This window comes from Hymenobacter glaciei (genome assembly GCF_039539585.1).
GTDB lineage: Bacteria > Bacteroidota > Bacteroidia > Cytophagales > Hymenobacteraceae > Hymenobacter > Hymenobacter glaciei.
In genome coordinates this window covers 1-57,171 of record NZ_BAABDK010000021.1, presented here as the reverse complement: position 1 = coordinate 57,171, position 57,171 = coordinate 1, and the positions used below count along the sequence as shown (strand labels likewise).

The window sequence follows — 57,171 nt, the reverse complement described above, 5'->3', positions numbered from 1 at the left end:
CTTCCGGCAGCCGCATGGCTCCCAGCTTGCGCCGTACTAGCTAACCGGCAGGCTGATGACAAACTCGGTGCCCTGGCCCTCGTGGCTATCTACGGTGAGGGTGCCGCCGTGGCCCTGGGTCACGATGTCGTAGCTCAGCGACAACCCCAGGCCGGTGCCCTCGCCGGTGGGTTTGGTGGTGAAGAAGGGTTGGAAGATTTTCTGCTTCACACTCTCGGGAATGCCACTGCCGTTGTCGCGCACCCGAATTTCTACGTCGTCGCCCACGCGCCGGGTGCTCACCCGCACCGTGGGCGCGTAGCCGGCCACGCCCTTTTGCTGGCGCTGGCGCACGGCATAAAACGCATTGCTGAGCAAGTTGAGCAGCACCCGGCCCAGGTCCTGGGCCAGCACGGGCACAGGCGGCAGCGCCGGGTCGAAATCCGGCTCCAGGGTGGCGTTGAAGGTTTTGTCCTTGGCGCGCAGGCCGTGGTAAGCTAGGCGCAGGTACTCGTCGGCCAGCTGGTTGAGGTCGGTGGGGGTGCGCTCGCCCGAGCTCGTGCGCGAGTGCTCGAGCATGCCGCGCACAATGCTCGCCGCCCGCCCGCCGTGCTGGGTAATTTTCAACAGGTTCTGCTTGAGGTCGGCCAGCAGCTCGTCTTCCAGGCCGGGGTCGCGCTCGGGGCGGACGCGCTCCTCTTCGAGCTCGGTCACCAGCTCGGCGCTCACCTCGGCAAAGTTGTTGACGAAGTTGAGGGGGTTCTGAATCTCGTGGGCGATGCCGGCCGTGAGCTCGCCCAGGCTGGCCATCTTTTCGCTCTGCACCAGCTGGGCCTGGGTGGCCCGCAGCTCCGTGAGGGCCCCGCGCAGCTCCTCGGCCTGCGTGGTGAGGGCCGCGGTGCGTTCGCTCACCAAACGCTCCAGCTCGGCGTTTTGGGCTTCGATGCGGCGCTTGGCCTTTTCCTCTTCTTCGCGCAGCAGCTGCTCTTTTTCGAGCTGCTTTTTCTGGCTGCGGGCAATAAAGAAGAAGGTCAGCAGCCACAGCAGCGCAAAGCCGTGGGCAGTGTCGAAGCCGTCGTCGTAGGTTTTGAGCAGGCTGCTGTCAATGGTTTCCAAGCCCGTTTCAACCACCTGGTAGAGCCAGAATGGCGCAATGCCCAACAAAATGGTGCGAGCCGGACGGTAATAGCTCAGCAGCAACAGCATCACGCCCAGTAGGCTGAGCAGCAGTAACCATACATATTGCTTGAGCAGCGTCGAATGGATTCCCGTGAACTGAGCCAGCCCGAATACCAGCATCGGCGGTACCCAACTGAAGCGCAGCACCCGGTCCCAGGCGGGCAAGCGGTTGGGCAAGTCCAGAAACCTACTCAGGCCCTTGGCCATTCCATAGGCCATGGGGGCCAGTACCAGTAGCTCGCTGTTGTTAGGCGAATGACTCATTGCAGCAAAAGGTGGGGGGAGGAAGGGCGCAAGTTAGCGCGGATACGGCACCGGCCGCCAGCTACCCAATTGGCAGGATGATGATGAATTCGGTACCCACTCCGGCCTCGCTTTCCACGGTTAGCGTGCCGCCATGGCCTTTGGTAATGATGTCGTGGCTCAGCGAAAGGCCCAGGCCCGTGCCTTCGCCCGCCGGCTTGGTGGTAAAGAAGGGCTTAAACACCTGCTCCCGCACGGCCGGCGCCATGCCGGTACCGTTGTCAATCACCCGAATTTCGACCGTGGTGGGCGTTGGCTGGCAGGTGCGCACCGTCACGGTGGGCAGGTAGCTGGGCTCGGCATGCCCGGCCCGGGCGCACACCGCATGCACGGCATTGGCGCACAGGTTCACCAGTACCCGCGTCAGGTCGGCTCCTACCACGGGCACGGCGGGCAGGGCGGGCTCGAAGTCCGACGCAAAATGCACGTCAGTGCCCGGCTGGCGTTGCGCCTGCGCTACCAGGGCCAGCGCCTCGGTGGCCAGGACATTGAGGTCGGTGGGCTGGCGCGGCAGCGAGCCGCGGCGCGCGTGCGCCAGCATGTTGCTGATAATGGAAGACGCACGCTGGCCCTGCTGGCTGATTTTTTGCAGGTTTTGCCGCAGTCCGGCCATTATTTCCTGCTCCAGGCTGGCCGGAGTAGCTCCTCCGCCTGGCTCAGTATCCAGCATGGCCACGCTTACGTCGGCAAAGTTTTGCATGAAGGCCAGCGGGTTTTGCAGCTCGTGGGCAATGCCGGCCGACACCTCGCCCACGAAAGCCCATTTTTCGGCCTGCACCAGCTGGGCCTGGGCCGCGCGCAGCTCGGTCTGCTGCTGCTCGAGCAAGCTATAGGCGTGCTGCTTGGCCCGATTAATGCGCCAAAGCACCAGGCTTAAGCCACCCGAGGCCGCCAAGCCCAGCAGCGTTACCAGCAGCAGCCGGCGCTGCTGGCGGTTGCGGGTCGCTACCAGCTGGCTGTTTTTGGTGAGCAGCTGAATTTCTGCCTGCTTCCGGGCCATATCGGCCCGGTATTCGAGCACGGCGGCCCGGCGGCGCAGGTCGGCGCTGTTCAGTCTGTCGCGGTAGGCGCCAAACAGTTGCTCGTAGCGGTAGGCGTCGGCGTAGCGACCGAGGCTGGCGGCGGCCTGGGCCAGCACCTGGCTGGCGTCGCGGCTGTACTCGCGGGCTCCGCTGTGCTGGGTAGCTGCCAGCGTGCGGCGGGCGTAGAACCAGGCGCTGTCGGGGTGGCCGGTGTGCAGGTGGGTGCGGGCCAGCACCAACTCAGCGCGGGGCATTTCGCCGGCCGCGTGCAGGCGCCGGGCCCGCTGCAAGCCGCTGCGAACATAGGCAAACGCCTGCGCATAGTGCTGCTGGCGCTCGGCTACGTCGCCGAGGTTAATTTCTTCGAAGATGCGGCCGGTCTCGAAGTGCAGGCGCCGGAAAATATTTTCGTCCTGCGCAAAGCTCAACTCGGCTTCGCGCCACCGGCCTTGCTTGCGGTAGAGGTCGCCGAGGCCCGCGTAAGCATGGCCAATGCTGGTGAGGTCGCCCGAAGCCTTGGCAAGCTGCAGCCCCTGCATCAAGTAGCTCTCAGCACGGGTGTTCTCGCCCAGGTACGTGCTGGTGATGCCCAATTGGGTGTTGAGAAAGCCCATCCACTTGCGGTTGTGCTCGGCTTCGGCCAGGGCCAGGCCACGCAGGTTGGTGCGCAGCGACTGCACGTAGCGCCCCTGGTCAGAATAGATGCACGCGAGGTTGTAGAGGCAGCGCGTCTGGCCGAGCTCGTCGCCGGCCTGGGCAAAACTGAGCCGGGCCTTTTCCGAATAGCTTTCGGCCAGCCCATACTCGCTGTGGTGGCGGTAGTAAAAACCTTGGCCGAGCATGGCTTCGGCCAGACCGCGCGGGTAGCGCAGTTGCCTGGCCAGTTGCTGCGCCTCCCGAAACAGGCCAGCCGATTCGCCGGGGTCGTTGTTGCGCAGGGCCAGCGCCAGGGCATTGAGGGTGTTCACCCGGGCGGTATCGGGCCGAGCACGGGCTTGCAGCGCCAGGCGCAAGCTGTCGGCCTCGGGCGTCTGGGCACGCAGCCAGGGCGCGGGGCCCAGCACGAGCAGCAGTACCAGCATTACCAGCAGTACCAGCCTGCTCCAGTGCGGCTTGCACAGGAAGGCACGGCACAAGCAGGCAGCTGGCTGGCGTAGCATACGCAACGCGGTGAGTGAACTAGGTGGGAAGTACAATCAGGAATTCGGTGCCGGCACCTTCTTCGCTGGCTACCGTGAGCGTGCCGCCGTGGCCTTTCGTAATGATGTCGTGGCTCAGCGAAAGGCCCAGGCCCGTGCCTTCGCCGGCTGGCTTGGTTGTAAAGAACGGTTCGAAAACCCGTTCGAGCACATGAGCCGACATACCCGGCCCATTATCGCGAACCCGAATTTCGATTCCACCGGGCCGGGCGCGGGTTGTCAGCTTCACTTCGGGTACGTGGCCGGGACGGGCCAAGAGCGTGCTTTGGTGCACGGCATGAAACGCATTGGTACCCAGGTTGAGCAGCACCCGGCCCAGTTCGGGCGCCACCACTACCGCCGGGGCCAGCTCAGGGTCCAGGTCAACGGTCAGGCGGGCTTCGAAGCCCTCCCCACGGGTTTTGAAGCCCTCGTAGGCCAGCGTGAGGTTTTCCTCGGCCAGGGCATTGAGGTCGGTAGGCACGCGGGGGCTGGTGCCGCTGCGCGAGTGCTCCAGCATGTCTTTGATGATGGACGAGGCCCGCTGCCCGTGCTGGCTGATTTGCTGCAGGTTCTGCTTCAGCCCGGCCAGAATTTCTCCTTTGAGCCCGCTTTCCCCGTTCCCGTCGTCGATGTCGTCGACTAGCTCGGTGCTCACTTCGGCAAAGCTTTTCATAAAGGTGAGCGGGTTTTGCAGCTCGTGGGCAATGCCCGCCGTGAGCTCACCCAGAAACGCCATTTTCTCGGCCTGCACCAGTTGGGCCTGCGCCTCGCGCAGCTGGGCCAGCGCCTGCTCGGCCCGGTCGCGCTGGCCGGCTACCTCGGCCGTGCGGGCCCCTACCTGGGCTTCGAGGCGCTCGTTTTGGGTAGCCAGCAGGGCCTGTTTCTCGGCCTGCTGGGCCTGGGTCTGGGCCGAAAGCTGCTGCACCTGGCGCAGCTTCACGAGCAGCAATTCGCTGTTGGTGGCAAACTCGCGGGCCAGAAATAGCGAAATGCCCAGGGCTGGCAGCACAGCCATCAGCGAGACCAAGGTGGCCGACAAGCGGAAGGTGATGGGCACCTGCGCGATGATGAGTAACGCGTAGGCGCAGGCGCACAGCAACGCGCCCGAGTACCCGGCCGCAATCAGGCGGGCCCCGCGCTGCTGCTGGCGCAAGCCGCGCATCGTGAGGCGCAATTGCTCGGCACTGGCCAGGGCCACAAAGCCAAAAAAGGCGAATGAATACGTGGTTTTAACCGAAAACGAGGTGAACTGGGTGAACTCACTCAGCAGCAGGCACCCGGCCAGCGCCACCCACAGCCCGGTGTACAAACGCCCCGGCCGAAAGCCGAACAACTCGTATAGTGCGCGCACGGCCCATACGTAGCTCATCAGCAGGAACGTATCGGCCACAATGCCCAGCGCCAGCGAGGGCACCATGCCCTGCACCTGCCAGCCCTCGTACAGCGCCCCAAAGCCCAGCGCGGCCGCCCCGGCGTAGTAGGCAAAGTACAGGTTGGCCCGCTGCGCCGGGTTGTAGCGCCGAAAGAACAGGTGCAGCAAGCTCAGCAACACAAAAACGGCCCCGGTGGCAAAGTAGTCGGTGGGCGCCACGGCCCGCTCGGCATTGCGGCGCAGCAGCCCCGGCAGCCCCGTAATGCGCACCCGCAAAAAGTTAATATTGTCCTTGAACCAGGCCAGCGGCCCCCACGGCGCGAAGCGTACCGCCAGCACCTGCTCGCGCGGGCCGGCAAAATGCACCTCCAGCGGCGGCGCCGTGAAGGGCCCGGGCTCTACCTGGGCGGGGTCGGCGCTCACGCGGCCGTAGCGGTGCAGCAGGTTGCCGTTGAGGTAGACCTCGCTGGCGCCGGTTTGCTGAAACAGCAGCACCAGCGCCCGGCCGCGGAGGCTGTCGGCCACGACCAGCCGCAGGCGCAGCCAGCCCACCCGGACGCCGGCCAGCTGCGGCAACTGCCCCGGCAGCTGGTTAGGGTTGATGGCTGCCCAGGCCGCGTCGTTGTACTCGGGCCGGGCGTAGGCCGGGTTATCGTCGGCCCGGTACTTCCAACCCTTATCGAGCACCGAGCCGCCCATTGGCACGGTTCGCAGCACGGTGCCGGCCGTGTCGGGCAGCATGGCCTGGGCCGCCGCCCGGCGCGCAGACAGCCCGCCCAACTCCAGCAGCAGGCACAGCAGCAGCAGTCGGTAGCAACAGCCCACTAGGCGGAAGTAAGAGTGATAATAAATTCGGTGCCCTGGCCTTCGCAGGTATCCACGACTAAGGTACCGCCGTGGCCCTTAGCAACAATGTCGTGGCACAGCGAAAGGCCTAGTCCCGTGCCCTCGCCCACCGGCTTGGTGGTGAAGAAAGGCTGGAAAATTTTTTCCCGAATGTGGTCGGGCATGCCCGGACCATTGTCGCACACCCGAATTTCGACCGTGCGCCCGGCCCGCCGGCGGGTACGCACTGTTACGGTAGGCACATAGTGCGGCTCGGCCGGCGCCCCGGAGGTGGACACCACCACCAGTTCCAGTTCGCGCTGGCGCTCGCGCACGGCGTGCAGCGCATTGGCACACAGGTTCAGCAGCACCCGGCCCAGGTCCGATGCTACCACGGCCACCGGGCCCAGGTGGGGGTCGAAATCGCGCACGAGCTGCGCGTCGAAATCCGGCGATTGCGAGCGCAGGGCCTGGTACGCCAGCAGCAGGTTTTCCTCGGCCAGGGCGTTGAGGTCGGTGGGCACGCGCGGGCTGGTGCCAGTGCGCGAGTGCTCCAGCATGTCTTTGATGATGGACGACGCCCGTTGCCCGTGTTGGCTGATTTGCTGCAGGTTCTGCTTCAGCCCGGCCAGAATTTCGCTGCGCAGCTGGCTGTCCTTGGGCTGGGGCGTAGCATTGCCGTCCATGTCGTCGACCAATTCGGTGCTCACCTCAGCAAAGCTTTTCATGAAAGTGAGCGGGTTTTGCAGCTCGTGGGCAATGCCCGAAGTGAGCTCGCCCAAAAAAGCCATTTTCTCGGCCTGCACCAGCTGGGCCTGGGTGTCGCGCAGTTGGCTTAGGGTGTTACGGTTGGTGCGCAGCTGCCGGTAGATGAACGCGCCCAGCCCCGACACCAGCGCTACCGCCAGCCCGGCTCCCAGCAGCAGCCACTTGCTTAGGCGCAGGCGCACGGCCTGCACCGCCTGCTGCTGGCGCAGGGCACTAATCTGGGCATTCTGAGCCTGTTCTACCCGCTCGCCCTCGTACTGGGCCACGTGGAAAACGCTTTGGGCAGCATTGAAAGCAATAGCGTAACGGATGTACGCATTGGCATAGTACTGGGCCTGGGCAGGTTGTTGCCGCCGCGTGTAGAAGTCGACCAGCGCCTTGAGGTACTCTGGCTGCAGGCGTTCGATGTGCGCGGCGGCGGCTTTGTGGTAGGCCCGCAGCCAGTGCTGCTCGGCGCGGGCATCGTCGTGGCGCGCGGTGTAGTAGCGGGCCCAGGTAGCATCCAGCTCGAATTCCCCCAGCTTACCGGTCATGGGCACGTGCAGCGAATCGTCGAGGCGCTGGGCGCGGGCGAGCAGGGGAGCCGCGGCGGTGGGCTGCTGCTGCTGCAGGTAAAGCAGGCTTTTCTGCACCAGCCCGTAGGCACGGCTCATCTGCTGCTCAAATGGGTCGGGCACGCGGGCGGCCAGCACCGAGTCGGCCAGCACCAAGGCCGTTGGCAACTGGCCCTTGCGCGCATGGGCCCGCGAAAGGCTCAGGAACGTGTACTCGCGCGACATGCCATCTATGCGCTGAAAATCGGGTTCGCGCTGCGCCATGCTCAGGTACTGCTCGGCGCGGGCGCGGTTGCCCCACTGGGCATACACGTCGCCGGCCACCAGCAGCTCGCGCACGTACAGCCGCCGGTCGTAGCCCTTCGCCAGGTCGGCGGCACGCAAAATATTGTTGAGGGTGCGGTTGTAATCGCCCATGCGGCGGTAGTAGCCGCCTTGCGACACGTAACAGGCGGTCATGTTCTGCACCTGGCCCCGCACCCGGTAGTTCGCCAGCCGGGCTTCGTAGTAGCGGCGGCGGTCTTCCAAGCGGTTCAAACGGTTGTAGAGGGCTGCCAAGTCAATCAGTACCCACGGAATGGGCCGGCCTACGCGGTCGAACCCGGCAATGGCGGCGTGCAGCGAGTCGAGGGCAGCGGCGTCGGCCGACCCTTGTTGCCACAGCGCCACTCCGGCCCGCAAACTGCGATAGGGCTGGGCATCGACTGTACGCAGCTGCTGGTTCAGGGCCAGCAGGCGGTCGAGTAAGGGCAAGGCCTGCGGGCCGGTGGGCCGCAGGTCGAGCAGGTGCTGCAGCGTTTGCAGGCGGGCTACGTCGGTGGGCTGCTGCGCCAGCGTGGTGGCCAGCGAATCGTAGCTCACATCCCAGTAAGAACGAGCGGCTTGCGCCGGGCCGGCCAGGCACGCACAGGCCAGCAGCAGCCCAAGCAGCCAGGAGGCCGGCCGGGGGCCAAGCAGGCGGGCCGGCTGCAGAATCCGGCGAAGGGCGTGAGAGTAGGACAAGGCGGGCAGAAAGGCAAAAGATAACGTTGCCGCTGAAATAGGCCCGTGCGGAGGGACCGTTGGGAAGAAGGGGCAGGTTTCCCGTATCAAGCGTAAAGATGGGGTAATTCCTGCATATTAGCGAGCATCTATACCAGTGCCGGCGGCTGTGGCTCACCTAGTAATCAGCCAAGCCGTTACGGAGCGAATACACGTCGGCAAAACCTTTTTCGAGCAGCAGCCGGGCGGCCTGCTGGCTGCGCACACCGCTGGCGCAGTGCACTACTATCGGTGCCCCAATTTCGATACTGGCCAGCCCAGCAGCCAGTTGCCCCAACGGCAGCAGTTGGCCGCCAATGCTGCGGCGGGCGTGTTCGTGGGGTTCGCGTACATCGAGCAGTACATGGGGCCGGCCGGTCTGCTGCCAGGTTTTTAGCTCGTCGGCGCTGATTTCAGGGGCCCGGACCGGAGTGGCCTGCAACGGTGCTTCGCCGCAGAAAGCCGCGTAGTCGGAGGCCAGGGCCGCGAGTTGCTGGTTGGCCACAACAGCCCGGAAGCGGATGGTCTGAAAGCGCATGCTCAGGGCATCAACCAGCAGCAGGCGGCCGCTGAGCACGTCGCCAATTTCCAAAATAATCTTCAGGGCCTCGGCGGCCTGCAGGGTGCCCAGCAGACCGGGCAGCACGCCCAACACCCCTATCTGGGCGCAGTTGGGGGCTTCGCCGGGTGCGGGGGGCACGGGGTGCAGGCAGCGGTAGGTGGGCCCCTCCTGGTAGTTGAACACCGTTACCTGACCCTCGAACTTGAAGATGGCGCCGAATACCAGCGGCTTGCCCAGCACCACGCAGGCGTCGTTCACGAGGTAGCGGGTAGCAAAGTTGTCGGAACAATCCAGTACCAGGTCGTAGCTGGCAAACAGGGCCAGCGCGTTGGCGGCCGTCAGCAGTTCCTGGTGCACCGGCAACTGAATGAAGAGGTTTTGGGCGCGCAGTTTTTCGGCGGCAACCACCGCTTTGGGCCGCCCCACATCGGCCGGGCCGTAAAGCACCTGGCGTTGCAGATTACTCTCATCCACCGTATCGAAGTCGAGCAGGCCCAGCGTGCCTACCCCGGCGGCGGCCAGGTATTGCAGCACCGGGCAGCCCAGACCGCCGCAGCCCACCACCAGCACGCGGGCCGCCTTCAGCTTATGCTGGCCGGCCAGGCCAATTTCGGGCAGCAGCAGGTGGCGGCTGTAGCGGGTGGTTTCGGCGGCAGAGAGGATGGGTTGGGTCGGGTTCATTAGGAAGCAGATGGGACGAAAGCTGCGGGCTTAACAAATGACTCGCTTCGATGGCTAGCCGGCAGCGCAATTTCGGCTGGAGCGCGCATTAATGAGCAACGCGGAGCCGGGCCAGCTACTCGTTTCCTCCCTCCCGCCCCGGCTTCGGCGGCGAGCAGGGGCGCTTGCAACTCTGCATCAGCGCGCTACTTTTGCCTAATTGCAACCACCTGCACAATTGGCGGCAAGCGGTGATTTAGAAACTAGTAATTATTTAACATAATAATAAAATGGGTTAAAGCAGCCTTCCCAGCGCTGTAATTGGCTCTTTTCTCTCAGCCCAAGGCATACTTGGCCTGTTTGCTTGTGTGCTTGCTCTGGGCCTAGCCACGCGCCCCGAGAATGTTCGTCTGCTTACGCCATGGGCCAATGGCCCGCCCGGTGCGAACTTACCGGCATGAACTTTCGCCCAACGCTGCTTCTGCTCGCTGCCCTGCTGCCTTTCGCTCCCGGCCTGCGCGCCCAATCCCGGCAAGCCGCCACCCACGAGCTGGCCATTACACCCGCTACCGCCGCCTACGGCTACTACGATGCCGCCGCGCCACCCGTATTGCGCATCAAGTCGGGCGAAACTGTGCGGGTTCACACGCTCATCACCTCCACCCCAGCACGGCTGGAAGGGGCCGGTCTGCCCGCCGCCCAGGTCGAGCCCAACCTGCGCGACATCGTTGACCATGTCAGCAACAAAGGGCCGGGCGGCCACATCCTCACCGGGCCCATTTTTGTGGAGGGGGCCGAGCCGGGCGACGTGCTCGAAGTCCGTATTCTGGCCGTCGACCTGGCCATTCCCTACGCGTACAACGCGTTTGGGGCCAAGAGCGGGTTTATTCCGGAAGATTTCGGCTACGCCAAAATGCGCATCATTCCGCTCGATGCCAAAAAGATGGTGGCGCATTTCCTGCCGGGTATCGACGTGCCGCTGCGACCTTTCTTTGGGAGCATGGGCGTGGCCCCACCGGCCGCAGCAGGGCGCATCAACAGCGCGCCACCCGGCATCCACGGCGGCAACCTCGACAACAAGGAGCTGGTAGCGGGCACCACGCTGTATTTGCCGGTGCATGCCGCTGGGGCCCTGTTTTTTGTGGGCGACGGCCACGCGGGCCAGGGCAACGGCGAAGTTGATATTACCGGCCTGGAAACCTCGCTCACGGGCAAGCTGCAGTTTATTGTGCGCAAAGACCTGCACCTGACGCTGCCCCGGGCCGAAACGCCTACCGCCTACATCAGCATGGGGCTGAACGAGGATTTGACCCTGGCCGCCAAAGACGCGGTGCGCGAGATGATTGCCTTTCTGGTAGCCGAAAAGCACCTCAGCCGCGACGATGCCTACATGCTGTGCAGCGTAGCCGGCGACCTTGAGGTAACGCAGGTAGTGGATGGTACCCGCGGCGCGCACATGATTTTGGCCAAGAGCCTGTTTGACACGGCGAAAAAGCCGAAACGCCGCTAGCCGCTGCCGACTGCCCAGAAGCCGGAGATGTCGGTGTTGGAATCAAAATCCAATATATTGGTATCCTCTCCGCTGTACTCCGCTTACCCTCCGGCTATGATGCAAAAATGTCTGCTTTTCTTCGTTTTGTTGGGGGCTCCAGTGGCAGCCCGCGCGCAGGTCGATACGGTGCGGGCCACTACGCTGCCCGGTCCGCAGCTGGCCGAAAAGGCATATAACAGCGGCCTGGCCAGCTTCAGCCAGCAGCGCTACCCGGCGGCGCTGACCAGCTTCGGCCAAGCCATTGCGGCCCGGCCCGACTTCGCCGCCGCTTACACCAACCGCGCCGCCACCCATTTCGAGCTGAAAGATTACCCCGCTGCCCTCGCCGACTACACCCAAGCCTTGAAATTGGAACCCGGCAGCTACGCCGGCTATTTCGGCCGGGCCCGCGCTCACGAAGCCCAGCAGCAGCTGGTCGAGGCTGAAGCCGATTATTCCGAGGCCCTCAAAGCCAGGGCCGACTACGCGCCGGCCTGGTACAACCGGGGTGTGCTGCGCTTCGAAAAAGCCGATTTTCAGGCGGCGTTGGCCGATTTCAACGGTGCCCTCCAAGCCGATGCCAAGCTGGCATACGCCTACCACGACCGCGCCAGCACGCAACAAAAGCTGGGCAACTACGCGGCCGCCGTACAGGACTACACCCAGGCTCTGGCCCTGCAGCCCGACCTGCTCGCAGCCTTGCTCAACCGCGCCGCCGCCGAGCGCCGCACCGGCCAGCTGCCCCAGGCCCTGAAGGATTACGACGCCTACCTGGCCCAGAAAGCCGACAACCCCCTGGCCTGGACCAACCGGGGCAGCGCCCGCTTCGAAAACAATGATTACAAAGGGGCCATTGCTGATTTTAGCCAGGCGCTGCAGTTGAACTCCGCTTACGCCTTTGCCTGGAACAACCGCGCCGCCGCCCAGCTGAAGCTGGAGAAGTACGCCGATGCTGCCTCCGACGCCAGCCAGGCCATCAAGCTGAAACCCGATTACGCCGAGGCCTACCTTAACCGCGGCCACGCCCGCGAAATGCTGCGCCAGAGCGACGAGGCCTGCCAAGACTGGCGTAAAGCTGCTACCCTGGGCCTGCCCGTGGGCAATAGCTACGCCGCGGCCGCGGGCTGTGCGGGCGAAGAGGCCGAGTAGGGGCGGGGCTGGCCCCCGCCCGTCATTGAACGGAATCGTTGCGACGTTGCGAACGCCTGGGCGGGGGCAAGCCCCGCCCCTACCTCGTTCTGAAACATAGCCAGACCACCCAATATCGCAGTTCCCTTTCCCATGCCTTTCCTTCCCAATCTGCTTATTTTACTGCTCCTCGCTAGTTCCGCCGCTGCCCAAAGCGTCGAGTTCAGCAAAGACAACTTCGGCGATAACAAAGACGGCCTGCGCGAAGCCCAGCGCGAGCTGAAAGCCGGCGAACAGGAATACTTCGCCGACCCGCCGCGCTATGCCCAGGCCCTACCGCACTTGCTGGCGGCCCAGGAGCTTAACCCTAACAATGCGCCGCTGAACGTAAAAATCGGCGACTGCTACCTGCATTCGGATACCAAACCCGCGGCCCTGCCCTACCTGCAAAAAGCAGCCAAGCTTGATGCCACCGCCGATGCCCGCACCCACTACCTGTTGGCCCGCGCCCTGCACCTGAGCGCCAAGTGGCGAGAGGCCATAACGGAATATCAGCTGGCTCCGCCCATACCGGCCAGCGACCGCCGCAGCGAGCCACCCTACACCGCTGCCGAGGTGCAGCGCCACCTGCAGGAATGCCGCACCGGCCAGCAGCTGATGGCCCACCCCGTGCGCGTGTTCATCGACAATGCCGGGCCGGAGCTGAATTCGTCGGGCTCGGACTACGGCCCGGTGATATCGGCCGACGAAGCGACCATCCTCATCACCTCTCGACGCACGGGCTCGACGGGTGGCAAGAAGGACCCGGCCACCGCCAGCTACTTCGAAGATATTTACCAGGCCAGCTGGCGCGGCAAAACCTGGAGCGCAGCCGAAAACCTGGGTCCGCCCGTGAACACCGACGACCACAACGCCACCGTAGGCCTCTCGCCCGACGGCCAGCGCATGCTCGTGTACGCGGGCAGCAACGGCGGCGACCTGCTCGAAACTACACTCGGGGGCCGCACCTGGGAGAAGCCCCGCCGCCTGAACAGCCGCATCAACACCAGCGCCCACGAAAGCTCGGCCAGCTACTCGCCCGATGGCCGCACGCTATACTTCGTGAGCGACCGGCCGGGCGGTGCCGGCAGCTCCGACATTTATAAGGTGAGCCTGGATGGCAATGCGCCACCTGAAAACCTGGGCCCGGCCATTAACACGGCGGGGGGCGAGGAGGGCGCGTTTATGGCCCCGGATGGTAAGACGCTGTATTTTTCGTCGGAAGGCCACAACTCGATGGGCGGCTACGACATCTTTAAATCGGTGCTGGAAAAAGGCAAGTGGAGCACGCCCGAAAACCTGGGCTGGCCCATTAATACGCCCGATGACGACGTGTTTTTTGTGACTTCAGCCTCGGGCCGGCACGGCTACTACAGCAGCGAGCGGCCCGGCGGCCTGGGTGCGAAGGACATTTACCGCATCACGTTTCTGGGGCCGGAAAAGCCGCCCGTGCTCAGCGAAGAAAACCAGCTACTGGCCTCGCGCCTGGCCCCCATCAAGCAGACGGTGCTGGCGCCGGCGGTGGTAGTGGCCACGGCCCAGGTCACGATTCTGAAAGGTACCGTGACCGACGACGCTACCAAGCAGCCGCTTGACGCGGCCATCGACCTGATTGACAATACCAGCGGGCAGACCATTGCCACTTTCCGCAGCAACGCCGTTTCGGGCCGCTACCTCGTGAGCCTTCCCTCGGGCACCAACTACGGCATCGTGGTGCGGCAGGACGGCTACCTGTTTCACTCCGAAAACTTCGACCTGCCCGCCGGCGCGGCCTTCGCCGAGGTCACCAAAGACATTACGCTCAAACGCCTGGAAGTGGGCACGGTCATCGTGCTACGCAACATTTTCTTCGACTCGGGCAAGGCCACGCTGCGCCCCGAAAGCACTGCTGAGCTCGAACGCCTGCAAAAGCTCCTCACCGAAACCCCGTCCCTGAAGCTGGAAATGGCCGGCCACACCGACGACGTGGGCGAAGCCGCCAAAAACCAGGACCTGAGCCAGCGCCGCGCCCAAGCCGTAGTAGCATACCTCACGCAGCACGGCATTGCCGCCGCCCGTCTCAGCGCCGCTGGCTACGGCGAAACCCAGCCCGTGGCTGCCAATACCACCAAGCTTGGCCGCCAGCTCAACCGCCGCACCGAATTTAAGGTGACGGCGAAGTAGAATAGCGTGGCTGGGATGCCGGATTTGCACTACCTCCCCCACCACCACTTCCCAGCTAGCACCGCATCAGTCCTCTACTTTGCGCTCGTACCACGGGCCCTGAACTCGCGCGTGAGTCTGCCAAAAAGTAGCATCGAACCGCGTGCTATCCTCTACCCGGGTTATATCTGCGGAACCCAATTCGCCCGACCCGAAACCAAAGGAGATGTTCCCGTACGCATCGCTGCCAATGGAATTGACCGGGTACCGTAAAAACCGCCGCATCAACCTGACAATAGCGACCGAGTCGAGCGCTGGCGTGCACTGCTCGGTCTGTTCGCTGTCCCGAATGCTGGTAATTGAATCAGTCGCAACGGAAACCCGGACGACGGCCATGAGGTCATTTCCTTTTTTCGCATTCACCTGCCCCGGACAAAACAGCAAATACACCCAGTTGCCGTCGTCTTTCCCCCGGCTCGCAATGAGCGTATTACGAAATAAGCGAAAGTCTTCCGCGTAGTGGCGCTTAATAAATTCCCGTCGCCGCTCCTCTTCCGTGGAAGAGTGGCAGCCCGTAAGCAGCAGGGTCAGCGCCCCCACCAAGGAGCACCAACGGTTTACACGAAAGAATAATAGAGCCGAATACATTGGCATGCGTTAGTCGAATACTAGCTAGAAGAGAGCTATTCTACGTTATTTCCGACGCGGCTGCCCCCACTGGCGTTGGACCCTGGAAGCGTAATTGCGCTTCACCGCATATTCAAACCCTACGTTTATCGAAAACTGGTCGTCGGCAGAGTCAAACTGCCGGTTGTACCCGTTCTTCATAGGGTTAGCCAAACTATTATAATGGGCGCCCAGCAATAATTCGCCTCTGGTTAGTCCAAGCGCTGCTCCGGCTGCGCCAAATAAGAAATTGCCGAAATTGAACCAGTTATGAGCAATGCCTTCAAGATAAAAAAGGAAAGGCGTAGCCTCTTTCATAAGTTTATAGTTAATCTCCATATGAGCTATTAACTCGAGGCCGACCGTAGCGAAGTCCATGCACCCTCCACCTTGGCCTTCTTTTTCGATGTAACTATACCGTTTGGATAGTGGAATGTGGGAAGACTTATTTTCATAATCTAATGCGCCCGAGTGGAACAGCATTTTCAAAATTTCCGCTTCCGTAACGGGGCGTAGCGAACGGATAACACCGCTCTTAATCCGCTTAATATCATCCACTGGGTCAGCGAATCTAAACTCCTCTTTGGTGGCCCCAAAGGTGTATAGGAGCTTGCCGACTTCGTGCGTTTGGTTTCGTAGCCCGGTTCTGATATCTCCCTCTGTGATGTTGATGAACTGCCACGTATCGGCGGAGAAATTGATGCATTCTACGTCGAACCACCCGTTGATATTTTGGGCGCGTTGCTCGGCGGCTCCCTGCAGCAGCACGGGAGCCAAACTGCCAGCATGCTCAGCGAAAAGCGGCTCGGGCTGGCCGGCATGCACAACCGCAGCCCAGGTGCTAATGGCCTGCGCTTTATTCGTAAAAATGGTCATAAATGGAAGGAACTGGCAGGGTAGACAGCCTATGGAATAACAAACATACCAGATTTTACATTCTAACTTGCTTGTCCAATGGTCCTTCCCACACCACATTTTTCCACCCTCTTTAATGGCCCGCCAAGTCACCATCCAGGTTGACGGCGCTGGGGAGCCCTTTGCTCCCAGCGACGACTTTCTACGATTTTCCTTAACCCAACGCCTTGCCGGACACCACAGTTTCGCCCTGACTGTGCCCTACGACCGAGCCGAGGATTCCAAAACTGCTTTCTTCTCGCGCACCCTGGAAAAGCTGCTCGGCGAAACCATCGCCGTGAGCATCAGCGATGCCGTGCCGGCCAAGCAACCACAGCAGTTGCAGTTCAACGGAATCATTACCGGGCTGAGCACCAGCAAGGACACTGATTACAGCGCCAGCATTACCGTGCAGGGCTATAGCCCGTGCCGGCAACTGGCCGATGGGCTGCAGAAACGAACGTTTGTGAAGCAACCATTGGCGGCCATTTTCCAGCAGGTTCTGGCGCCGTACCCCGAAGACCTGCTGCCCCGGCAGATTCAGCCGTCGCACAAATCGCCGCTGCCCTACGTGGTGCAGTACCAGGAGTCGAACTACGCTTTTTTGAGCCGCCTGGCGGCCGAATACGGCGAGTGGTTTTACTACGATGGGCAGAAGCTACGCCTTGGGCCGCCAGCCGCCGGCGAAGCTTTCGACTTTGTCGCGGATGGGGTGTACAACAACTTTCAGTTCAACCTGGCGCTCCAGCCCACACGCGTCACGCTCTACGACTACAGCTACCAGCAGCACGAGCATTTTACCAGCGATACCACCGCACAGCAGCTCCCGGCCATCAGCCAGCACCGCTACAGCAAGCTGGCCTCCGAGCAGTCGGAGAAGCTGTTTGCCCAAGCCTCGCACACCACCGCCGAAACGGTGATTCAGAGTACCGGGCAACTTAACGAAGAAGCCAAGTTCCTGAAGGCCCACCGCGTGGCCAGCCTGGTGGTGATGCAGGGCCACAGCGATAATTCGGCGCTACTGCTGGGCGGTGTGATGCGCATTCACGGCGAGGGCCTGGGCAGCCAGCACCTGACCGATGAGAGCTTTGGCACCTACCGCATCACCGAACTCACGCACCACGTGAGTGCCGCGGGCAACTATTACAACACGTTCACGGCCATTCCGCACCTGCTGGAAGTGCCGCCGGTGTACCCCACCTATGCTCCGCCCGCTGGCACCTCCGAGCTGGCCGAGGTCATCGATGCCAACGACCCCGAACACCTGGGCCGCGTCCGCGTCCGCTTTTACTGGCCCGTGGAAAAGCCGGGCAACGCCGAAACCGACTGGCTGCGGGTGCTCACGCCCTATGCCGGGGCAGGCAAAGGCCAGTTGTTCACGCCCGAAGTTGGTTCGCAGGTGCTCGTCGGCTACCAAAGCGGGTTGGCCGAGCAGCCGTACGTGCAGGGCAACCTGTTCCATGCCAAGAACAAAGCCAGCGCGAAATACACGCACAACGGCGGCGAAATCAAGGGCATTCAGACGATGGCGGGCAACCGCGTCACCTTCCACGACAAAAAAGGCGCGGAGAAAATCGTCATCAGCAACGGCAATCAGAAAGGCACGGCGCTGGAAATTAACTTTACCGGCGACGGCAACATCACCCTCAAAACCAAGGGCTCTATTTCCCTGGCCGCGGGGAAAGACGTGCTTATTGAGGCGGGCAACGACGTGAAGATTTCGGCCAAGAAAAACGTGGTGCTCACGGCCAAGGAAGAGAGCATCAGCCTAACGGCGAAGAAAGACTTGGCCGTGCACGCGCAACAGAACATTGCCCTGGCTGCCCAGGCAGCCATCACGGTTGATGCCCCTCAGGAAGTGACCGTTGCTTCCAAAACCAAGCTCAACTTGCACGGGGGCGGAGAAATTGCGCTCAAAGCCGCCACCATCGGTAAATCCGTCGGGTAAGCCATGCCAGCTTCTATTGACGATAACATTGCCGTGACCGGTGCGCTGCTGCAATGCAGCGAGAGTCCCGCCGTGATGCCCTTCACGCCCACATTCGCCCCTACTTTCACGGTCGGGGGCCGGGTGGAAGGCACCGCTGCCGATGTAGTGCCCATCGCCAACATTCCAAGCTTCGGCATCTGCAAAAAGCTGTCGCAGGCTGCCGGCGCGCCCATCCCGTGCGTGCCAGCCCCGTTGCGGTGGGAAGGCGCGTTTGGGGACTACACCAACAACGGACAGGAAGTATTGCTGGGCAGCTCCTGCCTGCGCTGTTCGCTCGGACAAGGCACGATTAAATTTCTGACCTGCGGACAAGTGCCGGTGCCAGCCCCGTTACAAGCGCAACTCGATGCCCAAGAGGCCCAACAGCAGTCGGACGCCGAAGCCTTTGCCGAGCAGGAGGCCGAGAAAAACTCGGTGGGCGCGCCGGGGTTCTGGGAGGGACTGATACCGGTGTGGGGCTCGGGTCGCTCGGCGCTGCACAACTTCCAGACCGGGCACTGGGGCTGGGGCCTGCTGGACACGGCCTTTCTGGTGCTCGACGTGGTGGCCGTGGTGGCGGGCGTGGTCAGCTTCGGGGCGGCCACGGCGGCTTGGATGGGGGCCGAGACGGGCCTGAAAGCGGCGGCGCGAGCCGCGATGCGCACGCTGGCCGAAGGGGCCGTGGCCAAGGCGGCCAGTGCCAAGGCCCTGGCCACGGCCGTGGGCGAAGGCGTGGGCAAAATGTACGAGCGGGCCGCCGGGGCTCTGGGCGGGGCCGCCAAACGCGAGGCCGCCGCCAAGCTCTCGCAGGAAGCCGCCGAGGCCGCCGCCAAAGCGGCAGCAGAAGCTGCTAAGTCCAGTAAATGGCTTGAAGAACATGCTTCGCGGCTCACAGAAAACGCGACGCCAGAACTTGTAAATCCCGCTATCGATGCGGCCAATAGAGCACAGAAGATGCCGGGTAAAAGTAGGCCAGGGACTACTTCTGCAATGCAACTAGAAGATGGCACCGTTATTTCGGCTCATAGTCAAGTAGGGACAAAGTTGCCACAAGACATTTTGCCTGATAATTTGCATCCAGATGTAAAAAAGGTACTTGATGATATCCCAAAGGAACAAAGGGGAGCTGGGCATGGGAAATGTGCCGAACCCCAGATTATCTCAGAGGCCCTCCACGCAGGAAAGGATGTTAAAGGGGCTAAATCGGTCGCAGTAGAAGTCAAAGGAGCTGGAAATGTAAATCACCTCAAACCGAAATGCGCGTGCGGTTCGTGCAAAGTTTTGCTTAAACATTACGGCATTCTCGACGTCGTTAAACCATAACGGAAATCATGAGTAACCAAATTTTCTACAATCACGAGGTTATCGCTTTACTCAAGGAAGCAGGATGGTTTGAAGGGCGAAATGCTGGCTCATCACTAACCCTTCCAAGTGACGTGAAGTACCCAGTTGAAATACTTGAAATTTTGCAGGAATTTGGTGGATTAAGTGTTCGGTCAAGTGGACCAGGGATAACCTTAATTAAGAATGACATCGATTTCAATCCAGCAGAGGCTGAATTTGAGAGTGAAATTGACGGCCGGTTGCACTACTATTCACAACTATTGAAAAGAACCATCTATCCAATAGGGTATGTACCTAATGAATCTTTAATGCTCTGTTTAGATAGTACTGGGAAAACGTATATGGCGGGTGACAATCTATATTTAGTCGGGACTTCCTTCGTTGATGGGGTGAGTAATATTCTGCTGGGCATCAGGGGCAAAATATTCCACGAGGATGACTTGCGTTGGATGGACTAAATAGTTTTTTGGGGAGGGACTGATACCGGTGTGGGGCTCGGGTCGCTCGGCGCTGCACAACTTCCAGACCGGGCACTGGGGCTGGGGCCTGCTGGACACGGCCTTTCTGGTGCTCGACGTGGTGGCCGTGGTGGCGGGCGTGGTCAGCCTCGGGGCGGCCACGGCGGCTTGGATGGGGGCCGAGACGGGCCTGAAAGCGGCGGCGCGGGCCGCGATGCGCACGCTGGCCGAAGGGGCCGTGGCCAAGGCGGCCAGTGCCAAGGCCCTGGCCACGGCCGTGGGCGAAGGCGTGGGCAAAATGTACGAGCGGGCCGCCGGGGCTCTGGGTGGGGCCGCCAAACGCGAGGCCGCCGCCAAAGCGACCGAGGATGCCAAGGTGCTGGCCAAAGACGCGGCCGAGGCTGAGATTGCCCGCATCGAACAGACCATTTGCGCCCCCCACGCGATGCAGCACATCTTTGAGGGCGGGATTAAACCTGTCACTCATGGGCATGTGAACACGTTATCAGGACCGATTCATCCTCCCGGTCATTACGGCACTGGCGTGCATTCAATGGAAGCTATCCATCAAGGCAAAGCTCGCATTATACCCAGAAGCATCAGTCAAACCGCTCCCAACGGAGCATTTAAAGCCCAGGTCGAACTGCTCGACCAAACCGGCAATGTCGTGCCGAAAAAAGGTGCCGGTGTGTCCACCTTTTTTCCGCCCAACTGGTCAAAGGAAAAGACCATGCAGGAGATTGAGCACGCTCACAATAGCAGAGTTTTTCAGAATGGCAACAAGTGGAAAGGTGTAGCTTCCGACGGCAGTGAGACTCAAATGTTCCTTGACGCCAATGGTAAAATCATATCAGCTTTTCCCACTTTCTAATTTTAATAAAACGCATTTTAATATTTTTGTGATATGCTTAAGTATTGTTTTGAAACCAGAAATCTGCTGGGTCGCTCTAATCACTTCATCACTACTGGCGCGCCTTACGAAATGCTTGGCAACATCAGTTCCAGTTATCTTTCCCAACCTTCGGAAGTAATGAAATTGATGAAGAATCTGGAACAAGTGATGGCTGGCACAAAAGAGGGATATCCTTGGGGCGAGGATGACTGTGCATTTTCATCCGAACCTAACCTGACTTATATCGACTACGATTTCGGCGACCACACCATCACCATTCCAACTTCTGAGATACTACAGTTGATGCGGGACTGGTTGAAATACTTGCAGCAACAGGCGTAGTCTGCCTGACAACCCCTGGGCCTAGGTCCTGCTAGATGTGGCGGCGAGCTTTGGCGTCTGCGGCCGCCGTGGGCGAAGGCGTGCAGAAAATGTACGGCAAGGCAGCTGGGGCCCTGGGTGGGACGGCCAAACGCGAGGCGGCGGCCAAGCTCTCGCAGGAAGCCACTACCAAAGCGGCGGCAGAAGCCGCTAAGTCCAGTAAGTGGCTTGAAGAACTCCGGTCCTGGAACGAGGAAACGGTTGATTTAGCCCTCAAGCCCGTCACACAAATGTGATAAACTGTTACGTGTATGTGCGCTTGGCCGACACGGGCCAGCCCTACGCCGACGTTATTCTAAATGATGGCAACGTCATCGTTTGCTTCCTATACGAGTACCACCGCACGTACATGATTTACACCTTTGGCGGGGACCTTGAGTCCGGGCCAGCCCGTGTCCTTCGACTCGCCCGAAGCCCAGCTATTAGAATGCCGCAACACGCAGTATATCTGGGATTTTCGCGATGGCACCGTGGTACAAGGCCGCACCGTACAGCATACCTTCCGCCATGCCGGCACCTACGCCGTCCGCTTCAGCATGCGCGGCTACGGTTCCGAAGCCTGCGTCGCCAGCCACTGCGTGTCCCGCCAGGTTGTAGTCGAGCCCTAAGTCCTGCAGCATGAAGCAGCAAGCAGGGAGTCGTGGGAACGTGTTTGGAAGCAGGATAAAGCCTGCTCCTCACCACATTCTCACGACTCGCTACTTACTGCTTAACAGTTACGCCACGGCCACCGGCGGGCCTTCGCGCAACAGCTCCAGCACAATTCCCCAGAGGTTTTCGTAGGGTATTATTTCGACTTCGGCAAAGGCTTCGCCGGGCGGTGGGGTGTCGCGCAGCTGCTGAAATAAGCCCTGGCCCCGCTCGGCTGCCTTCTTCGGGTCGAAGTTCTTCTCCACGATTACCTGCAGCAGCCGCAGAAACAACCGGCTGCGCAACGTCGAAGCTTCCGTGAGGTGGCGCTGCTGGTACTTGCGCAGGCGTTCGAGGCGCAGCAGCACCGGCTCCAGGTTGCGCTCGCGCAGAAAGTACAGCAGCTGCAATACCAGAATGGCCACGTTGTGCCCACGCTTGTCGCGGCTGTATTCGGGCAGCAGCAGCATTTGCTGGGCCACCTGCCGCTGCCGGGCCGACTGCACCCGCGGCGCCGGCAACACAAAGTTGGTGTAGGAGCGGTACAGGTCCCAGCGTTGCAGCGCCGCCTCGCGCTGCCCCACAAACGCCGAGTTCTTGGCCACGGTATCGAGCAGCTGCTGGGCCAGCTCGTAGCGGCCCGCGTGCAAGGCCAGTAACAGGTGGTGCTCCTGAAAATAAAACCAGTTGCTCGACGACGGATGAAAATCGCGAATGTACTCCTCCGCGAGCTGCAGGCCCCGCACGGGCTGGCGGCTGCGCAGGTAGGCGTAAATGGTCACAAAATGGTTGTAGCGCAAGTCGAAGCGACGCGCGTTGAGCTTACCGGCCTGTAAGTCGCGGGCCGCAGCGGCGGCAATGCGAATCATGGCGACAAATTGCCCCTGCAGTTCCTCGTACAGCATCCTGACGCGGTACAGCATGTTGTAGGAGGTGAAGCTGTGCGCGCGCCGGTGCAGGGTTTCGAGTTGCGCAATTTGCCCTGGCAGCGTCGTCAGCAGCATGCGGCGGGCGGCCACGGTGTTGTTGCCCACTAGTTGCGTATCGGCCTGCACTTGTTCGGCTTCGTCTTCCCAGGCCAGTTGCTGCTGGGCCTTCTGCAGAACTTTGCTTATCTTTTTATAAAGGATGGGCTGGCGCCGCTCCACGTACAAGTTGCGGAGCATGCGGGCGGCCAGCACCACATACTGCGTAAATTCACCTTCTTCGGCTTGGCGCAGGCAGCGCAGCAATAGGCGCTCAGCCAGGCGAAAATCGCGCTCAGCATATAGCACGCTTACCTTATGCAACAAATCAAGGCACTCCAGCTCGTAGCGCCGCGATATCAGGTGGCGCGGGTCGGTGTGGTCGAGAAAATACAGCTGGTTGAGTAGCTTGACCCTTACCCGCGACTGTAATTTTTGCAGGGCTTGCAAGTTGGCGGGCGTAGCCTTGCCATATACCGCTTTGGCTAACTGCAGTTGCGTAGCTTCGGGAGCTTCTTTAATAGTGGCTACAAACAACTGCTCTTTGCTGCCTCTGCCCTTGTTTACATCCAAAAGTGGCACCACGGGCATGGCCCTGGATGTCACGATTCGCACCAAATTTGAGACTTCATTTATCATAAAAATGCCTTATGGCTCAAATTTAAGCGCTTTTATTTGGGTTGACACGCAAAACACCATGTCAGGAAATTAGCCCCTTTTTCCTTTTTTCACCCACTGATGAAGCAGAGCTTTGCATATTGGATTATTATAGCCCAAAAAGCAGGTTGATGTCAAAAATGCGCCACATTTCCGGATTTCACTAATTTAAAAAACTGACGGGTTAACATTCTATCGAATAATTAAGTATTTTTTTGCAATTAAATCCAAAATAATATGCGCTAATGTAATGTCTGGTTCAGGGCTATAGTGTCCTTTTTAACAGCAATTTGAGCGGTCAACTTTGTGTCAATCAATCACCTGACACCACCAATAACCAATCAAAGCCATGTTGTACGCACTTGCTATCGCCCTGCTGCAGATTATCAACGTTCTTCCCAGCACTCCTCCTCCCCCCCCTGCACCAACTGGTACCACTCAGACTACCGGCGGTGAAGGTGGCACCAGCGGCTGGGGCGGCGATGCTTCCTGCGACGGCGGCACCAGCGGCTGGGGCGGCGACAAATAGTAGCCAACTCGCGCGCAAAAGCTTCCTGACTATATTGCCGACGACTCCTGCCTGAGGCCAATAGTTTTTTAGCTCGTGACCATTGTTTCCTCCATTAGAAAGCTGGCTTTACTTGGTACAGTGCTGCTGGGCAGCTGCCTAGACAAGCATGCACCTCCTGCGGCTATTCGCATCCGCTGGGCCCACGACCCCGAAACCCTGGCCCCCCTGGCTTTGCAGAACCAGTCCGCCATGGATGCCAGTAACCTGATGTATCTCAGCTTACTGCAAGTAAATAGCAAGCCGTTATCCATCGAGCCGGCCCTGGCCGAACAGCTCCCAGAGGTTGGCCCGCGGGGCGATTCGCTCACTACGTTTCGGTATACCATCCGGCCAAATGCTGCCTGGGACGACGGCCGCCCGGTAACGGCAGCCGACGTAGCCTGTACCCTTAAACTGATGAGTTGCCCCGGCATTCCCAACGAGATTTCCCGCAATAATTACAGCCGGATACGCCAAATCGAGCTCAATCCGGCCAATTCCCGACAGTTCACGCTGGTTTGCCAGGGGCAATCGCCGGAATTACTGCTCATTTCGGGCGACTTTTTTATTCTGCCTGAGGCCGTGCTCGACCCCCAGCACCGCTTGCGCAGCTACTCCCTGCCCGCGTTGCAGCGCTGGCCAGCGACGCGCCCCCCCGACTCTGCCCTCGCGGCGGTAGCCCGGCAGTACCAGGCCGCCGACCTGGCCAACCACCCCGAGCATGCCCCCGGTTGTGGCCCCTACCGCCTGGCGCGCTGGGAGAAAGACCGTTATCTGTCGTTTCGCAGCAAGCCCAACTGGTGGGGAAAAGCGACGACCGGCCTCCCGCTGGCGCTGCAGGCCCGGGCCCCGCAACTCGATTATCTCATCATTCCCAACGCCAGCGCGGCGGCGCTTGCGTTGCGGCGCGGCGACCTCGATGTGTTTCCTCAGGTCCCGGCGGCCGATTTCAATCGCTTCAGCACCAACCCTTCGGCTGATGTGCGCTTGTACGCATCCGACTCCTACGACATTGCCCTGGCTGGCTTCAATACCAAGCGGCCGGCCCTGGCCGATGCTCTCACCCGCCAGGCTCTGAGCCGACTGTTCGATACAGCGGGCCTGCTGCGCGGCACCCAGCAGGGCCGCGGGCAGCGCACTGCCGGCCTGGTGCCGCCCTTCGACCGCACCAACTACAACGACAGCCTCCGGCCCGTGCCCTACCACCCAGCGGCGGCCCGGGCCCTGCTACTGCAGGCCGGCTGGCAGCCACCCACCGCCGGCCAGCCCGGCTGGCGGCGAGCAAGCTCCCGGGGCGAACAGAAACTGCAGTTGGCCGTCCGCTACCGGAGCAGCGACGAGTTGTTTGCGACGGCCGCGCTGCAATTTCGGGCAGCCGCCACCAGCCTCGGTATTGCGGTGGAGTTGCGGCCCACCGAATCGGCCCTCTTTGGCAAAGCCCTGGCTGATGGCGACTTTGACATCTTTATGCGAACGCTGCATGGCAATCCTTTTGCGGTCAACTTCGCACCCCTGCTGCATTCTGGCACTTCCAGCGAAACCAACAGCACCCGGTTTGGCAACCCGGCTTGCGACCAGTTCATCGACGCGGTTGCCACCGCCAACGACTCGCCACAGCGGGTGCGGCAGCTACGGCAGCTGCAAGCCCTGTTGCAGCAGCAAGCTCCGCTAGTCCCGTTCTTCTTTCTGGCCAACCGGGTGGCAGCTCGCCGCGACTGCCAGGGCCTGTACGTGAGCAGCCTGAAGCCAGGTTTTGTAGCCCCAACCATCGAACGGACGGCTGCTGCCGCCTCCCGCTAGCGCATGGTCCGGCTCCTGCTCCGGCACCTTGGCCAAACCCTGCTCGCCACCTGGCTATTGGCCTCAGTCGTGTTTCTGCTAACTCGGGCCGATGGCGAACAGGCCGTTCGGCTGGCACTGGCGCCTGCGGCCGACCTTTCCATGCCGGCTGTTTCGCAAGCCGAGGAATTAGCCAGCCGTGCAGCGGCGCGTCATCGGCTGGGGCTCGACCGGCCACTGTTTTATGTTGGCTGCTCGGCAGCGGGCAGTTGGGAGTGGGGCGGCTGGCACAACCAATACCACCAATGGCTCCGGGCGCTGCTCCACGGTAATCTGGGCACCTCGTTCCGCTCGGGCGAGCTGGTTTCGCACCGGCTGGCCCAGGCACTGGCATTTACGCTGCCCCTCACAGGCTTGGCGGCGGTGCTGGCTATCCTGGCAGCCTTGGTGCTGGCCACTGGCATGGCGGCGTTTCCACGCTGGCAAGGGCCCGTTCGCACGGTGCTGGTGGGCCTGCATTCGGTACCGCTGTTCATTGTAGCACTAGCCCTACTGCTGCTATTTGCCAACCCGGAATTGCTGAACTGGTTTCCGGCCTATGGAGCAGCCCCGGAGGTTGGTACGCATGCGCTGAAGCAGTTTTTCGATGCGCTGCCCCAGTTGGTGCTGCCGGTTGCGGCGCTGGTACTGGCGGCCGTGCCCGAACTCACCTTGCAACTTGCCAGCGCACTGGCGCATGAACTCCGCCAACCTTATATCGTCACGGCGCGGGCCAAGGGCCTGCGTGCTTCGGCCGTGGTACGCCACCACGCCTTGCGCAATGCCCTGTTGCCCACGCTGGCTCAGCTGGCAGAGTTGCTGCCCGCTATGGCCGCTGGTGCCGTGGTGGTGGAGACTATTTTCGCGCTGCCAGGTATGGGGCGCTTACTAGCCGAAGCGGCTGCCACCCGCGACTATCCCCTGCTGGTAGGCGGTGTGCTCTTGGTGGGCCTAGCACGCCTGCTCTCCCTCCTGCTAGCCGATTTGAGCTATTCCTGGGCTGACCCTCGCATTCGATGGAAAGCCTGAAGTCATTATTTGGGAGGATGCGAAGAGGACAGCTGCTGGCACTGGGCTGGCTGGCTGGCGTAGTCTTGCTGGCGTTGTTGGCTCCGGTGTTACCGCTGCCCTATCCAGCCGGCATACCCGACCTGGCACACGTAGCCGAAGCGCCCTCCAGGGCCAGCCGCCATTGGCTGGGCACCGACCCGCAGGGAGGCGATGTGCTCAGTGGCCTGCTATTTGGCGCGCGCACGGCCCTGCTGCTTACGCTACCGGCTGCGCTGCTGGCCAACCTGCTGGGAGGAGTTGTGGGTGGAGCGGCAGGCTTTTGGGGCAACCGGCTCCTGGTGAGTGCACCGGCCATGGGGCTAGCCCCGCTCGCGCTGGCCTGGGTCCTGGGAATGCCTCCGCTGGCGGTGGCTGCTGGGGCCGTTACGGTAGGCGCGCTATGGGCCTGGCGATGCATGCGAAGGCTTCCTGCTTCCATTGCGGCGCCGCTCGACTCGCTGGTGCTGGCCACCGTTAGCAGCCTGGATACCGTGCCACGGCTGGTTCTGGTACTGGCCCTGGTAGCCCGCGGTGGGTTATCGGTTGCCGGCCTGGGCCTGGTGCTGGGGCTTACTGCGTGGTCGGGGCCGGCGCGTCTGGTGCGGGCCCGGATGCTGGCCGTGAAAGCACTGCCGTTTGTGGAAGCCGCTCAGGCGAGTGGCCTTCCGTTGGCGCGGGTATGGTGGCACCATGCGTTGCCGCACGCCCTGAAGCCGCTCCAAACCGCTCTGCCGCTTAGCCTTGCAGGCCTGCTAGCCCTGGAGAGCACCCTCTCATTTTTGGGAATAGGCCTGCCTCCTGATGTAGCCAGCTGGGGCCAACAGCTCGCAGCCGCACGGCAGCAGCCACAAGCATGGTGGGCTGTCGTCTTCCCAGCCTTGGCCTTGTTCGCAACTATTATCTCTATCAATGTGCTAACTACAAGAAAATCGTCACTTTCTAACTAGCCTGGCGCCCATATTATAGCAGCAGCCAAGCAAAACACTTCTTCTTTTATAGCATATAGTCTGAGCTAACCGCCAAATGTCAGAATAAGGGGCAATTTACGAGCCTAAGGCTGAATAAAAAGCGCAGAGCCGAACGACCAATCCACTATAAATCAATTTTATACTTAAACTCGCACAGGAGAGCCCATGTCATACCAGGCAGTTATTTTAATTATACCAGCTAGGTTTATCACTTTTTTATCCCGAACCAAATGTCTGCATTATAACAGAACTGTCCTTTTTTGAGCCTTGCCCTCAAGAGTAATATTGTGTTGTCTTACTGGCACAGCTATTCGCTTATCACCGCACCGGTCTGCCAATTCAACCCTTATTGCTATGTATCTGCTGGTTTATCCTTCTTTAGCTAATTCACCAAGGTCCAAAAGCGCCCCTAATTCGTTGCGCCAAGCGGCAGTGGGCGTCGATTTTGTTACTCCAGACGGCATCATCGTACCCCGGGCTGCAGGCGAAGCAGCACTGCTAGGCCATACCGCTGTCCTGATTGGCGGGCTGCTAGTCGGGTTCTGGTCTTAGAACATCTGCTGACTTTTTCGCCCGCATTTCGGCCACTCGCTTTACTACCTTAACACATCCAGTCTACTACCAGTCTACCAATCCAGTATCTACCAAATACACCTTTTTCTACCCTAGCCTGCTACCCGGGCAAAGTCAGAACCCGCCGTCTACCCCGGCGGGTTTTTTTATGCCAAATCACAGAGAGCACAACGGGCAGTGAGCCAAGCACTCCTGCTTTGTGCACCGTTTATGTTACGGCATCGCGCTGGCGGCTCACCAAAGCAATGCCTTCGGCCAGGGAATGGGGGGTATAGCCCAATTCGCGCCGGGCTTTCTCGATGAGGAAACCGGTGCGCGCCGGCCGTCGGGCCGGCTGCGAAAAGGTGCTGGCATCGACGCGCTCAATGAGCGCAGCGTCGAGGTTAAAATGGGCAGCCACGCGCAGCGCAAGGTCGTAGGGCGTCAGAAATTCATCGCCGCTGAGGTGGTAGATGCCTTGGGCTGCCTGCCGGGCCAGCAGCCAGCAACCTTCGGCCAGGTCTTCGGCCAGCGTGGGCGTGCGCCACTGGTCGGCCACTACTTTGATGGGCTGGCCTGCGCGCAGCGAGTCGCGCACCCAGAGCACGAGGTTGGTGCGGCCGTAGTTATGCGCCACCCCGTACACCAGCACGGTGCGGGCAATGGCCCAGCGGCCGGGGCTGGCCTGCACAACGTGTTCGGCGGCCAGCTTGCTTTCGCCGTAGAAGTTGACCGGAGCCGGGACTGCATCCTCGGCCAACGGGCCGGCGTCACCCCCAAACACGAAGTCGGTGCTAAGGTGGGTGAAGTGGGCATCGAGCGCAGCACAGGCAGCGGCTAAGTGCTTTACGGCAATTACGTTATGCTGCCAGCAGGCGGCGCGGTTTAGCTCGCACTCGTCGGCATTCGTCATGGCGGCTGTGTGAATGACGTGGGTGGGCCGCTCATGGGCCAGCACTTCCCGCACCTGGGCACGGTTGCTTACATCGAGGGGCACAAACCGCACGGTGGGGAAGTGCATAGCCAGCTTGTTAGTCCCGCGCGAAGTAGCTATCAGTTCCACGCCGGACTCCTGGCACAAACGCGCCACGAGTTTCTGGCCCAGCAAACCATTGGAACCGGTGAGGAGAATCTTCATGTGAAGAGGCATTTGGGATACCCCAAATTCAATTCGGAGCGCCGGCGTCTACTGTCCTGGCAACCGAAACGGAAATGTAGGATACTGCGCTGCTACTCGTACTTATAGGCATAGAGTTGGCTAATTTTCTTGCGTTTCAGCTTTTCTACCTTCATGGTCATTTTGGCATCGACGGTGGGATGGTCGCGCCCATCTTTGGGCAACTTGGCAATTTTATCGATGACCTCAAGGCCCTGAATAACCTGGCCGAATACGGTATACTGGCCATCGAGGAAGTGCGCACCGCCATGGTTTTCGACCAGATAAAACTGGCTGCTGCTGCTGGGCGTGCCGGCCGGGCCGCCCATGCGGGCAGCGGCTACGGAGCCGTAGATGTGCGGGTGCGCAGGCCCCAGCTCGGCCGGAACAGTGCCCTCGTTGGCGCGGCCCAGGCCGTCGTTGCTGGGGTCAGCGTCTTTGGAGTTGATGTCGCCGCCCTGAATCATGAAATTGTCGATGATGCGATGGAAGCTCGTGCCGTCATAAAAACCGCTTTTGGCCTTTTGCAGGAAGTTGGCCTTGTGCAGCGGGGTATCATCGAACAACACCAGGCGGATGATGCCCTGGGTGGTGGTGATGGTCACGACTTCATCTTTTTTGCTCTTGTGCGGCCGCTTGCCAGGCTTTTGGGCAGCCAGGGCGGGGCCAACCAGCCACAGCAGAGCCAGCAGCAGCCCCGCGAAACGAACGAAACGGAATTTCAGAAAACTCGACATAAGCATAAAGCAGCAATGAGAGAACGTAAAACTATACGCCCGGAGAGTTAGAGCGTTGGGCCGCTACCCCCGGTGCTCGCGGATGCTGGCCAGGATTTCGCGCCCGCCCCGGCCCAGCACAGTATCGGCCACGCGCACGCCTAGCTCCACCGCATCGGCGGCTGTTTCGGCGGTCTGAATTTCCTCCACATACTCTTCTCCGCTCAGGCTGATAAGGCCGGCGTGCAGGCGCAAGCGGCTGCCTTCGAGCGTAGCCAGGGCAAACGAAGGGATGCTGCAGCCTCCTTCCATGGTGTGCAGAAAGGCGCGCTCGGCCAGCAGGCAGGTGTGGGTAGCGAGGTGGTCGAGGGCCGCTTTGAGATTGGCTTTGAGGCCTTCGTCCAGGTTGGCGGCGCACTCAATGGCAATGCTGCCCTGGCCGGTAGCGGGCACAAACTGCGCCGTGGGCAAGGTGTGGCGCACCAGGTGCTCGTAGCCCATGCGGTGCACGCCAGCATAGGCCAGCACCAGCGCATCAAACTGGCCTTCTTCGAGCTTGCGCAGGCGGGTTTGAAGGTTGCCGCGGGCTTCGGCGGTTTCGGCGTGGGGGTAGAAGCGGCGCAGCTGGGCCTTGCGGCGGGTGCTGCTGGTGCCCAGCACGATGCCCGGCTTGTCAAGCGAGAAGCCATCGTTGAAGCTGAGCACGACATCGTTTACCTGCTCGCGCTCCAGAAAGGCCAATAGCTCCAGCTCGCGCGGGATGCTGCTCTGCACGTCTTTGGCCGAGTGCACGGCCAACTGCGTATCGCCGCGCAGCAGGCTCTCTTCCAACTCCTGGGTAAACACGCCTTTGGCCCCGATTTTGGCCAGGCTGCGGTCCTGCACGGCGTCGCCGGTGGTTTGCATCGGGACAATCTCCGTTTCGAAACCGGCTTTTTGCAGCAAATGAGCGACGTGCTCCGTCTGCCACAGGGCGAGGCGGCTGGCACGGGTGGCAAGGCGAATTGTGGTCATAATTATTGGCTTATTTCATAAAAGAACGTCATGCAGAGCACCACGAAGCATCTTTACCGTAATAGTAAAATCAATTGACAGGGATTACTGCTGCGGTAAAAATGCTTCGCGGCGCTTTGCATGACGTGCTAAACCCTAAGAAACCCGCCCAGCCGCAGCGAGCTGTCCACGAACACCATTTTGGCGTTGGCGTTGCGCTCGATGTGGTAGTGGGCATCGGTGAGCTCTTTGGTGAGCAAGTCGGCGTTGCGGGGGGTTACGAATTTGGCGAAGCCGCTGACGAACTGCTGCTCACCGTTGGCTAAGTGAGGCACGAATTTCGGGTCGATGCCAAACAGCAACACTTTGCGAATCAGGCCCAGCGAGTAGCTGAGCAACTCCTTTTGGTTTTCGCGGCCCAGCTTCTGAAACTCCTCGCTTTTCTTCAAAATATCGGCGGCCTTGCTGCCGTAGCTGAAGCACAGGCGCATCCAGTCGCGAAAGAACTCGAAGTAGTCGTGGTCAGCGTTGGCATCGCGGCTGGCAATGGCCGCGCCCAGGCTGCCTTCGGCCAGCTGCGCCACCTGGCGGGCTTTGGCTTCGGGCACCTGGTATTTGGTGTGCAGGTAGGCCGTGATGTCATCCTCCGAAAATGGGCGCACCACCACCGGCTGCACCCGGCTAATGATAGTGGGCAGCAGCTGCTCGGGCGCATGGCTCACGAGCAGGAAGATGGTGGCGGGCGGCGGCTCTTCCAGCAGTTTCAGCACGGCGTTGGCAGCGGCCGGGTGCATAAGCTCGGGCAGCCACAGAATCACGATTTTGAAGCGGGCCTCAAAGGCTTTCAGGCTCACCAGCTTCAAAATCTGCACGGCCTCGTCCTTGCTGATGTTGCCCTGCTTGTTTTCAGCCCCGATGTGCTGCATCCAATCGTTGAGGCCCTGGTAGGGGTTGTCGAGGACAAAGGCCCGCCACTCGGCCATAAACTTGCTGCTCACCGCGTCCTTGGCCACCGTTTTGGTGGTAGTCACGGGCATGATGAAGTTCAAATCGGGGTGGGCCAGCTTGGCTGTTTTGGTGCAGGCCGGGCAGTGGCCGCAGCTGTCGTCGGCATCGGCGGCGCGCGCTTCGCAGTTCAGGAACTGCGCATAGGCGAGGGCCAGCGCCAGCGCCGCGCCTCCTTCCTTGCCCCGGAAAAGCTGGGCGTGTGCCACGTGCTGCCGCTGCACCGACTGGCGCAGCAGGCTCTTAACGGCGGCTTGGTTGGGAATGTCGGCGAAGGTCATACATAGCGCGCAGCCATTGCTGCGTGTTTCGCCGCAAAACGGCGAGCAATCATGAGGAAATCATTACTGAAAAAGACAGGAGTTGGCAAAACCGCATTCGCCGCTAGGCGGCGAGCCACGCAGCCAAGGCTGCGCGCTACTTGGCCTTCTCCCAGACCCTATCTTCCGCCGTGGCCTCAAACACGGTCCGCAATATCGCCTGCTCCGTCGTATCATACGGCAGGCTGCGGCGGGCCATCACGCGCTCGGCTACTTCGTTGGCTTTGGGTAGCTGGAAGGTTTCGAAACCCGCCGCGCCACCCCAGCTGAAACTCGGGATGAACGTGCGCGGGAAACCCGCTCCGAAAACATTGGCCCCCACGCCCACCACCGTGCCGGTGTTGAACATGGTGTTGATGCCGGCCTTGCTGTGGTCGCCCATCATCAGGCCGCAGAAGGTTTGGCCGGTATCGACGAAGCGCTTGGCGGTGTGGCTCCAGACTTTGACGGGTGCGTAGTTGTTCTTGAGGTTCGAGGTGTTGGTGTCGGCCCCCAGGTTGCACCACTCGCCAATGACTGAGTTGCCCAAATAGCCGTCGTGGCCCTTATTGGAGTAGCCCAGCAGGATGCTGTTGCCCACTTCGCCGCCGACCTTCGAGAATGGACCTACGGTGTTGTCGCCCCGCATCTTGGCGCCGGCGTTGATGTGCGAGCCTTCGCACAGCGCCAGCGGGCCTTTGATGATGGCGCCCTCGTGCACCTGCGAGTTCTTACCCAGGTAAATGGGACCGTCTTCGGCGTTGAGTATAGCGGCGCGGATTTTCACGCCTTCTTCGATGAAGATATTCTCGGCGCCGTACACGATGGTATGCGCATCGCCTACGGGCTGCGAGGTGCGGCCCTCCGTCAGGAGCGCGAAGTCGCGGCGTATTTCCACGCCGTTGCGCAGAAACAGCTGCCACGGCCGGTCAATCACCGTGATGGGTTCCGTCACCTGCTTTTCTTCAGCCAGCCCATCCTGCACCAGCTCGGCTACCAGCGCGGCATCCGCGAGGTGGGCCGCCACCAGCAATTCGTTGTAGTACAGGCCCTGGCCCGGGCGCAGCGCCAGCACCTGCTTCACCAGCACCGCATCGGGGCACACCGCACCGTTGATAACCAGCGCCGGCCCCGCCACCACGCCGTCGGCGCTCACCGGGAACTTGGCCTGCAGATAGGGCTGCGTGAGGTAGCCCACGGTGGGCGCGGCTAAGTGCCGCTGCCATTTTTCGGCAATGGTGAGGATGCCGCAACGCAACGCCGCCACGGGCCGCGTAAACGTAAAGGGCAACAGATGCGGCCGGATGGCCGGGTCGTCGAACAGGAGAATGTGCATTTTTAAGCTATTAGCTGATAGCCTTTAGCTATTAGCTTTTTTGAAGACATGCCCAAATTTACGGCTGTCGCTCGGCAACCGACATAAAAAAACTCCTTCCGGGCTTACCGAAAGGAGTTTTAAAAGCTAACAGCTAATGGCTATCAGCTAACAAAAACTATTGCTTGCCAGCGCTGCTCTGCTCTTTCTTGGCGTAGCGGCTGCGGAATTTCTCCACGCGGCCGGCCGTGTCGATAAACATGTTTTTGCCCGTGTAGAAGGGGTGCGAAGCAGAGCTCACTTCGATTTTCACCAGCGGGTACGTTTTGCCGTCTTCCATCGTAATGGTGTCAGTCGGCTTCATCGTCGAGCGGGTGATGAACTTAAAATCCGAAGAAGAGTCCTGGAATACGACTTCCTGGTACTCGGGGTGGGTGTCCTTTTTCATATCGAGAGGTCGGTTTAACCGGTTGAACCCTGCCGATTTTGCGGAAGGGACTGCAAAAGTACGGCTTAGCTCCGAAATACCCAACCCCCGCGCTAAACTTTTCGGCGTCAGCTACGTCCATACCAGTGCCCGGGGCGCTTGTTGCCCCTGCAAAAAGGTTGTACATTTGAATCCGGCCCTCTTTCGGGGTTGGCCCGTTGCGCGTGCTAAAACCTGTACTCGTCCACCATGTGCGCCTCCGTGCGGGGTTCTTGGCGTTGCTGCTCGTGCTGAGCAGCGCGGCCGCGGTGTATGCAGCGACGCTTACGCTTTTTACGGCCGCCTACTCGGGCACGGTGGTGAAAGTGGAATGGGAGGTAAGCAACGAAGTCGACGTCACCGGCTTCGAGCTGGCCCGCAAGTCGGCCACCGAAACCAGCTACACCACGGTTAGCACCACCGCGGCCACGGGGCAGCGCCGCTACCTCTATACCGACACCAACGTGTACCGCACCACGGGTACTACGGGCACCACGGGTACCCTGGGCGGTCCCTATACCTACCGCCTCACGGTGCGCAGCCCCGCTGGCGACCAGAGCTACCTAACGGTGCTGGCCGGCACGCCCAGCGCGGTGCAGCGCTCGTGGGGCACCATCAAGTCGATGTTCCGGTAGGCTGGTCAGGTAATCTCGATTATTAGCACGTCATGCTGAGCTGGTCGAAGCATCTCTACCGCAGTAGTAAATGAATTACTTGCGCGGTAGAGATGCTTCGACCAACTCAGCACGACGTGCTTTTTTACTCCGTATTTATTTAACCAATCTCGACCGCTTCCCCATGCGCCTCTGCTTCGCTTCCAACAACGCCCACAAGCTCGACGAAATTCGCCCCCTGCTGCCGCCCGGCTTCGAACTGCTGAGCCTGGCCGACATCGGCTGCCACGAAGAGCTGCCCGAAACCCAGGACACCCTCGAAGGCAACGCCCGCCAGAAGGCCGAGTATGTGCGCGAACACTACGGCGTGGGCTGCTTCGCCGACGATACTGGCCTGGAAGTAACGGCCCTGAACGGCGAGCCCGGCGTGTACTCGGCCCGCTACGCCGGCCCGCAGCGCCTGGCCGAAGACAACGTGGCCAAGCTGCTGCATGAGCTGGCCGGCCAGCCCGACCGCTCGGCCCGCTTTCGCACGGTGGTGGCGCTTGCTCGCGCCGACGGCAGCGTGCACCAGTTTGCCGGCGAAGTGGCGGGCCTCATCACCGAAGAGCCCCGCGGCAATGGCGGCTTTGGCTACGACCCGGCTTTTGCCCCCGTGGAGGGCGACGGCCGCACGTTTGCCGAGATGAGCGGGACCGAGAAAAACCGCATCAGCCACCGGGCGCGGGCTGTGGCTGGGCTGCTGGCGTTTCTGAAGGAGGAATAAGCGTTGGAAAAAGACGGTCATCCTGAGCGCAGCGAAGGACCTTACTACGGCTGAACTACCTGCAGCAAACCAATCGGCGCAGTTGTGACAAGGTCCTTCGCGGTGCTCAGGATGACAAACGGTTCCCCCCTTCTCCCATATTCGCCGTCCTCAAACTACCTTTGCCCGTTATGCAGACCCCCTACTTAATTGGTATTACCGGCGGCAGTGCTTCTGGCAAAACCACCTTCCTGCGCCGGCTGCTGGAAGCTTTCCCGGAAGAGCAGATTTGCCTTATCTCCCAGGACAACTACTATCACCCCCGCGAAAAGCAGCTGCGCGACGACCAGGGCATCGAAAACTTCGACCTGCCCGCCAGCATCGACGCGGCTGCTTATGCCAATGATGTGCTGCGCATCAGCCAGGGCCACGAGGTGCGGCGCAAGGAGTACACGTTCAATAACTCGGCCGTGACGCCCAAGGAGCTGGTGTTCCGGCCCGCGCCCATTGTGGTGGTAGAAGGCATTTTCGTGTTTCACTTTCAGGAAATTGCCAAGCTGCTCGACCTGAAAGTATACATCGATGCCCAGGAGCACGTGAAGCTGCACCGCCGCATCATCCGCGACCGCGACGAGCGCGGCTACGACCTAGCCGACGTGCTGTACCGCTACACGCACCACGTAGCGCCGACCTACGAGCAGTTCATTGCTCCGTACAAGCACTACGCCGACATTGTGATTCCCAACAACCGCCATTTCGAGCGGGGCTTAGAGGTGCTGGTAGGGTATCTGAAGGCTCGTATTGGGGCAACAGCCGGCGAGCAGCCGGTGTAATAGGGCCTTAGAGAGTAGGCGACAAGGCATGTTTTCATGGAATTTTTTGAGAAATTTCAGAACTATACTGGCAAAAAGTAGCTATATTGGGCTTGAATTCGATTGCTGACACTCGCCCTTAGGGCCGGTTAAGCCATTGAAGGCTCTGATTTCGTCACTTTTACACCGTACCGCTATGAAACGCTCAATTGCTCACTGCTCCGCTCTCGCATTGGTATCCGGGTTGCTAGCGCTGGCTGGCTGCGATAAAAACGGCCAGACCGGCGTGTTGCAACACCCGGCCAGCAACGCGGCTCTGCGCGCCGTGGTAACGCCGGATAAGGCGTACGACGCAACGTTCAATGCCACGCTCGACAAGCTGAACGAGGAGAGCTACCTCATCATCACCAAGGCCGAGCGCGGCAGTGTGTTCACGGTACACACCGGCCCGCTGCCCGCGGCCGACCACGCCGTGTGCTTCGCCAGCACCAAAAACGAAGGGTTCAAAGAGTGCGTGGAAGAATACTACCACAATACCGGGGGGGTGGCCATTCAAAACAACGAAGCGGGCTGGTGGGCCACGCCACTTTAAATTATGAGTTTTGAATTATGAATTATGAGTTAGCCCAAACGGCGGCCACTTCACCAATTCATAACGCATAATTTTTAATTCATAATTCAATCAATGTATAGCAAAGCGGAAATTACCCAGCTGCGCCAGGCTTTCTGGACGACTTTTGGGCAGTACATGGCCCCGGTGCCCTCGGCCGAGGGCGACACCACGAATTGGATAAACTATAAAACGGGGCTCAAAAACGTGTATTTCCGGATGCAGGCCGATAAAGTGCGGGCCAGCATCGCCATCGAGCTCACCCACCCCGACGCCGGCATCCGCGAGCTGTTCTGGGAGCAGTTTCTGGAGCTGCGCACGCTGCTGCACGAAACCCTGGGCGAAGAATGGACCTGGGACGCCCAGGCGACGGATGCCAACGGCGAGGAACTCAGCCGGATTTACACCGACCTGGCTCCCGTGAACCTGTTCAGCCGCGACGACTGGCCCCGGTTGATTTCGTTTTTTAAGCCGCGCATTGTGGCGCTGGATGCGTTCTGGGCCGATGCGCAGTGGTCGTTTGAGGCGCTGAAGTAAGAGCACGAAAAACCCCGGCAGCCGCGGCTGCTGGGGTTTTTGTTTGCGTAGCACGAGTTCGTCAGCGTCAGGCGGTGGGCGCCAGGCCCGGCATGGCATCCGGCCCTTTGCCGCTGCCGCCGGTGCGGCCCACGCGGCGGGCGCGCTTGTAGCCGTCGAACAGCGTGGGGTTGAGGAAGCGGAAAACGTCCATGGGCTTGTCGAGCTCATACACCTGCTGCATGAGGGCGGCGAGCAGGTCGGTGGCCGACTGGTTGCCCTGGCTGCGCTGGTCGATGAGGACCGCCGTGCCGCGCACGGTTTGCGCGTAGGCCGCGTGCAAGGCGCGCAGCTGGGCCAGCACGGGCTTGCTGAGGCCGTAGGGAGCAAGGTCTTTGGCGCGGGCATCGGCGGCGGCCAGCAGGTCCTGGCTCACGTCGCGCAGCTCCTCGGGCTTCATGTTGTTGAGCTGGGTTTTGCTGAGCGTGGCGTGGGCCAGCAGGGTGCGGTCGGCGGCTTTGCTGGCTACCGAGCGCAGGGGGCCCAACAGGGCCGGCAGGGCGGCCAGCAACAGGGTGCGGGCAGTGCCGGCCTGCTGCGTATTGGCCTGGGTGCGGAGGGGCGCGGCCCCCACGGCGGTTTTCAGCTGCTCGTAGGCGGGGGCCACGTCGGCGGCTTCGGCGGCCGCTACTTCGCTGGTGGCAATGGCCTCGGCATTATCGGCCAGAAACCTGACCAGCACGGTGGTCATGGCGTATTGTTTTTCCTCGCGGGCATCCATATAAAACGTTGGGTAGAAACGTGAAACCGGCCGAATACCGGACGGCCGCCAAGGTTACGGATTTTTCCGGGACTTCGCGAATATTCTTATATTCTTATCAAAACCTTAGCATAGCCGAATAGCAATCACCTGCTGAAGCCTTTTATATTTACCCCACTGGCTTACCGGCTACCTGTTCCACCTCCACCGTCAGCCAAGGCCCCTTCCAGGGGCTGTTTGCGTCCTGCGTTTTTCTACCGAACTCCAAGCAATTGGGCGTTCGTGCACCTGTTTGCACGCTGCTTGTCGGCTTCCGACCCGTAACGTTTTCTACTTTGAGGCTACCGTCATTTTTACTCCTGGGCCTTACGGTTCGAGGGGTAATCGACGGCGCGTTATACGGTGTCCGGACGGTGGATTTCCAGGGTTTGACCACCTGAAAATCGTTGGTCCTTATTTCTCCTTTTCATCTATGAAACCCCACTTCCTCGCCTTGGTTGCGCTACTGCTCACCGGTAGCGGCTGCCGCAAAACGCCGGCCGCGCCCAGCGAGTGCGCCCAGGTGCAGCGCGCCCCGGCCGCCTTCCTGGCCTACTGGTACTTCCCCAAAGGCTCCTACTGGGTCTACCAGAAGCGCGGCTCCCAGCCCGTGGAGGTGGACACGGTCACGGTTATCGGCACCGAGGTGCGCGTGTTTCGGCCCGGGGCCAACACCTACGGCCTGCCCACCTGCACTGAACTCTACGAGCTGGCCTGCTGGCACTCCAACCGCCGCTATTTCCGGGGAACCAGCGCGAACAGTAACTACCGGGGCTTAGAACATTTTGAAACCCAGGAAGAAAATGGCCAATGGTTCGTCTCTCAGCGTGCGGAAAACATGTACGACATCGGCTTTTTCTGGTATTATCCGCAACGGCCGGTGGGCCAGCCCATCGCCTCCGATGGTCCGGTCCTGCTTGATACCACCGCCGTGAGCGTGCCCGCCGGCACCTTCAAGCGCTCGGTGCATCTGCGCGTGGATGCTTTCCGTGACTCGACCCAAGGCCCGTTCGTGCGCTCCTACCACCTTACCCGAGGCATTGGCACCACGCGCCGGGTGTATGCCAACCTAGGCACCTGGGAGCTGCGCAGCTACTACATCGCCCCGCGACAATAACTGCCTCTCCGCCGAAAGCCTCTTGTAGCAACGCCTTAGAGCCGTTTCGGAGTCAGTGGATGTAGGGGCGGGGTCGTACCCGGTAGGGCTTGCCCCCGCCCGGCCGTTGATGCCCGTTGACCGATTCCGTTCAACGACGGGCGGGGGCGAGCCCTACCGGGTACGACCCCGCCCCTACATTGTTTCGCCTGTACACTGGCCACGAAACCGCTCTAACCACCACTTAACGGGCTTTTTTGTTGGGACAGCACCGAAGCGTCTCCTGGATTGGCGGCATGCAACTTCGTTTCCACAGCATGCGAGGGCGCTTCCACGGCATGCGACCTCGCTTCCACGGCATGTAAGTCCGCTTCCATGATGTGCGACTTCGCTTCCACGGTATGTAAGTCCGCTTCCACGATGTGCGACTTTGTTTCCACGATGTGCGAGGGCGCTTCCACGATGTGCGACTTTGTTTCCACGATGTGCGAGGGCGCTTCCACGATGTGCGACTTTGTTTCCACAGCGTGTAAGTTCGTTTCCACGCTATGCGAGGCCGTTTTCACGACTGCCGCGAGGCATTTGTACCCGTTCCCGCCAAAATGGTATCTTTGCAGACCCCACACCTCCCTATGTCGGCTCTGCTTTCCCGTTTTTGGTTCTCGCTCCGCTTTGCCCTGCTCGCCGCTACGGTGCTGCTGGTGCTGGGCCTGAACCAGCGCGCCGTGAGCGTATTGCGGCCCGTGGGCAAGGGCGAGGCGCGGTTTACCCGCGCTACGGTGGTGAAACAGAAAGTGCTGTTCGAGGCCACGGCTTCGACGAAGCATTTTGTGGCCCCGCTGCCGGTGGCCTGGCTGCCGGCCGCCGTGCCGGGCCTGTGGCTGCCCACGTTGCGCCAGGCGCTGGCCGTGCCACGCTTGCGGGCGGGCATCCGGATGGGCGCAGTGTTTCGGGCGCGGCTGCTGGCCGTGGCCCTGTCGCCGCAGGCACCCTAGTTTTTAATGAGCAATTGGCGATGAGCAGTGCACAATGGGCAGTAATGCCCAGCGGTGCTGGCTCGGCGGCAGTTGCTCTTTTCGTTTTGGAGCTTTACAGCTCTGTTGTTCATTGCCTATTGCTAACTGTTAATTGAATTCAAATGCGTAACAAAGGATTAATCATTGCCCTCACGCTCGTCGTGACGGCGTTGTGCGCCTACTTTCTGTTCTTCACCTACGTCTCGCGCGGGGTGCAGAGCAAGGCGGTGGCCTACGCCACCCGCAACGGCAAGGTCGACGAAACGGCCCGCCAGCACTACCTCGACTCGGTGTGGCGTGCGCCGGTGTACGGCCCCTTCACCTACCGCGAAGTGCGCCAAAGCGAACTCGGCCTCGGCCTCGACCTGAAAGGCGGCATGCACGTGACGCTGGAAGTATCGCCGGTAGAAATTGTGCGCGCCATGAGCGGCAACAGCAAGGACGCGGCCTTCAACAAGGCGCTGGAGCAGGCGCAGGAGGCCCAAAAGGCCAGCCCCACCACGCCCTACACCACGCTGTTTGCCCAGGCTTACCAGCAAACGTCGAACGGCCAGCCGCTGGCCCGCATCTTCGCCAACAACACCAACAAGAGCCGCAACCTCACCATCAACTCCTCCAACGAGAAGGTGCTGGCTGCCATCGACAAGGAAGTAGAAGATGCCATCGACCGCTCGTTTAACATCCTGCGCACCCGCGTCGACAAGTTTGGCGTGAACCAGCCCACCATTCAGCGCGTGAAGGGTACCGGCCGCCTCCAGATTGAGCTGCCCGGCGTAGACAACCCCGACCGCGTGCGCAAGCTGCTGCAAGGCCAGGCCAAGCTGGAGTTCTGGGAAGTATGGAACCAGAACGAAATCGGCCCTTACCTGGTCGCCCTCGACAAGCAGCTGCAAGCCAAGGATGCCGCTGCCAAAGCCGGTCCGGCTGCTACCCTGAACATGGCCGACACCACGGCTACGGCTACCGCCAAAGGCGACACCACTTCGCTGGCCGCCCAATTGGCCAAGAAAGCCAAGCTCGGCAAAGGCGCGGCGGACTCGACCACGACTGCCAACCAGGGCGGCGTGCTGTCCAAGCTCTTCACCATGCCCGGCCGCCTGGGTGTGAACCTGCGCGACACGGCCCGCATGAACACCATCCTGCGCTCGCCCGAAGCCAAGGCTATTCTGCCCCCCACCCTGGCCCTGCTCTGGAGCCTGAAGCCCACGACCGTTGACAAGCAGGAGTACCTGGAGTTGATTCCGGTGCGCAAAACCCGCGACGGCGTGCCCCCCATGAGCGGCGAAGTCGTGAGCGATGCCCGCGCCGACATTGGCCAGACCGGCCAGCCCGAAGTGCTGATGAACATGACCCCTGCCGGCTCGCGCAAGTGGGCGAAGATGACGGCGGCCAACATCGGCAAGCAAGTGGCCATGGTGCTCGACGACTACGTGTGCTCAGCGCCGGTGGTGCAGAGCGAAATCACGGGCGGCGGCACCAGCATCACGGGCAGCTTCCAGATTGAAGACACCCAGGACCTGGCCAACCAGTTGAAGGCGGGTAAGCTGCCCGCTCCCACGCGCATCGTGGAAGAAGCCGTAGTTGGTCCGTCGCTGGGCCGCGAAGCCATCAACCAGGGCCTGTACTCGTCGCTGGCCGGCGTGGTGATTATCATGCTGTTTATGGCCTTCTACTACGGCCGCGCCGGGGTAGTGGCCGACATCGCCCTGCTCTTCAACATCTTCCTGATTCTAGGCGTGCTGGCCCAGTTTGGTACCGCCCTCACCCTGCCCGGCATCGCTGGTTTGATTCTGGTGATGGGTACCTCGGTAGATGCCAACGTACTGATTTTCGAACGTGTTCGAGAGGAACTGGACCACGGCCTGGGCCTGAATGACGCCATCAACAAAGGCTACGCCCGGGCATTCTCGGCCATTTTTGACTCGAACGTAACCACCATGCTGATTGCCGTGATTCTCGGCTTCTTCGGCACGGGCCCGGTGCAGAGCTTTGCCATTACGCTGGGTATCGGCGTGCTCACCTCGTTCCTGTCGGCGGTGTACGTGTCGCGTCTCATCATCGAGTGGATGGTGAAGGGCAACGAGAACCACCCGATGACCTTCAGCACCTCGATTTCGCGCAACCTGTTCAAGAACCTGAACTTCGACATCGTGGGCAAGCGCAAAATTGCCTACGCTTTCTCCACGTTCTTCATCGTGCTGGGCTTTGTGCTGATGTACGTGCAGGGCGGCCCTAACCTGGGCGTTGACTTCAAAGGTGGCCGCGCTTACGTGGTCGATTTCAACAAAGGCATGGAAGCGTCGGCCGTGGCCGACAAGCTGCGCCCCGTGTTCGGAGGCTCCGGCCTCGAAGTGAAGCAATTCGGCTCGGCCAACCGCTTGCGCATCACCACCGGCTACCTGGCCGAGGATGAGAGCAGCGTGGCCGATGCCAAAGTAGCCGCCGCCCTCAACCAGGGCCTGCAGCAGTACAGCGCCGATGCTCCGGCTATTAAGTCGACCTCGAAAGTGGGCGCCACCATTGCCGACGACATCAAGCGCACCTCGGTGCTTTCGCTGGGTCTCACGCTGCTGGGCATCTTCATCTACGTGCTGTTCCGCTTCGAGAAGTGGCAGTACTCGATGGCGGCCGTAGTCGCGCTGTTCCACGATGCCCTGCTGGTAATCGCAGCTTTCCCGATTGCCCGTTTGTTTGGCCTGAACTACGAAATGGACCAGATTTTCGTGGCCGCCGTGCTCACGGTTATCGGCTTCTCGATGAACGACACGGTGGTTATCTACGACCGTATCCGCGAGTACCTGCGCGAAAACCCTAAGCTGACCTTCGCCCAAGTGGTGAACCCGGCCCTAAACTCGACCTTCTCGCGCACGATGATTACGTTCACCACCGTATTCCTGGTGGTGCTGGTGATGTACATCTTCGGCGGTGAGACGCTGCGTTCGTTCTCGTTCGCGATGATTATCGGCGTCATCTTCGGCACGTACTCGTCGCTGTTCATCGCTACTCCGATTATCCTCGACACCTACGGCAAGAAAGAGGAGCGCGAGCGCCTCGCCGCTGGTGAGGACGTAACCGGCCTGCCCGGCGACGCGCCCAAACTGAGCACGTCGAACGTGTAAGGCACGGATTCGTCGGACTCACGGCGGATTTATCGGATTTGGTAGTCGATTCTTCTGACTACTCTTCTTAAAAAAGGCTGCCTTCGGGCAGCCTTTTTTTGTGCCGTAACTCCACCATGAGTTCATTGAACAATGTACAGACGCGCCCCCTCGCGTCTGGGCGTTGAACGATTCCGATTGGTGCGGTCCCGGAGATGCGAGGGGTCGCGTCTCTACATCGTTTCGGCAGGCGATGCAACATCAAGGCCAGTACCAACCCTGACAAATCCGTGATTCAGGCAACCCTTTTTCGGTATCTTCCGAGTGATGAACAGAAGTCGTCGCCTAGCCTGACTCTATGCTGCACCTTTCCCCACCCGATTCTGCATCTGCTCGGTTTGCCGAACTGCTGGGGGCCTGCCGCCGGCAGGAACGGGTGGCGCAGCGCCGGCTATACGCGCAGTTTCATGGCCTGGCCCTGAGCGTGTGCCAGCGCTACGCCCGCGACCGCGACCAGGCCATGGAAGCGGCCAACGACGGCTTCCTGAAAGTATTCCGCGACCTCGGCCGCTTTGATGATGCCCGCCACCCGGACGATATACTGGGCTCGTTCAGCGGCTGGCTGAAGCGCATCATGGTGCACACGGCCATCGACCACTACCGCGCCAACGAACGGCACCAGCACCAGCAGGAGCTCGACGATGCGACCCTCAACCAGGCCGCTCACGACGCCACCCCGCTCGACTCGCTGAGCTACGACGAGCTGCTGGCCCTGGTGCAACGCCTGCCCCCGGCTTACCGCACGGTGTTCAACCTGAGCGTGATTGACGGCTTCAGCCACGAAGAGATTGCCGCGCAGCTGCACATTTCGGAGGGCACCTCCAAATCCAACTTATTCAAAGCCCGAGCCCACCTGCGCACCATGCTGGCTCAGAGGTCGACGTTAGAAAAAATCCGCTATGTGGTCTGATAACGATATTGATAATGCCTTCCGCCGCCTCGACCCTGCCGAGCCCGACCCCACGCCCTTCCCGCTCGATGCCTGGCTGAAGCTGGAAACCGGCCTGGACCAGGCCGTGATTGACCGGGCCGTGCGCCGCCGGCTGTGGCAGTTTTTCGCGGCCGAAGTGGCCGCAGTAGCCTTGGTGGGCCTGGGCTGGTCGCTGTGGCCGTCCGCTGCCCCGGCTTCGGTGGGTTCGAAAACCCAAACCATGGTTTCCTCGGCCCGGGCAGTGGAAAAAACGGGCCATGCAAAGCACCTGCAGGGCTTGGGAGCGTCCGTTGCGAGCGCGCCAATCATCCGGCAGCCTGCGGCAGTGCCTGCTAACGTAACGCCGGCAATGCCGGGTCGGGTTGCTATGCCCTCGGCAATTACCCCAGCTACTACCCCGGCAACGGGCGCTGTTGCCCGCGTTTCGGCCACCCGTGAGGCAGTTGCATACAGGCGCCGCTTGCCCCTGGCAGTAGCCGTAACGCCGAACGCGCGTTTCCATTCGGCCCCTGGCCGGGAAGCGGCTGAGCGCGGCGGTACGGCTTTCGGTCGTTCGGTAACCACACCAACGCACCAGGCAGCAGGGCGAACCACCGAAGCTGCTTCGCGGACCCGGATGGCTGTGGCTGTTGAGACAGCTACAAGTGCTAACACAGGTACACAGCCGGAAACCCGCCTTGGCACGGAAGCCCCCAGCAATGTGGCAGGCAGCCGGATGGGTGCCCTTTCGCAGGCAACCGGCAGCAGGCATAAAGCGGCGCTGACAATTCCCACGGCCAGCCCCTCGAAGACAAACACCCGCATTGCGGCGACTGGCCTTACTGGAAGCTCCGAAACCGGAACGGCTGCTACTCCCCAAGCGGCCGACGCACCACTGGCCTCGGTAGCTACCACGGCAGTAGCTCTGGTGCAGCCACTGGCAGCCCCGTTGCCCGCGCTGGTGGCCCCGGTAGAGCTGACGCCCAACCCACTGCCGACGGCGGTGCATAAGCCCCGTTTCTCCGTGGGCGTGGTGGCCGCGCCCGACGTGAGCACCGTGAAGTTTGCGGATGTGCAAGCGCCCCACCTCAACGTGGGCCTGACCCTGGAGTACCAACTGGGGCAGCGCTGGCGCGTGACTACGGGGGTACAGCGGTCGACCAAGTCCTACTATGCCCGGCGCGAAGACTACGACTGGTCGGTTTATCCCAAAGCTCTCACCCGCGATTTCACGACGGTCGATGGCAACTGCACCGTCGTTGATGTACCGCTGAACCTACGCTACGATGCGCTGGTTACCCCAAGATACCGGGTATTTGGAACGGTAGGGCTCTCATCGTTCTTCATGCAGCGCGAGCGTTACAGCTACGATTACTACGACTATGCCAGCAGCACCGACGTTCTGTGGGAACGCAGCTATTCAAACGCTAACCAACACTGGTTCAGCGTACTCAACCTCTCGGCCGGCTACGAGTATGGCCTGGGTACCCATTGGCGCCTGCAAGCCGAGCCCTACGTGAAAGTTCCACTGGCCGGTGTAGGCGTAGGCAAAGTTCAACTGCTCAGCGCCGGTGTTTACGTCGGTGTGAAGTACGGTTTTTAACATTCCTGTTCATTCACGGTCTTTCCAGTAATTACCGAACTGCCGCTACAGCCGGAACTGGCTGGCCGCAGCTCAGCGTCTGGTTATTTTCATTTCTTATGTTCCCATTTTCCGCAATCTCATCACGCCTCCGGCTCGTGGCGCTGGGCACAGCTGCCTCGCTAGTGGCAGTTGCTGCCGGCTGCACCTACTCGCACGGCGACCCGGCCCCAGCCTGCGACGTGGCCCGCGAGACCATTACCTACTCGGCAGTGGTTGCGCCCATCTTCGCCGCCAACTGCCTGCGCTGCCATGGCAGCACCGTGGCCAACGTCATAGGCGGGGGTAACGATTTCGGCAGCTATGCCGCCTTAAGCCGCTACCCCCAAAACAGCCTGCTGGGCAGTGTCCGCCATGAGGCCGGGTATTCGCCGATGCCCCAGAATAGCAGCAAGCTGTCGGACTGCGACATCAAGCGCCTCGAAGCCTGGTATGCGCAGGGCAAGCCCCAATAAATGCGTCGGGCAGCCTACACCGGCCCGCATCATCACAACCTGCCCCTTGCCATGAAACGCCTGTTCTTCTTGTTGTCATTGCTGCTGGTGCTGCATGGCGGCTCCGTGGCCCTCGCCCAAGGCCGCTACCTCACCAAAACCGGCCTGGTAAGCTTCTTCTCGGCCAGCCCGATTGAGGACATTGAGGCCCGCAACCAGCAGGTAGCGGCAATGCTTGATTTTGGTACCGGCCAGTTGGCGTTCAGCGTGCCCATCAAGGGCTTTGTGTTCAAGCACACCCTCATGCAGGAGCACTTCAACGAAAACTACTTGGAGTCGGACAAATACCCCAAGGCCACCTTCATTGGGCATTTTGTGGGGTTCGATGCGAGCCAGCTGGGCACGGCCGGCGCCCACCCGGCGCAGGTAGAAGGCGACCTGACGCTGCACGGCGTGACGCACCACATTCGGGTGCCGGCCACGGTGGAGCTGCGCAGCGACAAGGTGCTGGCGCAAGCCACGTTCCCAGTGGCCTCGGCCGACTATAATATTGAAATTCCACTGCTCGTGCGCAACAACATCGCCAAAATCATCAGCGTGCGCGTCGACCTGTTGTGCTCGCCCGTGGCTACCGCCCTGGGCACGGCCCCCGCCGCTGGCCGCTGAGTAGGCCGCGCATTTCTTAATCGTTGTTTCCTCTTCTGCTTATGTTTTCTAATCTACGCACGCTGTTTTTTGCCGCCGGCACGCTGCTGGCAGTGCTGGGCCTCGCCCCGGCCGCCCATGCCCAAACCGATTTATTGGGCGAACTCGAAAAGCAAACCGCTGATTCGACCCGACGCGAAGTAGTGACGGCTACCTTCAAAGGCACGCACATCATCAACGCGCAATCGGTCGAAACGCCCGGCGCGGGCACCCTGGCTTTCCTTATCCAGCACCGCTTCGGCACGCTGAACAGCGGCGCCTACGAGTTTTTTGGGCTCGACCAGGCCGTGCTGCGCCTGAGTTTTGAGTACGGCCTTACCGACCGGCTGGCCGTGGGCGTGGGCCGCACCAACATTGAGAAGACATTCGACGGCTTTGTGAAGTATAAGGCATTGCAGCAAACCACTGGGGCCCACGCCATGCCGGTATCGGTTACGCTGCTGGCTTCGTCGGCCATCACCACGCTCAAATTCACGCAGGCGGCCAATGTGCCCGAACGCAGCACGGCCTCGCGGGTCGACTATGCCTACCAGGTGCTCATTGCGCGCAAGTTCAGCCCCGGCCTGTCGGTGCAGCTCATGCCCACACTCGTTCACCGCAACTACGTGCCGCTGGCCGGCATGCAAAACGACGTGTATGCCATCGGCGCGGGCCTGCGCCAGAAGCTCACCAAGCGCGTGGCGCTCACGGCCGACTATTTCTACCTGCTACCCGGCTACGTGGCCGACAATTTCCACAACGCCCTGGGCCTGGGCTTTGACATCGAGACCGGTGGCCACGTTTTCCAGCTGCACTTTACCAACGCCAAAGGCATGTCGGAAAAATTCTTTGTTCCCCAAACCACCGGCAACTTCTTCGACGGCGACATCTACTTTGGCTTCACCGTGGCCCGCAACTTCACCGTGAAATCGCAGCTGAAATAAATTAAAAAGAGGAATAGAAAATGCCCGCCTGACGATTCAGGCGGGCATTTTCTATTCCTCTTTTTAATTTTTAATTTCTTAAACCGTGATGCCTTCGGCTACTACGCTTTGCACCTCGGGCACCATGCGCTTCAGCAGGTTCTCGATGCCCGATTTCAGGGTAACCGTAGCCGAGGGGCAGCCGGAGCACGAGCCCTGCAGGTTCACGGTCACGATGCCTTCGTGGTAGCTTTTGAACGTGATGTTGCCACCATCCTGCTCCACGGCGGGGCGCACGTAGTTATCGAGCAGGTCGATAACCTTCTGGGCAATCTGGCCATCCTGCTGGGTGGGGTCGCCGGCAGTGGCAGCCTGGGCGGCTTTCTGCTCGGCAGCGGGGTCCACGGTGAACAGGGGGCCACCCGCTTCCACATAGCTCTTCAGGAACTGGCGCAGTTCGGGAATAATCTGCGTCCAGGCCAGTTCGGGCTGGGTTTTGGTCACGGTCACGAAGTTCTGGGCGATGAAGACGCGGCCCACGTAATCGAAGCCAAACAGCTCCTGCGCCACCGGCGAGTTGGCAGCGGCTTCGAGGTTGGGGTAATCCACGCTCACGCCATCAACCAGCAGGTTCTGGTTGAGGACAAACTTCATGCTCTCAGGGTTGGGCGAGGCTTCGGCGTAAATGGAAACAGCGGACATATTTCTAGTTGATTAGGTGCTGGTGATGAGGTGCCGGCGGCTGGAGTACAGCGGGTCTTCCGGTAGGCAAAGGTACAACCGCGACGGGGCCGCGGAGGTTGCAAATGTAGGTACATCATTTCACGAAGCGTAAACTCCGTGAGTCGAAAGGTGGTGATGCGGTCAAGACGCGGACTCGCAAAGTCTACGCTGCATTAACGCCTAGTGCCCGGCGCGCAGGCCGCCTCGACCAGTTACGACTTACAATCTGTTGGCCCGGGCGCGCAACAGCAAGTCGGCCAGCACCAACTGGGTCATGGCTTCTACGATGGGCACGGCGCGGGGCAGCACGCAGGCGTCGTGGCGGCCCCGGCCCACCAGCGTAATGGCCTCGCCCTGGTCGTTGATGGTTTGCTGGGGCTGCAGCAGCGTAGCCACCGGCTTGAAGGCCACCCGGAAGTAGATATCCTGCCCGTTCGAGATGCCGCCCTGGCTGCCGCCGCTGTGGTTGGTGCGGGTGCGTACCGTCCCGGCCTCGTCGGTGTAAAACTCGTCGTTGTGTACCGAGCCGGGCAGTTTTGTGCCTTCGAAACCCGAGCCGAATTCAAACCCCTTCACGGCATTAATGCTGAGCAGCGCATGGCCCAGCACGGCCGGCAGCTTATCGAATACAGGCTCGCCCAAACCCGGTGGCACATGGCGCGCCACGCCGGTAATGATGCCGCCCACCGTGTCGTGCGCCGCCTGCGCAGCCCGGATGCGGGCCTCCATCAGCACGGCTGTTTCGGGGTGTGGGCAGCGCACGGGGTTGCTGTCGATAAGGCTTAAATCCAACTCCTCGTACCCCAGAGGCAGCTCTACTTCGCCCACGGCCGAAACGTAGGCGGCAATTTCAACGCCGAAATGCGCCAGCAGCTGCATGGCCACGGCCCCGGCGGCTACGCGGGCCGCCGTTTCGCGGGCCGAGCTGCGGCCGCCGCCGCGGTAGTCGCGCCGGCCGTACTTCACGTCGTAGGTGTAGTCGGCGTGGCTCGCGCGATAAGCGTGCGCAATGTGCGAATAGTCGTCGGAGCGCTGGTCCGCGTTGGGAATAAACAGGCTGATGGGCGTACCGGTCGTCATGCCTTCGAACAGGCCCGACTGAATGTGTACGGTATCCGCTTCCTTGCGCGGGGTGGTGAGGTCGCTCTGGCCGGGCCGCCGCCGGTCGAGCGCTGCCTGTATCTGGGTCGCATCCACGGCCACGCCGGCCGGGCAGCCATCGATAATCACGCCGATGCCCGCCCCGTGCGACTCGCCAAACGTGGTGATGCGAAAGAGGGAGCCGAAGGTGTTGGACATGAGCCAGATAATGGTTAACGATTAAGGGTCAGCGTTAATTCTCGACGGGCTGCTGATGAGCCAGGGTCGTCGCAAATGCGCTATTACGTAGCACTCATCGCCAACCAGCGGCAAAACTACGCCCGCGGGCCCGCCCGCCACCAACCAAAAGCTGCTATGCCGGCCAGAGCCAGCAGCAGCCAGTCGGCGTAGCGGCGCACGTCGGCGTACACATCCAGGGGCTGCAGGGTCGTGTCGGCACCCTCCAGGGCGGGGCCGTAGAACGGGTCCTGGCTGGGTGTGGGCAGCGGGTCGGGCTGCAGGCGGGCACCGCGTACCACCGGGTGCAGGCTGGGCCGCAGGGTATCGTAGCGGCCGGTAGCGGGGTCGAAAACCACCAGCTGCAACAAGCTGTCAAGAAACACCGTGCCGGGCCGCCGGGCTACCAGGCGGTACCGAAACAGCTTGCGCCCGCCGCCCGGCGCGGACTCTTCGCGGGCCTCGGGGCCGTACACGTCAAGCCACGGCCGGGCAGCCAGGGCCGGGGCCAGCACGGCCGACAGGTTGCCTTGCCCCTGCACGCCAAAAGCCAGGGTAAACGACTCGCCCACCCGCGGGTGCGAAGTGCTCAGGGCTTCTACCTGCCGGAAGTCGCCCACTGCCACGGTGCCAGCACGCCCGCCCGGCAGCGGCAGCACATGTACCGTCAGCCCAGGCGACAGATAGGTTTTGTAGCCCGCCAAGCGGTTTTCCTGGCCAGCCTCAGGCTTTTTCAGCAGCTTGAACTTCACCATCGTCAGGGCCAGCGGCGGGAAGTGCAGGGGCTGGGGCGTGAGCGGGTAATACAGGTTTTCGGCCAGCCGGAAGCGCAGGTATTTTTCGCCCCGGTGGCGCACCGTGTCCGGCGTTACGCTGGGCTCGGGGCCGGGCTGCTGCCAGGCCGTGGCCTGGTGCAGCTCGTGCAGCATGGGCGGCAGCTGGTCGTCGAAGTCGTGAAACGAAAGCAGCGCCTGGTCTTCGGGTTTGAGGTAGAAGTACAGTCCTACCCGCACTCCCTGGCCCTGGTACACCCGGGGCCGGTCGGCCAGCACGGCCAGAAAAGCGTGGTCGGGCACTTCCTGGTACAACGCCGGTTTGGGCTTGCCAAACATCTTGTCGAGGTCGGCCACAGCCTGCAGAGATGCCGTGGGGTTGGCGGGTTTCGTGATGGTGCCCGGGTTGGGCGGCGGGGCTGGCCCCACGTGCACTATACTGCTTTTAGCGCGCAGCACTACCCCATTCACCGTCATCTGAAAGGGCTTAATTGCGATATCGCCCTCGCCGTAGGGCACGTACTTCTGCGTAATGGTGAGGTCGCTGAACTGGTGGCCCTGCACAATGCGCGTGGTCGTGGTGCTGGTTTTGCCGGTTTTCTTGAATCCTTCCAGCTCCGGAAACTCCGAATACTTGTCGAGTTGTCCGCCGCGCAGCCGAAAGGCTACGGTGAAGGTGCCCGTCACCACTATGGTCGCCGGGCTGGGCAGCAATTGCACCTCGGCCGGTACCGTGGCTGGCGTAGGGGCCGGAGCCGATGCTGTAGCCTGGGTTGGGGCCGTGCCAGGCTGCGCCAAGGCTGGGTGCAAACCCAGCAGCCCGAGCAGCAGGAACACTTGGCCCAAAAATCGTCGTATAAATTGCCGGGCCATTTTCACCGCCTAAAAGTAGCTGCCAAGGGTTGAAGTGGTGTTTTTTCGCGCCAACGCCCGGACAACACCAGCCCCAAACACGAAAAAAACGGGCCTTATGAATCCTTTACCCGGACCAATGCCGTATCTGCTCCAAAACTCCCTGCAAATTCCGGATTATTGTTATTGCTGACTCTGGCTTTTTAGCCTCCCGCATATCTGTTGTTTTTTTTGCCTGACTCCCATTTCTCACTCAATTACCTACGCACATGTCTGACAATCTTCAGCCCCGCGGCTCCGACGATACCAAGCTCGTTCAGCCGATGTTTACGCCCATTAAGCGTCGTTCCTTCTTTATGTACGCCGGCGCTACGGCTGGCGCTACCGCCCTCGTACTGGCTGGCTGCTCGAAAGACAGCGACCCTGTTAACCCTTTGGCCGGCACTATCAGCCTAGGTGCGGGCGATGTGGGCGTCCTTAATTACGCTTATGCGCTTGAGCAACTCGAAGCTGCTTTTTACGCGCAAGTGGTGAAAACCCCTGCCGGTGACTTTCAGTCGGGCGAGTTGGCCTACTTCACCGAAGTAGCTGCCCACGAAGCTATCCACCGCGATTTCTTCAAGGCTGCCATCAACCGCGACGCTCCCGGCAAGCTCCTGCAAAACCTGACTCCGAATTTCGCTTCTATCGACTTCACCAAGCGCGCTAGCGTACTTGGCACCGCTAAGACGTTCGAAGACTTGGGCGTAGCCGCCTACAACGGCGCAGGCAAGCTTATCAAGACTGCTGCTTACCTCGTTATTGCCGGTCAGATTGTTTCAGTTGAAGCCCGTCACGCTGCTTATATCCGTGATTTGCTCGATACTACTGGCAAATCCTTTGCTGGCGACGACCAAGTGGACCCGGTAACCGGTCTCGACAAAGCAATGATGCCGGTTGATGTAATCACCGCCGCTCAAGGCTTTATTGTCGAGAAACTGGACGCCAGCACCGTTGGCAAGTAATCACCCCTCCCTCACTCGTAATCAACTTTTGTTATGGATTTCTTCAAAATAATTGACCAGCTTTCGGAGGTGGATGCCGACGTCCTTGGTCGTTTCGACTCGCGCCGCGCCGTTTTCAGTTCGCTGGGCTCTGCTGCCAAGCGTTCGGCCCTGGCTGCTACGCCCCTGTTCTTGGGCTCCTTGTTTCAGAAGGCCTACGCTGGCACTACTGCTACTGCGGTAGAAGTATTGCAGTATGCGCTTGCCTTGGAATTGTTCGAGCAGGACTTTTACAAAAAGGTGCAGAATTCGACGCAGTACGCTGGAGCTACTGCTGCCGACAAAGCAGCCATCGACCAAATCAAGAAGCACGAGGATTCGCACGTAACCCTGCTGCAAGGTGCCATTAGGGGCATGAGCGGCAATCCCGTTACGGGGGTGACCTTTAAGGCTGCGGTGTTTGCAGGTCTGACTACCTTCAAAACCGGTGCGGCCGCTACTTCGCAGCTTGGCATTGCCCAGCTGCTGGAAGACACCGGGGTGCGTGCCTATAAAGGCCGCGCCGGCGAGTTGCTCGGCACAGATTTGCTGACTGTTGCGCTGCAAATCCACTCGGTGGAAGCCCGCCACGCAGCAAAAATCCGTGCCATGCGCGGTCAGCGTGCCTGGGTGAACCCCAGTGACGACTTAGCCGCTCACCCGGTGTACACCAGTGGCGTAACTGCTGGCTCTAATCCTGCCCAGTTCGGCCTTGTGGTTCCCCCTTACTCGACTCCTAGCCCAGTCGAAAACAACACGACCCAGTCGGGTGTGCCCATCACCACGGGCCTGGGAACTCCCTATACTGCTGCTGATGCTGCGGCCTCGTTCGATGAGTTCCTGCAGGTTGCTGAAGTCCTCGACAACTCCCGTGCCGGTGGCTTGATTGGTGCTTAACCAACAAGGCATTTTCGCTAATTAGTATTTACAAAGCCGGTCCCGCATTCGTGGGGCCGGCTTTGTTTTTGTGCCCTTGCAACCAATGCACGGGTAGCTAGTACCTTTGCTAAGACGCTGACCCAGGGTTTTGGGCAGGCAAATATTCTCAACCAAAAATGCCAGAATCCTTCTTTTCGCCCGCTCCTCCCCCCCCAGTTCAGCCGGCGCCTACACCCATCAAGCGTCGTTCCTTCTTCCTGTACGCCGGTGCTACGGCTGGTGCTACCGCCCTCGTACTGGCCGGGTGCTCGAAAGATGCCGTTACTCCTACCCCCACTCTGCCCGCTGGCAACACGACCAACGCCGACGGTTCCATCAGCCTGGGCTCGGGCGATGTTGGGGTGTTGAACTTCGCTTATGCCCTCGAGCAGCTCGAAGCCGACTTCTACAGCAAAGTAGTGGCCCAGTCGCAAGGCGTGCTTAGCGCTGCTGAGTATGCCTACTTCCAGCAGGTTGCCAAGCACGAGGCTATTCACCGCGATTTCTTCAAAGCCGCACTCACCCGCGACGCCGGCACCCAGGTGCTGCGCGCGCTGACGACAAAATATCCGGGCACGACCTTCAGCGACAAAGCGACGTTGCTGGCTACGGCCAAAGCATTCGAAGACCTTGGCGTAGCTGCTTACAACGGCGCGGGCAAGCTCCTCAAAAACCCTGACTACTTGGTGCTGGCCGGCAAGATTGTATCCGTTGAAGCCCGTCACGCCGCTTACGTTCGTGACTTGATTTCGCCTGGTTCGTTTGCCGACGACGACCAGGTTGACCCCAATTCCGGCCTGGATAAATCGATGAAGCCGACGGATGTTATCGCCAAGGCGCAGGCATTCATTACTGAGAAGCTGGATGGCAGCACCGTTGGTGTTAACGCTTAATCCCCTTACCCTTCACTCGTAATCATCCCTCGCCATGAATTTCTTCAATATTATCAGCCAGCTGGCCGAAGCTGACTCCGACGTACTGGGCCGCCTCGATTCGCGTCGTGCGGTATTCAGCTCGCTCACCACGGCAGGCAAGCGGGTTTCGCAGGCTGCCGTGCCGGCTTTGCTGGCCTCGTTTTTCTCGAAAGCCTACGCCGGTACCACGGCCGGCGACCCAAAAGACGTCTTCAATTACGCCCTCACGCTTGAGCAGCTCGAAGCCGATTTCTACAACAAGATGCTTGCTACAGCCAATGCAGCCATTTTCGCCACGGCTTCTACGGCTGCGCAAAATGCCATTCGGCAAATTGCCAAGCACGAGAACGCCCACGTCACCCTCCTCACGGCGGTCGTGAACGGCATCGGCGGCACGGCGGTTATCGGCAAAACTTTCAAAGCTGCTGAATTCGCCAAGCTCACGTCTTTCGCAGCGCAGCTCGAGGTTGCTCAGTTGCTCGAAGACACGGGGGTACGCGCCTACAAGGGCCGCGCCGGCGACCTGCTGGGCCTGGCCGATGTCACCATTGGTGGCAAAGTGTACAACCCGCTCGAAACGGCACTGCAGATTCACTCGGTTGAGGCCCGCCATGCCGCCCACATTCGCTACATGCGCGGCCAAACGCCCTGGATTAGCGGCGATGGCGACAAGGATGGCGCTGACAACTACAAAGGCGCGACGCCGGAAAGCAACGTCATTCAGTCGGGTGTGAACATCACGACGCAGCTGGGTACCACGTACACGGCCAAGGATGCGCAGGCGTCGTTCGACGAAATCCTGACCCCCAGCGAAGTATTGGCCTTGGTTACTCCGCTTATCGGCGCGTAACCCGATAGGCCGTCTCTTTACGGTCTTAAAAAACAACGCCGGCTCTGCTCACGCGGAACCGGCGTTGTTTTTTAGGCCTTTGCAACCATTGGAGGGGCAGTGAGTACCTTTGTGGTGGTTCCGGCTCCAACTTTTTGGGCCAGTTGCCCGATTGACGCATTAGCTAAGCATGTCTGAACACACTTATTCGCCCGCGTGGCGGGCGCAGCCCCTGGGGCGGCGCGGTTTTTTGCGGGTTTCGGCTGCTTCGGCAGCCACCGTGGCGCTGATAGCCACTACGGGCTGCTCCACCGACCCGCCGGCGCCCATCGTAGTCGACCCTCATCAGCTGGTATTGCCCGCTGACGACCAGGGGCTGTTATACTACGGCTACCTGCTGGCGCTGGCACTGTCCACGACCTACGAAAAGGTGCTGGCGAGCCCTCCTACTGACCTCACAATAGCCGAGCGGGTAGTTTTTTCGAACATGCGCGACCACCAGGTCATCTACCGCGAGCTGTTCCATTACTACATCGACCCTACGCTAAAAATCGCGCTGTTTCCCGACGATTTTGCGTTTAACCTCTCCACCTTCAACCTCACCACGCGAACGGGGGTGCTGGCAGCCGCTCAGCAGCTTGCCGACCTGGCTGCTGCTGCCTACCCGGCGCTGCTTCCCCTCTTCAGAACCAGCGGCTTTCAACGGTCGGTGTTGGTGAAGGCGGTTTCGGTGCAGGCACGGCACGCAGCAACCATACGCGACCTGCGTGCTCCCGGCTCGTTTGCTGATGATACCGTGGTAGAAACCGCTACCGGCCTGCTGCGCACCAAAACTCCTCTCGAAGTAAATGCTGTCCTGGCGCCATACTTCGCGCCCTACGTTATTTCCGTTGCCAATCTGGCTGTTCCCGTATGAAGCTGCTCCCGTTTCTCGACCGTCTTGCTGCCAGCCCGGCAGCCAAGGGCCTGGCGCCACGCCGGGCGCTGCTGCAGCAGGCCAGCCGCACGGCCCTGGCGGCGCTCCCGCTCCTTGGCGCCGTGCAGCCCGTAGCGGCGCGCACCAAAGCCACTGCCTACGATGCCCTCTTGCAGCTATTGCAGCTCGAACGGCTGCAAATGGCCTACTACACGCGTGCCCTGGCCACAGCAGGCCTTATACCGGCCGCGCAGACCGCCGATTTCCAGCGGATGCTCAACCACCAGACGCAGTACGTGGCTTTCCTGCTAAAATCGCTGCAGGACACCGGCGCCATCGTACCAGCCGCGCCGGCATTCGATTTTAGCGGCCGTAAAAACGTGGCGACCAATCCGGTGCTGTTTCCCAACGTATTGAGCAATTACGACGACTTCCTGGCCCTGAGCCAGCAACTCGAGGACCTGGGCGTGCGGCTGTATACCACTTATTCGTTCATCAATACCAACGACAGCCAGTTTTCCAAGGTGTTGCTCCGTATCCTGGCCGTCGAAGGCGAGCATTCGGCTCACGTACGCGGCCTGCGCCGTGACCGCGGCGTAACCGTGAAAACATGGCCCAGCAGCACGGATGCGCCCATTGCTCGCCCCGCAGGGGCCCAGGCTCTTACCGACGCCGCCACCGGCGGCGAGAACAACGCCACCCAGTTTGCTGCAGCCGGTGTGCCAATCGTATTCAGCGAATTCCTTAACGTGTTCAAACTCTCGTTTGTACCCGATGCTTCGCTGGCCGAGGCCTTCGACGAACCGCTGGTAGCCGACCCCAAGAAATACATTTCCCAAACGGCTCTTGCCCAAGCAGCGTTGGACTTGTTCAACTAGGTTGTACGGACAATTACCTTTGCGTTCGTGAGCAATCTGGATGAAATTAGTGACCGTGCCT

General features: G+C 60.8%; 52 protein-coding genes. 33 read left to right on the top strand and 19 right to left on the bottom strand.

Annotated features, from left to right (window positions below):
- Positions 1–36 precede the first annotated feature (36 nt).
- The 5 genes from ABD837_RS13330 to moeB form a co-directional block, all read right to left on the bottom strand.
- Positions 37–1,422, bottom strand: coding sequence for a sensor histidine kinase (locus ABD837_RS13330; protein WP_345055308.1), 1,386 nt, complete (start codon positions 1,420–1,422; stop codon positions 37–39).
- Between the two features lie 61 nt (positions 1,423–1,483).
- Positions 1,484–3,643, bottom strand: coding sequence for an ATP-binding protein (locus ABD837_RS13325; protein WP_345055305.1), 2,160 nt, complete (start codon positions 3,641–3,643; stop codon positions 1,484–1,486).
- Between the two features lie 19 nt (positions 3,644–3,662).
- Positions 3,663–5,861, bottom strand: coding sequence for a sensor histidine kinase (locus ABD837_RS13320; protein WP_345055303.1), 2,199 nt, complete (start codon positions 5,859–5,861; stop codon positions 3,663–3,665).
- The gene (locus ABD837_RS13315) at positions 5,861–8,185 is read right to left on the bottom strand and encodes an ATP-binding protein (protein WP_345055300.1); all 2,325 of its coding nucleotides are present in this window, start codon (positions 8,183–8,185) and stop codon (positions 5,861–5,863) included. The genes ABD837_RS13320 and ABD837_RS13315 overlap by 1 nt, the downstream gene beginning before the upstream one ends.
- A 157-nt stretch (positions 8,186–8,342) precedes the next feature.
- On the bottom strand, positions 8,343–9,446 hold the full coding sequence (moeB, locus tag ABD837_RS13310) for a molybdopterin-synthase adenylyltransferase MoeB (RefSeq protein WP_345055297.1): 1,104 nt from the start codon (positions 9,444–9,446) through the stop codon (positions 8,343–8,345).
- A 436-nt stretch (positions 9,447–9,882) separates the two neighbouring features.
- On the opposite strand from moeB, the gene ABD837_RS13305 reads away from it, so the two are divergent.
- From ABD837_RS13305 to ABD837_RS13295, 3 genes are all read left to right on the top strand, one after another.
- Entirely contained in the window at positions 9,883–10,935 is a 1,053-nt protein-coding gene (locus ABD837_RS13305; RefSeq protein WP_345055294.1) for an acetamidase/formamidase family protein, read from the top strand.
- Positions 10,936–11,031: 96 nt separating this feature from the next.
- A complete protein-coding gene (locus ABD837_RS13300; protein ID WP_345055292.1) occupies positions 11,032–12,105 on the top strand; it encodes a tetratricopeptide repeat protein in 1,074 nt (357 codons plus the stop codon).
- 132 nt (positions 12,106–12,237) lie between these two features.
- A complete protein-coding gene (locus ABD837_RS13295) occupies positions 12,238–14,286 on the top strand; it encodes an OmpA family protein (RefSeq protein WP_345055289.1) in 2,049 nt (682 codons plus the stop codon).
- Positions 14,287–14,352: 66 nt separating this feature from the next.
- Here the strand turns inward: ABD837_RS13295 and ABD837_RS13290 are convergent, their stop codons facing one another.
- Both ABD837_RS13290 and ABD837_RS13285 read right to left on the bottom strand, forming a co-directional pair.
- Positions 14,353–14,913, bottom strand: coding sequence for a hypothetical protein (locus tag ABD837_RS13290; RefSeq protein ID WP_345055287.1), 561 nt, complete (start codon positions 14,911–14,913; stop codon positions 14,353–14,355).
- A 45-nt stretch (positions 14,914–14,958) separates the two neighbouring features.
- Positions 14,959–15,807 carry a polymorphic toxin type 44 domain-containing protein gene (locus ABD837_RS13285; protein ID WP_345055284.1) on the bottom strand — a complete coding sequence of 283 codons (849 nt, stop codon included), beginning with the start codon at positions 15,805–15,807 and terminating at the stop codon, positions 14,959–14,961.
- Positions 15,808–15,922: 115 nt separating this feature from the next.
- Between ABD837_RS13285 and ABD837_RS13280 the strand changes: the two genes are divergently transcribed.
- From ABD837_RS13280 to ABD837_RS13250, 7 genes are all read left to right on the top strand, one after another.
- Positions 15,923–17,773: a type VI secretion system Vgr family protein gene (locus ABD837_RS13280; protein ID WP_345055280.1), complete on the top strand. Its 1,851-nt coding sequence runs from the start codon at positions 15,923–15,925 to the stop codon at positions 17,771–17,773.
- Positions 17,774–17,776: 3 nt separating this feature from the next.
- A complete protein-coding gene (locus tag ABD837_RS13275; RefSeq protein ID WP_345055278.1) occupies positions 17,777–19,117 on the top strand; it encodes a PAAR-like protein in 1,341 nt (446 codons plus the stop codon).
- 8 nt (positions 19,118–19,125) lie between these two features.
- Entirely contained in the window at positions 19,126–19,596 is a 471-nt protein-coding gene (locus ABD837_RS13270) for an SUKH-3 domain-containing protein (RefSeq protein ID WP_345055275.1), read from the top strand.
- 28 nt (positions 19,597–19,624) lie between these two features.
- Positions 19,625–20,467: an EndoU domain-containing protein gene (locus tag ABD837_RS13265; RefSeq protein WP_345055272.1), complete on the top strand. Its 843-nt coding sequence runs from the start codon at positions 19,625–19,627 to the stop codon at positions 20,465–20,467.
- A 33-nt stretch (positions 20,468–20,500) separates the two neighbouring features.
- Positions 20,501–20,830 (top strand): hypothetical protein, encoded by a 330-nt coding sequence (locus ABD837_RS13260; protein ID WP_345055271.1) that lies wholly within the window; start codon positions 20,501–20,503, stop codon positions 20,828–20,830.
- Between the two features lie 50 nt (positions 20,831–20,880).
- Positions 20,881–21,105 carry a hypothetical protein gene (locus ABD837_RS13255; RefSeq protein ID WP_345055270.1) on the top strand — a complete coding sequence of 75 codons (225 nt, stop codon included), beginning with the start codon at positions 20,881–20,883 and terminating at the stop codon, positions 21,103–21,105.
- 126 nt (positions 21,106–21,231) lie between these two features.
- On the top strand, positions 21,232–21,477 hold the full coding sequence (locus ABD837_RS13250) for a PKD domain-containing protein (protein WP_345055268.1): 246 nt from the start codon (positions 21,232–21,234) through the stop codon (positions 21,475–21,477).
- A gap of 108 nt (positions 21,478–21,585) precedes the next feature.
- Here ABD837_RS13250 and ABD837_RS13245 read toward each other — a convergent pair whose 3' ends face one another.
- The gene (locus ABD837_RS13245) at positions 21,586–23,049 is read right to left on the bottom strand and encodes a hypothetical protein (RefSeq protein WP_345055266.1); all 1,464 of its coding nucleotides are present in this window, start codon (positions 23,047–23,049) and stop codon (positions 21,586–21,588) included.
- 421 nt (positions 23,050–23,470) lie between these two features.
- On the opposite strand from ABD837_RS13245, the gene ABD837_RS13240 reads away from it, so the two are divergent.
- The 4 genes from ABD837_RS13240 (at position 23,471) to ABD837_RS13225 (ending at position 27,486) form a co-directional block, all read left to right on the top strand.
- Positions 23,471–23,650 carry a hypothetical protein gene (locus ABD837_RS13240; RefSeq protein ID WP_345055264.1) on the top strand — a complete coding sequence of 60 codons (180 nt, stop codon included), beginning with the start codon at positions 23,471–23,473 and terminating at the stop codon, positions 23,648–23,650.
- Between the two features lie 75 nt (positions 23,651–23,725).
- Positions 23,726–25,471 carry an ABC transporter substrate-binding protein gene (locus tag ABD837_RS13235; protein ID WP_345055261.1) on the top strand — a complete coding sequence of 582 codons (1,746 nt, stop codon included), beginning with the start codon at positions 23,726–23,728 and terminating at the stop codon, positions 25,469–25,471.
- Positions 25,472–25,474: 3 nt separating this feature from the next.
- Positions 25,475–26,518, top strand: coding sequence for an ABC transporter permease (locus tag ABD837_RS13230; protein WP_345055258.1), 1,044 nt, complete (start codon positions 25,475–25,477; stop codon positions 26,516–26,518).
- Positions 26,519–26,535: 17 nt separating this feature from the next.
- Positions 26,536–27,486 (top strand): ABC transporter permease, encoded by a 951-nt coding sequence (locus tag ABD837_RS13225; protein ID WP_345055255.1) that lies wholly within the window; start codon positions 26,536–26,538, stop codon positions 27,484–27,486.
- A gap of 802 nt (positions 27,487–28,288) precedes the next feature.
- Here the strand turns inward: ABD837_RS13225 and ABD837_RS13220 are convergent.
- The 6 genes from ABD837_RS13220 to ABD837_RS13195 all read right to left on the bottom strand — a co-directional run bounded on the left by ABD837_RS13220 (position 28,289) and on the right by ABD837_RS13195 (position 33,991).
- On the bottom strand, positions 28,289–29,197 hold the full coding sequence (locus tag ABD837_RS13220; RefSeq protein ID WP_345055252.1) for an SDR family oxidoreductase: 909 nt from the start codon (positions 29,195–29,197) through the stop codon (positions 28,289–28,291).
- Positions 29,198–29,289: 92 nt separating this feature from the next.
- On the bottom strand, positions 29,290–29,952 hold the full coding sequence (locus tag ABD837_RS13215; protein WP_345055251.1) for a peptidylprolyl isomerase: 663 nt from the start codon (positions 29,950–29,952) through the stop codon (positions 29,290–29,292).
- A 63-nt stretch (positions 29,953–30,015) separates the two neighbouring features.
- Entirely contained in the window at positions 30,016–30,945 is a 930-nt protein-coding gene (gene hemC, locus ABD837_RS13210) for a hydroxymethylbilane synthase (protein ID WP_345055249.1), read from the bottom strand.
- 128 nt (positions 30,946–31,073) lie between these two features.
- A complete protein-coding gene (locus tag ABD837_RS13205) occupies positions 31,074–32,210 on the bottom strand; it encodes a DNA polymerase III subunit (protein ID WP_345055246.1) in 1,137 nt (378 codons plus the stop codon).
- Between the two features lie 136 nt (positions 32,211–32,346).
- Positions 32,347–33,564: a GlmU family protein gene (locus tag ABD837_RS13200; RefSeq protein ID WP_345055244.1), complete on the bottom strand. Its 1,218-nt coding sequence runs from the start codon at positions 33,562–33,564 to the stop codon at positions 32,347–32,349.
- Positions 33,565–33,721: 157 nt separating this feature from the next.
- Positions 33,722–33,991: a type B 50S ribosomal protein L31 gene (locus ABD837_RS13195; RefSeq protein ID WP_201977305.1), complete on the bottom strand. Its 270-nt coding sequence runs from the start codon at positions 33,989–33,991 to the stop codon at positions 33,722–33,724.
- Between the two features lie 230 nt (positions 33,992–34,221).
- On the opposite strand from ABD837_RS13195, the gene ABD837_RS13190 reads away from it, so the two are divergent.
- From ABD837_RS13190 to ABD837_RS13170, 5 genes are all read left to right on the top strand, one after another.
- Positions 34,222–34,644 carry a hypothetical protein gene (locus ABD837_RS13190; protein WP_345055238.1) on the top strand — a complete coding sequence of 141 codons (423 nt, stop codon included), beginning with the start codon at positions 34,222–34,224 and terminating at the stop codon, positions 34,642–34,644.
- Between the two features lie 163 nt (positions 34,645–34,807).
- Complete coding sequence (gene rdgB / locus ABD837_RS13185) at positions 34,808–35,389, top strand: RdgB/HAM1 family non-canonical purine NTP pyrophosphatase (protein ID WP_345055235.1); 582 nt, start codon at positions 34,808–34,810, stop codon at positions 35,387–35,389.
- A gap of 170 nt (positions 35,390–35,559) precedes the next feature.
- Entirely contained in the window at positions 35,560–36,201 is a 642-nt protein-coding gene (locus ABD837_RS13180) for a uridine kinase family protein (RefSeq protein WP_345055233.1), read from the top strand.
- Positions 36,202–36,376: 175 nt separating this feature from the next.
- Positions 36,377–36,772: a hypothetical protein gene (locus ABD837_RS13175; RefSeq protein ID WP_345055231.1), complete on the top strand. Its 396-nt coding sequence runs from the start codon at positions 36,377–36,379 to the stop codon at positions 36,770–36,772.
- Between the two features lie 93 nt (positions 36,773–36,865).
- Entirely contained in the window at positions 36,866–37,327 is a 462-nt protein-coding gene (locus ABD837_RS13170; protein WP_345055229.1) for a DUF4268 domain-containing protein, read from the top strand.
- A gap of 67 nt (positions 37,328–37,394) precedes the next feature.
- Here ABD837_RS13170 and ABD837_RS13165 read toward each other — a convergent pair whose 3' ends face one another.
- Complete coding sequence (locus ABD837_RS13165; protein ID WP_345055227.1) at positions 37,395–38,087, bottom strand: hypothetical protein; 693 nt, start codon at positions 38,085–38,087, stop codon at positions 37,395–37,397.
- Between the two features lie 451 nt (positions 38,088–38,538).
- Here ABD837_RS13165 and ABD837_RS13160 point away from each other — a divergent pair, with 451 nt between their 5' ends.
- Positions 38,539–39,222: a hypothetical protein gene (locus tag ABD837_RS13160; RefSeq protein WP_345055224.1), complete on the top strand. Its 684-nt coding sequence runs from the start codon at positions 38,539–38,541 to the stop codon at positions 39,220–39,222.
- A gap of 212 nt (positions 39,223–39,434) precedes the next feature.
- Here the strand turns inward: ABD837_RS13160 and ABD837_RS13155 are convergent, their stop codons facing one another.
- A complete protein-coding gene (locus ABD837_RS13155; RefSeq protein ID WP_345055221.1) occupies positions 39,435–39,767 on the bottom strand; it encodes a hypothetical protein in 333 nt (110 codons plus the stop codon).
- A 66-nt stretch (positions 39,768–39,833) separates the two neighbouring features.
- Between ABD837_RS13155 and ABD837_RS13150 the strand changes: the two genes are divergently transcribed.
- The 7 genes from ABD837_RS13150 to ABD837_RS13120 all read left to right on the top strand — a co-directional run bounded on the left by ABD837_RS13150 (position 39,834) and on the right by ABD837_RS13120 (position 47,989).
- On the top strand, positions 39,834–40,196 hold the full coding sequence (locus ABD837_RS13150) for a hypothetical protein (RefSeq protein ID WP_345055219.1): 363 nt from the start codon (positions 39,834–39,836) through the stop codon (positions 40,194–40,196).
- 143 nt (positions 40,197–40,339) lie between these two features.
- Positions 40,340–43,336 carry a protein translocase subunit SecDF gene (gene secDF, locus ABD837_RS13145; protein WP_345055216.1) on the top strand — a complete coding sequence of 999 codons (2,997 nt, stop codon included), beginning with the start codon at positions 40,340–40,342 and terminating at the stop codon, positions 43,334–43,336.
- Positions 43,337–43,673: 337 nt separating this feature from the next.
- Positions 43,674–44,285, top strand: a complete 612-nt coding sequence (locus ABD837_RS13140; protein ID WP_345055214.1) for an RNA polymerase sigma factor — start codon at positions 43,674–43,676, stop codon at positions 44,283–44,285.
- Positions 44,275–45,888, top strand: coding sequence for a porin family protein (locus ABD837_RS13135; protein ID WP_345055211.1), 1,614 nt, complete (start codon positions 44,275–44,277; stop codon positions 45,886–45,888). The genes ABD837_RS13140 and ABD837_RS13135 overlap by 11 nt, the downstream gene beginning before the upstream one ends.
- Before the next feature lie 98 nt (positions 45,889–45,986).
- On the top strand, positions 45,987–46,382 hold the full coding sequence (locus tag ABD837_RS13130) for a c-type cytochrome (RefSeq protein WP_345055208.1): 396 nt from the start codon (positions 45,987–45,989) through the stop codon (positions 46,380–46,382).
- A gap of 51 nt (positions 46,383–46,433) precedes the next feature.
- Positions 46,434–47,027: a YceI family protein gene (locus ABD837_RS13125; protein ID WP_345055205.1), complete on the top strand. Its 594-nt coding sequence runs from the start codon at positions 46,434–46,436 to the stop codon at positions 47,025–47,027.
- 41 nt (positions 47,028–47,068) lie between these two features.
- Entirely contained in the window at positions 47,069–47,989 is a 921-nt protein-coding gene (locus ABD837_RS13120) for a DUF5777 family beta-barrel protein (protein WP_345055201.1), read from the top strand.
- Positions 47,990–48,067: 78 nt separating this feature from the next.
- Here ABD837_RS13120 and ABD837_RS13115 read toward each other — a convergent pair whose 3' ends face one another.
- The 3 genes from ABD837_RS13115 to ABD837_RS13105 all read right to left on the bottom strand — a co-directional run bounded on the left by ABD837_RS13115 (position 48,068) and on the right by ABD837_RS13105 (position 51,618).
- On the bottom strand, positions 48,068–48,670 hold the full coding sequence (locus tag ABD837_RS13115; protein ID WP_345055199.1) for a NifU family protein: 603 nt from the start codon (positions 48,668–48,670) through the stop codon (positions 48,068–48,070).
- A gap of 240 nt (positions 48,671–48,910) precedes the next feature.
- Complete coding sequence (gene aroC, locus ABD837_RS13110; RefSeq protein ID WP_345055197.1) at positions 48,911–49,990, bottom strand: chorismate synthase; 1,080 nt, start codon at positions 49,988–49,990, stop codon at positions 48,911–48,913.
- Between the two features lie 116 nt (positions 49,991–50,106).
- Complete coding sequence (locus ABD837_RS13105; protein ID WP_345055193.1) at positions 50,107–51,618, bottom strand: BatD family protein; 1,512 nt, start codon at positions 51,616–51,618, stop codon at positions 50,107–50,109.
- A 284-nt stretch (positions 51,619–51,902) separates the two neighbouring features.
- On the opposite strand from ABD837_RS13105, the gene ABD837_RS13100 reads away from it, so the two are divergent.
- The 6 genes from ABD837_RS13100 (at position 51,903) to ABD837_RS13075 (ending at position 57,110) form a co-directional block, all read left to right on the top strand.
- The gene (locus ABD837_RS13100; protein WP_345055189.1) at positions 51,903–52,637 is read left to right on the top strand and encodes a ferritin-like domain-containing protein; all 735 of its coding nucleotides are present in this window, start codon (positions 51,903–51,905) and stop codon (positions 52,635–52,637) included.
- 33 nt (positions 52,638–52,670) lie between these two features.
- Positions 52,671–53,552 (top strand): ferritin-like domain-containing protein, encoded by an 882-nt coding sequence (locus tag ABD837_RS13095; RefSeq protein ID WP_345055186.1) that lies wholly within the window; start codon positions 52,671–52,673, stop codon positions 53,550–53,552.
- A 158-nt stretch (positions 53,553–53,710) separates the two neighbouring features.
- Positions 53,711–54,466, top strand: coding sequence for a ferritin-like domain-containing protein (locus tag ABD837_RS13090; RefSeq protein ID WP_345055184.1), 756 nt, complete (start codon positions 53,711–53,713; stop codon positions 54,464–54,466).
- 34 nt (positions 54,467–54,500) lie between these two features.
- Positions 54,501–55,337, top strand: a complete 837-nt coding sequence (locus ABD837_RS13085; RefSeq protein ID WP_345055181.1) for a ferritin-like domain-containing protein — start codon at positions 54,501–54,503, stop codon at positions 55,335–55,337.
- A 169-nt stretch (positions 55,338–55,506) separates the two neighbouring features.
- Positions 55,507–56,232, top strand: coding sequence for a ferritin-like domain-containing protein (locus tag ABD837_RS13080; protein WP_345055178.1), 726 nt, complete (start codon positions 55,507–55,509; stop codon positions 56,230–56,232).
- Positions 56,229–57,110 (top strand): ferritin-like domain-containing protein, encoded by an 882-nt coding sequence (locus ABD837_RS13075; protein ID WP_345055176.1) that lies wholly within the window; start codon positions 56,229–56,231, stop codon positions 57,108–57,110. The genes ABD837_RS13080 and ABD837_RS13075 overlap by 4 nt, the downstream gene beginning before the upstream one ends.
- Positions 57,111–57,171 lie beyond the last annotated feature (61 nt).

Excerpts from the sequence above, each read along its gene's own strand:
- ABD837_RS13180 (WP_345055233.1), top strand. The coding sequence starts at position 35,560 with ATGCAGACCCCCTACTTAATTGGTATTACCGGCGGCAGTGCTTCTGGC.
- ABD837_RS13150 (WP_345055219.1), top strand. The coding sequence starts at position 39,834 with ATGTCGGCTCTGCTTTCCCGTTTTTGGTTCTCGCTCCGCTTTGCCCTG.
- hemC (WP_345055249.1), bottom strand. The coding sequence starts at position 30,945 with ATGACCACAATTCGCCTTGCCACCCGTGCCAGCCGCCTCGCCCTGTGG.
- ABD837_RS13220 (WP_345055252.1), bottom strand. The coding sequence starts at position 29,197 with ATGAAGATTCTCCTCACCGGTTCCAATGGTTTGCTGGGCCAGAAACTC.
- ABD837_RS13325 (WP_345055305.1), bottom strand. The coding sequence starts at position 3,643 with ATGCTACGCCAGCCAGCTGCCTGCTTGTGCCGTGCCTTCCTGTGCAAG.
- ABD837_RS13100 (WP_345055189.1), top strand. The coding sequence starts at position 51,903 with ATGTCTGACAATCTTCAGCCCCGCGGCTCCGACGATACCAAGCTCGTT.
- ABD837_RS13295 (WP_345055289.1), top strand. The coding sequence starts at position 12,238 with ATGCCTTTCCTTCCCAATCTGCTTATTTTACTGCTCCTCGCTAGTTCC.
- ABD837_RS13080 (WP_345055178.1), top strand. The coding sequence starts at position 55,507 with ATGTCTGAACACACTTATTCGCCCGCGTGGCGGGCGCAGCCCCTGGGG.
- ABD837_RS13125 (WP_345055205.1), top strand. The coding sequence starts at position 46,434 with ATGAAACGCCTGTTCTTCTTGTTGTCATTGCTGCTGGTGCTGCATGGC.
- moeB (WP_345055297.1), bottom strand. The coding sequence starts at position 9,446 with ATGAACCCGACCCAACCCATCCTCTCTGCCGCCGAAACCACCCGCTAC.
- ABD837_RS13115 (WP_345055199.1), bottom strand. The coding sequence starts at position 48,670 with ATGTCCGCTGTTTCCATTTACGCCGAAGCCTCGCCCAACCCTGAGAGC.
- ABD837_RS13290 (WP_345055287.1), bottom strand. The coding sequence starts at position 14,913 with ATGTATTCGGCTCTATTATTCTTTCGTGTAAACCGTTGGTGCTCCTTG.
- ABD837_RS13075 (WP_345055176.1), top strand. The coding sequence starts at position 56,229 with ATGAAGCTGCTCCCGTTTCTCGACCGTCTTGCTGCCAGCCCGGCAGCC.
- ABD837_RS13225 (WP_345055255.1), top strand. The coding sequence starts at position 26,536 with ATGCGAAGAGGACAGCTGCTGGCACTGGGCTGGCTGGCTGGCGTAGTC.
- ABD837_RS13165 (WP_345055227.1), bottom strand. The coding sequence starts at position 38,087 with ATGGATGCCCGCGAGGAAAAACAATACGCCATGACCACCGTGCTGGTC.
- ABD837_RS13300 (WP_345055292.1), top strand. The coding sequence starts at position 11,032 with ATGATGCAAAAATGTCTGCTTTTCTTCGTTTTGTTGGGGGCTCCAGTG.
- ABD837_RS13085 (WP_345055181.1), top strand. The coding sequence starts at position 54,501 with ATGAATTTCTTCAATATTATCAGCCAGCTGGCCGAAGCTGACTCCGAC.
- aroC (WP_345055197.1), bottom strand. The coding sequence starts at position 49,990 with ATGTCCAACACCTTCGGCTCCCTCTTTCGCATCACCACGTTTGGCGAG.
- secDF (WP_345055216.1), top strand. The coding sequence starts at position 40,340 with ATGCGTAACAAAGGATTAATCATTGCCCTCACGCTCGTCGTGACGGCG.
- ABD837_RS13095 (WP_345055186.1), top strand. The coding sequence starts at position 52,671 with ATGGATTTCTTCAAAATAATTGACCAGCTTTCGGAGGTGGATGCCGAC.
- ABD837_RS13090 (WP_345055184.1), top strand. The coding sequence starts at position 53,711 with ATGCCAGAATCCTTCTTTTCGCCCGCTCCTCCCCCCCCAGTTCAGCCG.
- ABD837_RS13140 (WP_345055214.1), top strand. The coding sequence starts at position 43,674 with ATGCTGCACCTTTCCCCACCCGATTCTGCATCTGCTCGGTTTGCCGAA.
- rdgB (WP_345055235.1), top strand. The coding sequence starts at position 34,808 with ATGCGCCTCTGCTTCGCTTCCAACAACGCCCACAAGCTCGACGAAATT.
- ABD837_RS13240 (WP_345055264.1), top strand. The coding sequence starts at position 23,471 with ATGTTGTACGCACTTGCTATCGCCCTGCTGCAGATTATCAACGTTCTT.
- ABD837_RS13305 (WP_345055294.1), top strand. The coding sequence starts at position 9,883 with ATGAACTTTCGCCCAACGCTGCTTCTGCTCGCTGCCCTGCTGCCTTTC.
- ABD837_RS13120 (WP_345055201.1), top strand. The coding sequence starts at position 47,069 with ATGTTTTCTAATCTACGCACGCTGTTTTTTGCCGCCGGCACGCTGCTG.
- ABD837_RS13135 (WP_345055211.1), top strand. The coding sequence starts at position 44,275 with ATGTGGTCTGATAACGATATTGATAATGCCTTCCGCCGCCTCGACCCT.
- ABD837_RS13170 (WP_345055229.1), top strand. The coding sequence starts at position 36,866 with ATGTATAGCAAAGCGGAAATTACCCAGCTGCGCCAGGCTTTCTGGACG.
- ABD837_RS13230 (WP_345055258.1), top strand. The coding sequence starts at position 25,475 with ATGGTCCGGCTCCTGCTCCGGCACCTTGGCCAAACCCTGCTCGCCACC.
- ABD837_RS13205 (WP_345055246.1), bottom strand. The coding sequence starts at position 32,210 with ATGACCTTCGCCGACATTCCCAACCAAGCCGCCGTTAAGAGCCTGCTG.
- ABD837_RS13200 (WP_345055244.1), bottom strand. The coding sequence starts at position 33,564 with ATGCACATTCTCCTGTTCGACGACCCGGCCATCCGGCCGCATCTGTTG.
- ABD837_RS13285 (WP_345055284.1), bottom strand. The coding sequence starts at position 15,807 with ATGACCATTTTTACGAATAAAGCGCAGGCCATTAGCACCTGGGCTGCG.
- ABD837_RS13215 (WP_345055251.1), bottom strand. The coding sequence starts at position 29,952 with ATGTCGAGTTTTCTGAAATTCCGTTTCGTTCGTTTCGCGGGGCTGCTG.
- ABD837_RS13275 (WP_345055278.1), top strand. The coding sequence starts at position 17,777 with ATGCCAGCTTCTATTGACGATAACATTGCCGTGACCGGTGCGCTGCTG.
- ABD837_RS13175 (WP_345055231.1), top strand. The coding sequence starts at position 36,377 with ATGAAACGCTCAATTGCTCACTGCTCCGCTCTCGCATTGGTATCCGGG.
- ABD837_RS13160 (WP_345055224.1), top strand. The coding sequence starts at position 38,539 with ATGAAACCCCACTTCCTCGCCTTGGTTGCGCTACTGCTCACCGGTAGC.
- ABD837_RS13130 (WP_345055208.1), top strand. The coding sequence starts at position 45,987 with ATGTTCCCATTTTCCGCAATCTCATCACGCCTCCGGCTCGTGGCGCTG.
- ABD837_RS13195 (WP_201977305.1), bottom strand. The coding sequence starts at position 33,991 with ATGAAAAAGGACACCCACCCCGAGTACCAGGAAGTCGTATTCCAGGAC.
- ABD837_RS13330 (WP_345055308.1), bottom strand. The coding sequence starts at position 1,422 with ATGAGTCATTCGCCTAACAACAGCGAGCTACTGGTACTGGCCCCCATG.
- ABD837_RS13270 (WP_345055275.1), top strand. The coding sequence starts at position 19,126 with ATGAGTAACCAAATTTTCTACAATCACGAGGTTATCGCTTTACTCAAG.
- ABD837_RS13260 (WP_345055271.1), top strand. The coding sequence starts at position 20,501 with ATGCTTAAGTATTGTTTTGAAACCAGAAATCTGCTGGGTCGCTCTAAT.
- ABD837_RS13280 (WP_345055280.1), top strand. The coding sequence starts at position 15,923 with ATGGCCCGCCAAGTCACCATCCAGGTTGACGGCGCTGGGGAGCCCTTT.